The sequence below is a fragment of the Candidatus Binataceae bacterium genome, assembly GCA_035294265.1.
GTDB lineage: Bacteria > Desulfobacterota > Binatia > Binatales > Binataceae > DATGLK01.
Map to the genome: position 1 here is coordinate 1 of DATGLK010000063.1, position 57,671 is coordinate 57,671.

The following is a 57,671-nucleotide window of genomic DNA, read 5'->3' on the forward strand; positions in this document are numbered from 1 at the left end:
TGCGCCTCGGGCCGCACGCGCCATCCATGATCGAAGCGGCCGCTGTAGAAGGGCAAAAAACCGCCGCCGTGAGCCGCCAGCAGGCGTAACCGCGGATGGCGGTCGAGCAGGCCGCTGAAGATAAGATGGCTCAGGGCCAGCGCGGTCTCCAGCGGATTGCCCAGGACATTTGAGAGATAGTAGGGCGTCAGCCGCTGTTCGATCGCGCATCCCACCGGATGGATGAAGATCAGCGCGCCCAACTCTTCGGCCGCGGCCCAGACCGGCTCGAACCGCTCCTCGGCCAGATCCACTCCGGCCACGGTGGTGGAAACGATCACGCCTTTAAGATGAAAATGCTGAATGGCGCGCTTGAGTTGCGTCGCGGCCAGATCGGGAAACTGCATCGCAAGGTTGCCCAGCCCGACGAAACGGGCGGGACGGCGCGCGCAAAAAGCGGCGATGCCGGCGTTGGTCAGCTCGATAATCTGCTCCGCCAGCGCCCGCTCGGCCCAGTAGTTGAACCCGAAGCTGGGCGTGACGCTGACGGTCTGCACATCGATACGCATCCGATCCATGTCGGCCAGCCGCGCATCCTGGTTGAAGAATTTTTCTTTGTATATCGCCTCGAACTGCTTGCGGTTGTACTCCAACGAATCGGCGCCCACCGTGCGATTACGCTCCTGCGCCTCGCGCTTCCATCCCTCCTGGCTGCTCACCAGGGCCTGCACTTCGGGCAGGATAGTGTGAGCATGCACGTCAATCGCCGGATCTTTCCGCATCGCCATCGGTCTCCGTTGCTCCGAAACAAAAATTTTCGCGGTGCGATTCAAAGTCCCAGCAGGCGCGCCGCATTTTCACCTACAATCGCCCGCTGCTGCGCCTGAGACAAGCCGCTGACGGCAGCCAAGCGTTGGCGCGGGTCATCAACGCCCATGTCGAAGGGATAATCGGTTCCCAGCACAATCTGGCCGGCTCCGGCGCGCGCAATTAGAAAGCTCAGTAGGTCGGGTTCATACACCAGTGAGTCGAACCACAGGTTGCGAAGATATGCGCTGGGCGTCCGACGGCATCCGTGAGCCTCGGGCCGGACGCGCCATCCGTGATCAAAACGGGCGGTATAAAAGGGGAAATAGCCGCCGCCGTGGGCGGCGCAAATCTTGAGACCTGGATAGTGATCCAGGGTGCCGCTGAAAATGAGATGGCCCAGCGCCAGGGTGGTTTCCAGTGGATTGCCGATAACATTAGAAAAGTAATAGCGGGTCAAGCGGGTTCCCAGTTCGCATCCGGCCGGATGGATGAAGATCAGCGCGCCAGTGGCTTGTGCTGCTTGCCAGAACGGCGCCAGCGAGGGATCACCGAGATCCATACCGTTGGCGTGGGTGGCGATGATGGCACCTCGCAGCCCCAGCTCGGCGACCGCATGCTTGAGCTGCGCCGCCGCCAGCTCCGGATGTTGCAAGGCTACAACTCCCAGCCCGACCAGCCGATCGGGTCGGCGCTGGCACAACTGGGCGATCTCCTGATTGTTGATCGCCACCAGCTTGGCTGCCAACTCGGGATCGGCCCAGTACCAGAAATTGGAGGTCGGCGCAGCGCTCACCGTCTGGATGTCGATCCCCATCGTGTCCATCGTGGCCAGGCGCGCCTCCAAACTTTCGAATTTCTCCCGGTATACGGTTTCGGTCAATTTTCGGTTGTGCTCGGCCGAGGCTGCTCCGGCGGAGCGCTGGCGCTGATCCAAATCGGCCTGCCAGCCGGGATGGCGGCGCGCCAGCATTTCGACCTCGGGCACGATCGCGTGGGCATGAATATCGATGGCGGGTGTTGAGTTCATCGGCAGACTCCTGGAAAATCGGCGATACTTGCGGACTTCAATAGTACCTTAGCTGGCTTGCCCCTAGCCCCTGCAAACGTCTAAGCTCGGCGGCGAACCCGTGACGTCATCGGCTGAGAGCATAATGCGATGAAGCTATGCACCTTTGAAGTTAGCAGCGCGCTTGGTCCGATCGAACGGATGGGAATGGTGACCAAGGCGGGGCTGATTGTCGATCTCAACAATGGCTGTGCGGCGGCAATCGAAGCCAGCGAGGAGACTAGCCGCAGCCGTGTGCTGGCCGATGCCTTGCTGCCTGCCGACCTGCGCGCCTTTATCGAGACCGGGCCGCGCGGTAACGAGGCGCTGGCGCACACGTTGCAGTATTTAGGTCCTCGGATCGATCAGCCGGGGTTATGCGGCCCGCGCGGCGAGCGACTGGTATGGCGGAGTGAGGAAGTTCGCTTGCTCGCGCCTTTACCGCGCCCGCGCACCCTGCGCGATTGTCTGGTCTTCGAGGAACATCTGCGCAACGCCCGGCTGGGCGGCACGATCCCTCCCGTGTGGTACGAGATGCCGATTTACTACAAGGGCAATCTCAACACGGTGGCTGGACCGGAATGCGAGGTGCCTTGGCCGCCCTACACCGAGCTTTTGGATTATGAACTGGAATTTGCCGCCGTCATCGGCCGGCGTGGGGTGAACCTTACTCCCGAGCAGGGTTGGGAGTATATTTTCGGCTATACTATTTTCAACGATGTTTCGGCGCGCGACATTCAGCGCCGCGAAATGGCCGGCGGACTGGGGCCAGCCAAGGGCAAGGACCTGGACGGCGGCAACATTTTCGGTCCGTGGCTAGTGACGGCCGACGAGTGGAGCCCGTCGGCGGGACACTTGATGACCGCGCGGGTCAACGGCGAGCAGTGGAGCCGCGGCAGCACCGCGGCGATGTATCATGATTTCGGCAAGATTGTTAGCCATATCAGTTGTGGCATGACAGTTTATCCCGGCGACATAATCGGCTCGGGCACCGTGGGTACCGGCTGCGGGCTGGAATTGCAGCGCTATCCCAAGCCCGGCGATGTGATTGAACTTGAAATTGAAGGGTTGGGCGTGCTGCGTAATCGCTTTGGTTCGCGTGCCTGAAAGCAGATGGGTCTTGAGATGGATTGGCGAAGATGGGTATTAATCGGCGGATTAGTGGGGTTTGCAACATTGGTTGTGCAGCCGCCGGCGCGAGCGCAATCGGCAGGCTCCCATCCTTGGTATCTGGCCGAACTCAACGCTGATGATCCCACCGCCGTGCCCTCGTTGGCGGATTACAAAGGCGAACTGACCGCGATCGCGGCCGGGATCTTTTCCAGCCGTCAAGCCTGCGAAAAGGGCAAACAACAGTTCATCGCGGAACAAGCCAAGGCATGCTCGGATCCCGCAAGCTGCAAGCAGATGGACCACACCTTCAACGCGGCGCTCCAATGCGTGCGCGACAACGATCCCCATTGGAAAGGCAATCCGCCCGCGCGGCGTTGGTTCGCATTTTTTGGCTTTGATTCCGCCGACCTGACCTGTCGCAGCCAGGCCCAGGTGATCGCGCAACGGATGGTTTCGGTAGCCAGTGCCAGCACCGACAGCGAGTGTTGGGAGAAGGCGGCTGATTTTGCCACAGGAATTCTCGGCCCGCGCGCGCAGCGCAATCCTCCCATGTCCGATTGTACCTATTGTCTGCGCGGGGACGCTCCCGTGCTCCAAGTGAAGTGAGGCCGCCCGCCGCGCGAACTCAGCGGGCAGGCTCGCTTGGCGCTGCGCATTGCCTGTCCGATGATGAGGCTTCGTGCGACGGGCGGGATGCTCAGCCGGCGAAGCCCGAGTGCGCGATGTCCCACACTCCGCTGCCCACCAATAGAATCGACAGCAGGATCAGGACCAGAGTCAACTGGTCCAGCCGCCGCGCCATTCCCAAGGCCATCAAACAGAGCAGGAAGGGAAAGATCTGGATGTAGAAGCGCGGACCGAACTGAACCGCGCCGTTGGCATAGAACATCAGAACGCCGGCGCTGCCAAACAAGCAGCATAGCCACATCATCGCTACGAGCGGGCGGCGCAATCGGGCGCGCAGGGTAAGGATGAAAGCGGGACTGGTGAAGATCAGCGCCTGACCGCGGAAGGAGGGGTGGAAGTAGGGAAAGCGGGCATCTAAATCCGGACTCAAGAAGAGCAAGGTGTAGAGGTTGGATGGAATGTTGCGCAGGGCGAAGGGGCCTGGCAGACCGGGATGGTCGCGCAGCCCCGCCGGATCGACGCGATAAAATAGCCAGGGCGCGAGGTCGCACGCAGTACCAAAGCGGGCCAGGTTGTAAGCGATATAAGCTGCGGTGGCAAAAATGAAGGCGGGCAGCAGCGCAGCCAACTCGCGCGGCTTGCGGCCGCGCAGCGCCAGGGCCACGGCGTAAAGCGGCCACACCGCTACCAGATCGTAGCGGGCTAGCGCAGCGGCGCTCGCGAACAGGCCGACCAGCCAGGGGCGGGCGCTGCCGAACAGCTCGCTGAGCGCGCATAAGGTGGGTGCCAAGCTGATCACCAGGGGCAAGCTCCAGGTCGTGCCACGGGTAGCCTCAAACCACACGATTGTGCCGGCACCGAAGAAGAGCGTAAGCCACAGCCGGCTGGCACAATCCAGCCTGAAGCGGCCGAGCAGATGCCACGCCAGAGCCACGTCCAGGGCCCCAACGAAGACTGAACACGTAACCTGATCGGTCGCTAAACCGTAAATAGCTACGACCGGCAGAAGGAGCAGGGCGGCCAGTGGTGGATGAATCACGTAGCTGTGTCCGCCGTATCTTACCGCCTCCATCCAAGCAGGGGCGTTGATCCACAAATGGCCGTGCAGAATGGCGTCTGCCAACCGCACCTGCTCGTTAAAGGGAGTTGCCGTCAGTGGGCGAGTGGCGCCGTAAAATGCCCAGAAGGTGGTGAAGAGCGCCGCCGTGACCAACCACTCGCGTCCGGTAGGACTCCGGGTGCCGCTTCCCGCTACGATACCCACTATTGCCACCAACCCCGCCAGCGGTACCGTAAAGCCTGGTCCTACGCCCGAACTACGCGTCAAAAAGACGTATACCAGTGAAATCGGTACGGCACAGGCAAAGATGGTTGATGCCAACCAAGCGGGAGATGACGGCGGGTACGAGGGGTTGGTTGGCGATCGTGACTCCGGCTGAAACGAATTTTTCTTGATCATGGGCGGCACTTAAGTCGATGCTGGATACTGGCTTGGTTCTAACTGGCTGCAAGCCCAGCATGTTAATCAAAATTATCTCTGCATATACAGACCAGCCGGCATGCGCACCATACGGCGAGAATCTTGATCACTTCTATGGTCGCAACTGGCGGGGATGGTGGGGGCCGTGGTGGTGGGCTTGGGTCGTAATTGTCTTTCTAATCATGCTTGCGCTGGGTGCTGGTAACAGGCGTCAGCGTCATACCTATTACCGGGGCTCTGGCGAATCCGTAGAGATTACGAACACCGGTTTCGCCTGGGCCTGGTTGATAGTTGTGTTTAATCTGTTGCTGATATTCTTCCGCGGCGGGCGCTGATGGTATGGCTACTGAAGGTTGGTCGGTGCTGACTCAGCGGATCAACACGCTGCGTAAGCCGCTCACCTCGATTTCAACGCGTTTTCGCTCGCTCAGCCCGACAACTCAGACCGTCGTTGAGAATGTAGTCATCTGGACGATTGCGGCCCTGGCGGTGTGGTGGGTTGCCCGCGGGCTGACTTTAGGCAAGTTCGTGGCCAGCTTTAAACATGCCAATCTTCCGTTGTTTCTTACCGCCAACTTAACTTCTTTTTTCATCTGGTGGTTGGGCGAGACTTATTTGTTCGCGCGACTGTTCAGCCTCTTTCACAAACCGTGCTCCTTTCGTGAAGTGCTGGCGCCCTCGGCCGCCCAGTACTTTCTCCAGGTGGTTAACATTCTGGTCGCAGCTGCCGCCCTGGTGCTATTCCTGAATCGGCGCAAGGGGGTGTCGTGGACAGCAGCCAGTTGGACCCTACTTTTTCAGGGTTTTATCGATGCTATCTTGCTGGCCACCGGGTTTGTGGCCGCCGGAGTGTTGAGACCGCAATCACCGATCCATCGGTTTTTGCCCTATGCGTGCGCGGCCTTGCTGTTTTTCATCGCAGTCGCCTGGTGGTGGGGACATGGTCGCCCGCGCCGCCGCGCTTGGCAATGGCTCTACGATTGGCCGGGCTTGCATGCTTTTCGTGCCGCAGGATGGCATGAGTATCTGGAACTTGGATTGATCCGCTTGGCAATTTTTTTGCCGCAAGGCTTTTTGTTTTATTTGGAGATGCGGGCCTTTCGCGCCGACGTCCCGCTCGATGCGACCTTGGCGCTCACCCCCGGATTGCTGCTTGCCGCCGGCGAGCCGATTACCCCCTCGGGGCTTGGCCCGCTGCAGGCGGTCATGGTTGATGGCTTGATGCGCTTCGCGCCGCGAGCACGACTGCTAACCGCCGGCCTTGCGATCAGCATCATGCACATCCTGTGTCGCTTGCCGCTGGGGGTGGGCGCGGCTGGCACTTTCGTGCGCCGGGTCCTCACCTCTGAAGGCCAGCCTACTCAGGCGCAACCATCGACTGGCTCCCAAGCCTCGGCTCTGGCTCATCAATAAATTGACCGACGCGTGCGCGCGCTCGCATTCCGTTCCGTCGCGCACCATGGAAACGCTGCGAAATATTTTTCTGACGACTAGGTTCTGGATCGAGGTGGTCGGATTCCTGGACAAGATATCGGCGCCGCTGCGTGATGGGCTGACAGGGGATGTGATTATTGCCGCGCTCGGCCCGCCGCCTGGCATTTGCGCGCGGCAGACTCTGTGTGATGTGTACCTAATTGTGATGTTTACCAAATTGCGCCGCCGTCACAGGCTGGGAATTATCAAACCACTGGCTCCTGGGGCCGGCGCTTGTGCGCGATAGCCCCACTGGTCTAAAGATAGTTCTATGGCCCCAAGGGCCGCGGCTCGCCGCAGGGAGACTTCACGATGCTGACGCGGGAAGAAAACGAGCTTTTGTGTCGGGTCGGTCCGGGCACCCCGATGGGGGAATTCATGCGCGAGTATTGGATACCCGCGCTGCGGGCCCAGGCAGTGACGCCCGACGGTGCTCCGGTGCGGGTCCGCTTGCTAGGCGAGAACTTCGTCGCTTTTCGCGCAACTGACGGGCGCGTGGGGTTCTTCGATGAAGGCTGCCCCCATCGATGTACATCGCTGGCCCTGGCACGCAACGAGGACAACGCTCTTACCTGCATCTTTCATGGCTGGAAAATCGACGTCTCAGGCCAGGTCGTGGAAGTGCCGTCCGAACCGCCGGAGCGGCGGGCTGAATTCGCGGCCAAGGTGCGGGTACGCCACTATCCAGTGCGCGAGGCAGGCGACGCGATTTGGGTTTATCTGGGCCGGCGCGCGCAGCCCCCGGCCTTCCTCAATTTCGAACTGAACGTGTTGCCACCCAGCCATCGCATGGCTTTTCGGGCCATACTACACAGCAACTGGTTGCAGGCGCTGGAAACCTCCATCGATTCCTCTCACCTGGGCATTATGCATTCCTCCTGGCTCAACGGACGGGCCAACTCGGGCAGCCCGTTGGCCACGGTCAATACCGGCCCGACCTTCGAGATCGTGCCTCAGCCTTACGGCTTTCGCGAGGCAGCTCTGCGCGATCTGTTCGACGGCACGGTCTACACCCGCATTCGCGAGGTTGCGGCGCCATTTTATTCTTTCATCCCGATGGACAGTAACATGCTGCACACGATGCAGTGTCCGGTGCCGATCGACGATAACTGGTGTGTGTATTGGTCCTTTCGCTACGACCCCGACAAGCCCGTGGATCCCGAGCAGGCGGTGGGCATGATGCGCGGAACTTCCGGCAACCGCGACAATGCCCATTCTGACCTGGGCGAATTCGACCAGATGTGGGGCCAGGATCGCAAAAAAATGAAAGAAGGGCATTTCACCGGGATGCGCGCCCTCCAGCATGAAGACTGGGCCGTGGCTGAATCGGTGGGTGCCATTCTCGATCGAACCCGTGAATACCTGGGCTCTTCCGACAGCACCCTGATCCGTTTCCGCCGCATGATGCTGGCGGCGGTGCGGGCCCATCAGCAGGGCGCGCCGGCGCTCGGACTGGATCGGGAGGTGGATTACAGCCGGATCCGTGCCATCACACTGCGCAATCCCAAGACTCTGGATTGGCGCCAGATTGATACGCTCAATCCGCCTCCTTCGCTCCCGCTGACGTAGCGCGGTGGGCTGCTCGCGCGATTGAGGTTCGTCGAGACTGCGCGGGCGCGCTTACTGCGTTCGCGGCTCGCTTCGCTGGGGAGCCAGACCCTTTTGTCGCACAGCAGGGTGTTGAGGAAGGGGTTTGGTTGATCAGAAGAAGGCTCGACTGCGCGATTCTCTTTGATTAAATCTTCCCGGATTTATCAACGCCCTGCTGGCCACTGGCAGTCGATGCTTTTCTACTGTCGCTGGCGCAGGCGCTCCAGCGGACGGGTATTGAGCACGTCGCCCGGTTCCAGCCATCCGCGCCGGGCCTGATTGACGCCCAACTCCAGCATTGAGAAGTCGCGCGGATGGTGGGAGTCGCTGGATATCACCAGCTTTACCCCGGCTTGCTTGGCTGCGATGCAAGCGTTGTCGGTCAGGTCCAGCCGCTCGGCTTGAGAGTTCACTTCCAGCGCGCAACCCTCCTCGCGCGCGACGCGTAGCACCTCGGCTAGGTCGAAGTCGCTCGGATCGCGACCGCTCAGCAGCCGGCCGCTGGGATGGCCGATTACGTCAACATGCGGGTTGCGAATGGCCCCGATTAAGCGGGCCGTCATCTGGGCAGCAGGCTGGTTGAGTTTGTAATGAACCGAGGCCACGACCCAGTCCAGTTCCTCCAGGGCCTCGTCGGGCAGATCCAGGTTCCCGTCCTCCATGATGTCAACTTCGATTCCGCGCAGCAGTCGGAGGCCGTTCAGGTGGCGCTGCACCCGTTCGATTTCGCGCCCCTGTTCACGCAGGCGCGCCGGATCTAGCCCGTGCGCCATCGCCAAGCGGCGCGAATGGTCAGTGACGGCGAGGTATTCCAATCCCAGCTCGCGCGCGCGCCGCGCCATCTCCTCGATCGAAGCTCGCCCATCGGTGTAGGTGGAATGGCTGTGCAGGTCGCCGCGCAGATCGCCACGTGCAATCAGGTGGGGTAGTCGCCCGGCTTGCGCGGCCTCGATTTCGCCGCGGTCCTCGCGCAATTCCGGTGCGATCCAAGGCAATCCCAGGGCAAGATAGACTTCCTCTTCGCTGGCGGCGGCGACCGGGGTGTGGCCGCGGAACAGCCCGTATTCGTTCAGCAGCAGTCCCTTGCTCTGGGCCAGACGGCGCAGATGCACGCAATGAGCCTGTGAACCGGTGAAATAGATCAGCGCCGCGCCGTAGCTGGCCGCGGGTACCACGCGCAGATCCACTTGCAATCCGCTGCTTAGAACCAGGCTGGTCTTGGTTTCGCCCTGACCCAATATCTGCTTAATCCCGGGGAAATGTACGAAACGATCCATCACGGCCAACGGTTGATCGGACAGCGCCAGTAGATCGAGATCGCCCACCGTGTCGCGCCGGCGGCGAAAACTGCCCGCGACGGTGACTTCACTCAATGTCGGCAGCGCACGCAGGTATTCCACCAGGGCCTGTGCCGTTTGGGCGGCCAGAGCATACATCAGACGCGACGGTGTCGCCGCGGCGGGCTCCTCCAGCGCCGCCGCCAGTTGTTGTTCCATCTTGGCCCCGAAGCCACGCAAGCTCCGCAGGGCGCCTGACTCGATGGCGCGCTTGAGATCGGCGACATTGCGAATCTGCAACTGCTCGCTGAGCATGCGTACTCGTTTGGGACCTAAAGCGGGTAGTCGCAGCAGGGCCACCAGGCCGGGCGAGATACGACTGCTGAGTTCGCGATGCAGTTCCAGGTCGCCGCTGGTAAGCAGCTCATGAAGTTTGGCGGCGAGATCCGCACCGATCCCGGGCAGGTGGCGCAATTGCTCGGGTGTCATCGCGGCCAGCGGTTCGGGATGGTCGCGCACGGTGCGCGCGGCGTTACGATAGGCACGCACTCGGAAGAAGTTGTCTTCGCTGACCTCCAGCATGTCCGCGATTTCATCCAGCACCTTGGCGATTTCGTGATTCTGCATCGTGCCGCTCTCTTTGTGCCAAGCTTGCAAAACCCCATCCTAGCGCAGCCCCGAGGCTTCGTGGCAACGTTTCGGCGTGTCGCTGCCCTGGCCGATGGGCGGAGAGCGCCAGCTTTGGATCTCGTCGGAGGAAACAAAAATGGCCGCAGTGGAGCTCGTTCTGACCTTGGCCTTGATCGAGTACTGGTTGATGGGCTTTCTGGCGGGGCGCGCGCGCCTAAAGTACGGTGTAGCGGCTCCGGCTACCAGCGGCCATCCAACCTTCGAGCGCTACTATCGAGTTCATCAAAACACCTTGGAACAACTGATGGTCTTCGTGCCCGCCCTGTTGATTTTCGCGCTCGGTGGCGAAATCGAAGGCGCGATCGTTCTGGGCGCGCTGTTCATTTTGGCCCGCCTGATTTATGCCGTGGGCTACATCAGGAATCCCGATTTGCGCTATTACGGCGCCGGCGCGACCAGCTTGATTAATGGAGTTCTGCTGGTTGGCGCTCTGATCGTGCTCAGTCACCGGCTATAGCCGGTCGGCTGCTCCGCAAGCTGCGGCCTCCGACTTAACCGGTAGACGATCGCCCTCAACCTTGCGAATCGTGGCCTGCTTAATCTATTAGGAAGAAGCGGCAGCTCAGCGAATGACGTCAAGTTTCCCGGGGGTGGGCCGGCCCGCAGCTTGCCCCGCAGCCTGCCGAGGTCCGGAGCCAAGGAGGAGCCGATGCGAGATTTGGTCAAGTGCTATCTGGACCAGGGCATTTCCCGTCGTGAACTGATGAAGGGATTGGGTGCCGTCGGCCTCAGTGCGATGGCCGCGCGCACCGTGGCGCGGGCCTTGGCCCCTGTCAGCGCCGAGGCCGCCGATGTCAGCGGCTCCGCTGCGGCTCAGCAGGTGAGCGGCACGGGCGGCAAGCTGCTGGTGGAGCAGTTGCGGATGGCAGGAGTCGAGTATCTGTTTTTCAATCCCTCCACCGGCGATGCGCCGATCTACGACGCCCTGGCCGACAATCCCGTGATTCAGCTCATCAAGGGGGTGCAGGAAGGGGCGGTGGTGGCGATGGCCGACGGCTACGCGCGGCTGTCGGGCAAGACCGGGGTGGTGAGCGTGGCCAATATCGGGCTGCCCAACGCCATGACCCAAATGGTCAACAGCTTCAAGGACCGCATCCCGCTGCTGGTCTGCGTGGCCGCCTTCGGACAGAAGCAGCTGGGGCGCGATGGCCCCCAGGATTACGAGCATCAGGAAGTGATGCTCGAGCCGATCACCAAATGGTATTGGTTGGCGCAAAGCGCTGCCGGCATCCCCGAGAGCACGCGGCGGGCGCTGAAATTTGCCGCTACTCCGCCCGGCGGGCCGGTCTTTCTTTCCATTCCGGACAACGAGTTGGCCGCCCAGGCCAGCGCTACCGTAATTGATCAATCGCTGTTCAACGTGGCGATGAGAATTCGGCCGGCGCGCGCCGACGTGCAGCGGGTGGCGCGGATGTTGATCGAAGCTCACAATCCGCTGCTCTCGGTGGGTGACGAAGTAACCATGTGCCGGGCCGAGCCCGAGGTGCTCGAACTGGCCCAATTGCTGGCTTTACCAGTAGCCGGGCAAGCCGAATTTGGGGTCTGGTCCAAGCCTTTTCCGACCCGTAATCCGCTCTACATCGGGCCGATGCTCAGGCAGATGACCTTTCCTGGTCGGATCGATGTACATCTCAATCTGGGTAATCCCTACGGCGAGCGCTCGATGCCAGGGACGTTCCTGGTTTCCATCCGCCGCGATCCCACCAGCTTGGCTCGGGTATCGCCGGTGGATTTGCCGTTGGTGGCCGACCTGAAGCTGGCGACGGCCGACCTGGTGGCCGCGATCAAGAGTCAGGCCACCGCCCAGCGGCTGCGCGGGATTGCCGACGCGCGCAAAGCCAGAATCGACGCCTACAGCGCCGGAATGGCGCGGCTGCGCCAGACCATCGCCCACGATCTGTGGCAGGGTTCCCCCATCAGCTTGGAGCGATTGGGAGTGGAGTTGGAAGAAGGGCTGGACAAGAACACGATTTGGGTCACTGACGCCGACTCGGGAAAGAACATGGACCCGCTAATGTCGTTCGGCGGCAATGACAAGACCTATGTCGGCACAGGCCCCAACGTGTTGGGCTGGGCGATGGCGGCTGGGCTGGGGGCCAAGCTGGCCCGTCCCGATCAGCCGGTAGTGGCGGTGGTCGGCGACGGCAGCTTTTTATTCAGTGGGCCGCAACCCTTGTGGAGTCTGGCGCGCTATCAGGCCCCGGTTCTGGTCCTGGTGCTCAACAACCGCAGCTACAACAATGAGCGCAACCGGATTTGGACCTTCAGCGGCGGCGGTCAGTTTCAACGGGGGCTGGACATGACCTGCTACAACGGCAGCCCTGACGTGGACTTCGTCAAGGCCGCCGAGGCGTTCGGGGTGGAGGGGGAAAAGATCGACCGGCCCGAGCAAATCAGGGAGGCGCTTAAACGCGGCCAACAGGTCTGCGTCGCGGGTCGCCCATACCTGTTGGAAATCGAGGTCAAGCGCGAAGGGGTGGGCGCGGCCTCGCAATGGTACCCGGCGTTTTCGATCGCGCAAAAGCGCACGCAGAAGGTGTAACCATGCGTCGAAGTCTGCTGATGGCGACATTCGCCTCATTGATTGCCGCGGCCACGCCGCTTCACGCCCAAACCGCCGAAGGACGCGCGGTTAAATTACCCCCAGGTGCGGGTGCCAACCTAGTCGGCGTCGCCTGCTCGCAATGTCATTCACTGAGCGCTATCACCCATCTGCGCCAGGGTCGCCGCGCCTGGCGCGACGAGCTTTACGTGATGATTCTGCGCGGAGCCCAGGTGCAACCGCAGGATGTTGAGCCGATGGTGACCTATTTGAGCGCTCACTTCGGTCCGGGCGTGCCTTATCCGGGCGCGCCGGGGCCGACGGTTAACCTGCCCAATGGCGCAGGCAAGGAACTAGTCCAAGGTGTGTGCGGCATCTGTCATTCCCTGGATCGTGTGACCGCGGGCAAGCGTTCCAAAGCGCAATGGCAAGCGATCGTGGCGCAGATGATTTATCTGGGCGCGCCGCTGGCTCCATCCCAGGCCAGTGAGGTCACCGAGTACCTGAGTGCCAATTTCGCTCCCTGACCCGAGCGATCGCCGGAAGCCACCGTCCTAGTACCCTCCAGCCCCGGCTTTGCTATTTTGATGGCAACGGGGAAGGGAGTGAAAAAAATTGAGGTCAGGACCATGGTACGGATCGCCGAAATAGCGCCCAACGTGTTTCAACTCTCTCTCTACGTCGCTGAGTTGCAACTTCCCTTCAACGAGTTCCTCGTCGTGGATGACGAGCCGCTGCTCTTCCATACCGGCCATCGCCGCAGCTTCGAGATGGTGCGTCAGGCGCTGGCTGCGATCGTCGATCCAGCCAGCCTGCGCTGGATTGGCTTCAGCCATTTCGAGGCTGATGAATGCGGCGCACTCAATCAATGGTTGGCGCTGGCCCCGCGCGCTCAGCCGCTGTGCGGAATACTAGCGGCGCGCACTAGTGTGGCGGACTACGCCGACCGGCCGCCACGCGCGCTGGCTGCGGGCGAGGTGATTGCCACCGGCGCTCGTCGCTTCGTCTTTCAACGTACGCCTCATGTGCCGCACGGCTGGGAGGCGGGCTTGCTGTTCGAACAAACCGGCCGACTTCTGTTCTGCTCTGATCTGCTCGGCCAGCGCGGCGACCAGGGCGCGCTGACCCATGGCAGCGTGGCCGAACAGTCGGTCCAAGCGCTAATTCAAATGCAAGCAGGCCCTATGGCGAACTCAATTCCCTATACGCCGTATACCGATACGATATTGCGCCGCTTGGCAGCGCTGCGGCCGGCCCTGATCGCGCCGATGCATGGGCCCGCCTTTGAAGGTGATGGTGAGCGGGAATTGCAGGACTATGCCCAGGGGCTGGCAGGCGCTCTAGGCAGCGCTCAAGCCTGAGTCACGAGCCAGGCGCTGGTCCGAGTTGGGATTTTGCGTCTCAGGCGCGAATTTCCACTGTGACCGCGCTAGCTTTTTGCAGTATTTCGACCGCTGCGCCGGAGCCCGAGGCCGGTCGGCGGGCCATCAAGGAGACCGCGTTGCCAGCGACCTGGATGTTGTCGATCTGCAGCCAATCAAGCCACACCGGAATCGAGGGAGAATCAAGCACCAAGCGCTGATCGTGGGAATCGATCTGCAAGCCCAGAAGCGAGCCGAAAATCGAAAATATACTGGCGGCGGCCCAGGCTTGGGGGTGGCAGGCGACCGGGTAGGGCACTGGACCCAGGGTGGGCTCACGCTGAAAGCCGCAAAAGAGTTCGGGCAAACTGCCTTGAATTTGTCCGGCCGCCTCCAGCAGGCCACTAGCGAGTTGCAGGGCTCGAGCGCGCTGATGGGATCGTGCAAGTCCCAGCACGGCGATCGCGTTGTCGTGGGGCCAAACCGAGCCGTTGTGATAGCTCATCGGATTGTAACGCCGTTCGCGGGCGCTCAAAGTTCGCAAACCCCAACCCGAAAACATATCGTCGGCCAGCAGCCGCTGCCCCACCGCTTCGGCCTGGTCCTGGTCGAGCAGGCCCAAGGCCAGGCAGTGGGCGGCGTTTGACGCCATCACGCGGCAAGGTTTTTTGTAGCCATCCAGGGCTAGGGCGACGGTGCCTTCGGCATCCAGCCAGAAGTCGCGGTTGAAATTATGCCGCAAGCGGGCGGCATCCTCTTCCAGGCGCGCACTTAGGCTATCGTCACCCAGGCGCGCGGCTACTTCGGCGATTGCCAGGTAGGCGCCATAGACGTAAGCCTGGACCTCACAGAGCGCGATCGGCGCGCGCGCCAATGTTCCGTCGGCGTGGGAGATGGAGTCGTGCGAATCTTTCCAGCCCTGGTTGGCCAAGCCACGGGGAGTCTCGCGCTGATATTCTATGTAACCGTCCCCGTCGCGGTCGCCGTAGGTCGAGATCCATCGCAGTGCTCGCTGGACGTTGGGCCATAATTCTTGTGCCAAGCCGAGGTCGGCGGTAGCCGCGACGTAACGACCAAGCAGAATTAAGAACAACGGGGTGCCATCCACGCTGCCGTAATAACGACCGAAGGGAACCTCGCCCAGGCGCGCCATTTCGCCCGCGCGTACCTCGTGCACGATTTTGCCCGGCTCTTCATCGCTGGCGGGGTTTACACGTTGCCCCTGCAGCGTAGCCAGGGTGCGTAAGGTCCCGGCCGCTAGCGCCGGACTAAAGCTGTTCATCGACAGCGCGGTCAGCAGGCTGTCACGGCCGAAGAGGGTGGCGAACCAGGGAATTCCCGCGATGATTCTCACTCCGCGGGAGCTGGGCGTGGTTAACATCGCCAAGTCTGAAAGCGAGGCCTCCAAGGTGAGGTTCATCGCCTGACTGCTGGTTCGGATGCGCGCGCTGCGCTGGATCAAGCCGCGAGTCTCGGCCTGGCGTTGAGCCAGCGCGGCATCGAAGCCTTGCCAGGGCAGGCGCGGGCTGGGCCGTACTGGCGGGCCGAAATCCAGCATCGCGCTAATCTCGGCTTCCAGCACCGCGGTTTGTTCGGGCTCCAGGCGGATGTGAAATTCGGCTTGGCGCTCGCTGATAGCGTCGGGGGCGGGGGCGAAAGCCAACCGCGTCACGCGCATCACCTCATCCAAGCCCAAGTAGCGCAGGCGAACTTCCCGCGCCGCCATCCAGGGCTCCAACCGCTGGCCACGAGCGTTGCGCGAAACCCCGCGAACCTCGAACAGGTCGGCGAAATCGGCGCCGTACAGAAAGCTCAAGGTGAGGTCGACTGCGGTACGGGAAAAATTGCGCACCGTGGTGCGATGGAACATCCGCGGGCTGAGCAGGACCCAGCCGCGCTCGATGTGGAGCGAGTCGCGCTCCAGTCGAATCACGTCACCCGCCGTACGCAAATCGGGATTGGTCAGATTGACGCGCAACTGAGCGTTGTCAGAGCTGACGTAGGAGTTGAGCAGATGAGGAAACTCGCCGCTGATGCGCAATTCGAAGCGGTTTAGGAAGCGCGTGTCGTCGTGAAAAAAGCCCATCGGCTCCAGCGGCGAACTGCTGATGTCGCCGCTGGCGTCGAAGATGCCGAAGCTATTTTGTCCCGCCAGGACGCGGGTGATACGCCGGGAAGCCAAGGAAGAGGCCAGCAGGTAGAAATCCTCGCCGACCTTGATGAACGTCTCCACGCCTGCAGTCAAACTCCAGCCCGGGCTATTTGGGCGTGGCCAGCGCGCCGGGCGCTACCCCCGATCCAAGCGCAGGCGGCCGCGCCATCTGGCCCACCATGGCTATATGATACAGGCGCTCGTAGCTGTCAGCCATCGCTTCCACAGAAAAGCGCTGCTCGAACTCGCGCCGGCATTGGGCCCGGTCCAACCGGTCCAGAGCCGCAACCGCATCGGTCAATTCCTTAAGAGTGCTGGCGATCCAGCCGGTGGTACCGTGACGGATCAATTCGGGGACCGAACCGCAAGGACGAGCAATCACCGGGGTACCGCAAGCCAGGGCTTCCGCTATCACCAGCCCGAAGGGCTCGGGCCAATTGATCGGAAACAGCAAGGCGCAGGCGCCACCCAGGAAAGCGCTTTTTTCGCTTTCGCCGATCTCGCCGATAAGCTCGATATCGGGAGGGGACAGGCGCGGTTTGATGACGGCCTCAAAGTAATCCAGAGTGCTGTTATCCACCTTGGCGGCTAGCTTGAGCGGGAGGCCGCTGAGGCGGGCAATCTCGATCGCCAGATCGGGGCGCTTTTCGGGCGCGATGCGCCCCAGGAAGGCCAGATACTTACCGGCATGAGGACTGTATTTGAGAAGCTGGCGCGGGAGACCGTGGTAGGCGGTGCCCAGCCAATTAAGATCGGGCAGCGGCCGGCGTTGAGCGTTGCTGACGGAGACCAGGGGCGCATCGCGATAACGCCGGTAAATGATGTGTGCTTCCGGCTGGTCCAGGCTGGCATGGAGCGTGGAGAGAGTCGGAGTTTTGACCAGCCCGGCGTAAGGTAGAGCCCAGAAATCGACGTGGGAGTGAATCACATCGAATTGCTCAGCACGTTCAAAGACCCAACTGAGCATCGGCAATTGGTAAAGGTGCCCAAGATGCTCCAAACGGCGTAGCCGCAGCGCCTGCTCGAAACCTGGGACCAGGCGCGCGCTGGTCAAGGAGTCACCCGATGCGCACAAGGTGACTTCATGGCCGCGCCGGACAAGCTCTTCGGTTAGGTAGGAGATCACGCGTTCAGTACCGCCGTACAGTTTGGGCGGTACGCTCTCATACAAGGGGGCGACCTGGGCGATTCGCAGTTTCTTCAGAGGCTTACCGACTAACGAAGCTTCTTCCCGCATTCCATCTCCTAAGATCAGGCCCGGCTCAGGGGCAGAATGCCGCCTCTGTCAGGGGGGAGGGCAAAAGCTTATGCCTGGGCCGCAAGCCCTCGGAGCTGGGGCCAGGACCGGATAGGGCCTGGTCTTCTCATCTCCGCGGGGGTTTGACGTTATTAAATCTTATCGGGGACGGAGCGCGGGCGCAGTAAAAAAAAGCGCGCCAGGCCGCCGATGGGCTGACCTGGCGCGGGCGTGGAGCCAGGGGGAAAAGCCTTGTCAGGTTCCGGTCTGCCAGGAACTCAGATACAGCTTTTGCTCGGCGGAGAGCGCGTCGATTCGAATCCCCATCGAAGCCAGCTTGAGGGTGGCGATCTCGTCCTCGATCCGATTGGGGACGTCATGGACCTTGACTTCCAGCGACTTGGCCAGCGCCGCCCAGCGCGCGGTCAAAGCCTGAGTGGCGAAGCTCATATCCATTACCTGGGCGGGATGGCCTTCGGCGCAGGCCAGATTGACCAGCCGACCTTCTCCCAACAAGAAGATCTTTTTGCCGTTGCTCAGATGGTAGGCGTCCACGTTGCGGGTGACGTTTTTTTCTACCTTGCGCGAGATTTTGCGCAGACCGGCCATGTCGATTTCGATATCGAAATGGCCGGCGTTGGATAAGATCGCGCCGTCCTTCATTTGATTGATGTGCTCGGGGCGGATTACTTCGCGATCCCCGGTCACGGTCACGAAAACGTCACCCACCTTAGCCGCCTCGCTCATCCGCATCACCCGGAAGCCGTCCATCGCTGCTTCCAGGGCGCGCACCGGGTCAACCTCGGTGACTACTACCTGGGCCCCCAGGCCGTGCGCGCGCGAGGCCACGCCGCGTCCGCACCAGCCGTAGCCGCAGACCACGACCGTGGAACCGGCGACCAGGATGCCCGAGGCGCGCATGATTCCTTCCATGGTTGATTGTCCGGTGCCGTAGCGGTTGTCGAACAGATGCTTGGTCTTGGCGTCATTGACCGCAACTACCGGAATCTTCAGCGCTTGATCCTTTTCCATCGCGCGCAGCCGGATCACGCCAGTGGTGGTCTCCTCCATGCTAGCCAGCACCTGGCTGGCCTGGGCCACGTACTCGGTGTGCAGCAGCGTCACCAGGTCGGCGCCGTCGTCCATCGTGATGCGGGGTTGAGCCTCCAGCACCGAACGCAGATGGCTGTAGTACACATCGCGCGGCTCGCCATGAATCGCATATAGTGCCATGCCGTCGTTGGCGACCAGCGAGGCTGCGACGTCATCCTGGGTCGACAAGGGGTTGGAGGCGCAGATGAACAACTCGCCACCGCCGGCCTTGAGGGTGCGCACCAAGACCGCGGTCTCGGCCGTGATATGCAGGCAAATGCCCATGCGCAGGCCGCGCAGGGGCCGTTCCTTGGCGAAGCGCTCTCGCACTTGGCGTAAGACCGGCATCTGCTGCTCAGCCCACAGAATGCGGCGGCGTCCTTCGTCGGCCAGTTTGAGATCTGCCACGTCGAACTGTTTGGCGGGACGCTTGCTCTTGAGTGTCGCCATTGCTTTGCGACGACTGATCGTGGATGCCACTTTCAATAATTTCTCCAGCTTAGGGAATTGGGACGATGGGGGCGGGTTAACGAACGCCGAAGGCGCTCTTGAGCGCCGCGGTCATGTCAGTTTGCTCCCACGGGAACAAGCCGGCCTCCGGTTTGCGGCCGAAATGGCCATAGGCCGCGGTGGCGCGGTAGATGGGCCGGCGCAGATCCAGCTTCTTAATGATCCCGGCTGGCCGCAGATCGAACAGCTCGCGCAGCGTGCTGGACAATTTGGCGTCAGGGACCACCCCGGTGTCGAAGGTGTCGATCAGGACCGATACCGGCTCGGCCACGCCAATAGCGTAGGCGACCTGAATTTCGCACTTGCGAGCCAGCCCCGCCGCGACCACATTCTTGGCCACATAGCGGGCCATATAACAGGCTGAGCGGTCGACCTTGGTCGGATCCTTGCCTGAGAAAGCGCCACCGCCATGACGGCCATAGCCACCGTAGGTATCGACGATAATCTTGCGCCCGGTCAGTCCGCAGTCGCCCTGCGGACCGCCGACCACGAAGCGGCCGGTGGGATTGACGTAAAACTTGGTCGAGCGATCCAGATATTCAGCCGGCACGACCTTCTTGATTAGCTCCTCGACGATAGTCTGCTGGAGGGTTTCATGGCTGACGCTGGGGCTGTGCTGGGTGGAAATCACGACGGTCTCGATTCCCACCGGCCGACCGTCAACGTAGCGCACGGTCACCTGGCTCTTGGCGTCGGGGCGCAGAAAGTCGAATTTGTTGGCCTTGCGCAAGCGGGTCAGCTCTTCCATCAGGCGATGGGCCATCGAGATGGGCAGCGGCATCAGCTCCGGCGTCTCGTCGCAGGCAAAGCCAAACATCAGGCCCTGATCGCCGGCGCCCTGTTCCTTGAACAGCCCCTCGCCCTCGGTTACGCCCTGGGAGATATCGGGCGACTGGCGTTCGATGGCGGTCAGCACCGCACAGGTATTGGCGTCGAAGCCGATACTAGAGTCGGTGTAGCCGATATCACGCACGGTCTGGCGCACCACGTCGGCGTATTCCAGCCGCGCGCGGGTGGTGATCTCGCCCGCCAATACTATCATCCCAGTTTTAGCCAAGCTTTCCAGGGCAACCCGCGAATGGGGGTCCTGCTCGATCAAGGCATCCAACACGGCGTCGGAGATCTGATCGCACATCTTGTCGGGATGGCCTTCGGAAACGGATTCGGACGTGAATAGAAAATCTTTGAGTGCCATAGTTCTCCTGCGCGGGGTGTGCCTTACAGTTGCTCTGCAGGAACGCTTACCGCGTGGCGGCTGAGGGGACGGAAGTGACGCGTGTCTTGTGACAGACACGGCTGAAGGGAACGCTTTCGAATCAAATAAAAACCCGATCTGCTCAACGGTCTAGTCGTCTACGCTATAATTGAACGTGACCGCGCGGTCAATCAGTCTTCGCCAAAACCCTGCTCGAACAACTGCCGGACCGCGGCCAGCGCCGCCACTTCGTCGGGGCCCTCGGCGCGTGCCTTGAGGGTGGCGCCTTTGCCCGCCCCCAACATGATAAGCGAGGTTACGCTGCGCGCGTTAACCCGCTGTTTACCGCGTTCCAGGGTCAAGGTGGCGTCGAATTTGGCGACGGCCTGCGCCAAGGTACTGGCGGCTCGCAGGTGCAAACCCAGGCGGTTTTTGACATGAACGCTGGCCTCGACCACGACTTTCCCCGCCCACCAGGCCGACCCCATCGCGGCCCGCCTAATCCGGTGCTTACTTAATAAGTTATCAGTTGCCTCGTCCCAATGGCAGAGGCGTGGGCGGTTATTCGGCCATGGCCTCGGGGTCGCTCGCCAATTCCTGTCTAAACAGCTCGCGCAAGCGCTGTTCGATCCAGCGATCTTGCGCGCTGCCTTCGCGCTGGCGCCAGCTTGTGAGCGCTACCACCGCCTTGGCCATGTTGCGATGACCGCCGGCGCTCCCGATCGCCCCGAACAGCCGGCGTACGGTCTCGCCGGCGCTGCGGCCCAGACCGTGACTGCGCACTGCGACCACCAGGTTTTGCCCCAGCTTGCCCGCCACCGCGACCCATTGCACGCCCTCGAACTGGAGGCAGAAGTCCGCCATCTGTACGATAAGATCGTCACGCTCCACCCGCCCCAGATAGAGCACCAGCAATTGATCCTTGATCCACAACCGCTTCATCGCGGTCGCCAATACGTGGGCGAAGGCCAACGGCAACTCCGGCCGCTCGATTCGGCGCAAGAGGCCGTAGTTGGCCAGCGGATAGAGAAAGGTAAAGGCCTCCAGATCCTCTTCGGTCACGCGCCGCGACAGCATCAAGGTGTCGCTCTTGATCCCGTAAAGCAGCGCGGTAGCCAACCGTTCGCTGACCCGTTCGCGCGCGCTTATCAAGTATTCGGTCAAAATGGTGGCGGTAGCGCCGTAGCGCGTGCGGATATCCTGAAAACCAACGTTGGTATCGCCATAACCGGGATGATGGTCGATGACGATGTCGGCGCGCGGCAGGCGGCCGTTGAAATAGGCAGGTTGGACATCGACCATCGCAATCAAGTCGTACCCTTGCAGTACTTCACTACTGGCCGCGGCGACGTCGATTTCCAGCAAGCGCACCATCGCGCGATTTTCGGGGCGGGTAATCGCGCTGTAGCTGAACAGTGGAGTGGTCAGTCGATTGCGTCCCAACAGCGTGCGCAGCGCGATCGCGCTGGCCAAGGCGTCAGGGTCAGGATCGTCCTGCAGTACAATCGCGATGCGCTGCCCCTCGTGGGCCAGGGCGCGCAATTGCTGCAACCGTTCCCGAGTGTATGCTTGGTCCATTACCTTCCAATTGCCCCGGCTGCCAGCGGGGCGCGAAACATCGCTTCACTGGCCCCGCGGTTCGGTCTGCCCGCCCCGGCCCTCGAGGGTGGCACCTGCCTAATTGTGGGCACCGCCGTTTCCGACCGAAGAGCGGCCTCCGGCTCGCTTTCTAAGCGCGCCGCGCGCGCTCGTGACCGGAAAAAACCTTTGCAATTATATCACGCGCCAGCAAAATAATTTATGGTTAGGTTCTAACCGGGGCCTAGAGCACAAATCAATTGGTAAGCGAATCGCACTGTCAAATCTGTAAACGACCGCTCAAGGACTGGTTCCTGCGCCTTTGCGTGGAGGACAGCTCGGGCTTTGCCGAGCGTGCCCTGATCTGCGCCAATTGCGGTGTGAAGTTACGCTTGGCCTCGGAAAAAGCCCGCGATTTGCAGATCGACCCCTGGCTGCACGAGGCGGTGGCCCGGGTGCTCCGGGGACGGGAGAGTTAAGGTTTTGCCTGAGCACACCGCCGCCAGTGGCGAATTATGGCCTTTCGAGGAAGCACGCCGGTTACTTTCCCGCGTGGCCGACTATTCGCCTTCGCGTAAAGTGATTTTCGAAAGTGGCTTTGGTCCCTCCGGATTGCCGCACTTGGGAACCCTGGGCGAGGTGCTGCGTCCCAGCTACGTACGCCAAGCCCTCAGGGAGCTGGCGCCTCAGCACGCCAGCGAACTAGTTGTTTTCATCGACGACCTCGACGGCTTGCGCAAGGTTCCCGAGACTCTGCCCGCGCCCGACAGGATAACGCCATACTTGGGGCATCCCGTCTCGCGCATTCCCGATCCGTTTGGCGACTGCCACCCCAGCTTCTCCGAGCACATGATTGGACTGCTGGGACAGTTTCTGGCGCCGGTTGCGGTTGATTATCGGCTGATGCGTTCCAGCGAAGCGTACCGTGCCGGCCGCTTCGATCCCGCGCTGCGCCAGATCATGCGCCATCACGAACAGATAATCGCCATCGTCGCCCCTACGCTGCGCGAGGGTAATCGCCAGCAATGGTCACCCTTTCTGCCGCTCTGTCCGCGATGTGGCCAGATAAATTCCACCGTGGTGACGGCTTACCATCCGGACGCCGCCGCGGTCGAGTTTGTCTGCGAACGCGCTTTCGGCGGTGCGCACGGATGCGGTTATTCAGGCAAGCAGAGCGTGCTGGGAGGCGGTGCGAAAGTCCAGTGGAAGGTCGATTGGGCGTTGCGCTGGTACGCGTTAGGAGTCGATTACGAGCTGTACGGCAAAGACCTGATCGATTCCGCCCGCGTGTCGGGACAAATCGTCGGTTTGCTCGGCGGCCAACCGCCGCTGGGTTTTGCCTACGAGATGTTTCTCGACGAGCAAGGCCACAAGGTCTCCAAGTCGGTGGGGCGCGGGGTAGGAGTGGATCGATGGCAGCGCTACGCTCCGATCGAAGTGCTCAAGTACTTTCTGATGCTTAATCCGCGCCGTGCGCGCAAGCTGTTCGTCGAGGCGATTCCGCAGTTTGTCGACGACTATCTCGCCCTCCTGCGGGCCTGGAGCAATGCCGACCGCGCCCAGCGTATCCAATCGCCACTGTGGTTCATCCTGGATCCCGAGGGTCGAGATGGCTTCGATTCCGAGCTGAGCTTTGGCCTAATCATGAACCTGGTCTCGGCGCTGGGCAGTGACGACCGCCAACTGATCCGCAACTATCTAAACAATTACGACCCGGCCTGGAGCAAGCTTGAGTCGCCAATGGCCCGCGGGCAGCGTGATGCGAAGACCAGCGCCTTACTGGACCGGCTGGTCGATTGCGCGCTCAATTACTATCGCGACTTTGTCGAGCCCACCAAACAGCGCTACGTGGCGAGTCCAGCCGAGCGGGCGCAATTGCTGGTCCTGCTGGAATTTCTCCAACACCAGCCCGAGGCGAGTGCTGACGAGATTGAGAAACAGATCTACGATGTCGGCCGCCGATATTACGATAAGCCGGGCAAGATCTTTCCCCTGCTCTACAAGACCCTGCTAGGGCAGTCGCAAGGCCCGCGCCTGGGAGTTTTCATCAAACTAGTTACCCCGGCACGGATAGCGGCGATGCTGGAGGCTGCGCTGGCCTAGCCCATCTTTGAGTAACCATCTCTTTCCCACCATTGTTTGCCATGAAACATGGGGGTCAGGCCGGCCCGTCACTTTGGAGATTTGCGACGGGGCCGGGTGCCGTAGGCCTTACGAAGCCGGAGTTGGGCTTGGGGTTGGATAGGGGGTGGGGCAGGCGGCGCCCCCCTGCACCGTAATCGGAATCGGAGAGGCGATGATATTGCCCGCGACCGCATTAATGTCGGCAGTGCCGTTGGCCCCGTTAGAGAAAAACTGACCAGGCATGGCGTTGGGCCCGGTAGCCTGCTCCACGATTGACTGATCTGTGCTGGACCAGGTGCTACCGGTAGTGATGTCAAACACCAAACCATTGTTAAACTGGCCGATGGCATGGAATTGCAGGGCGCACTCGGTCGCCACCGCCATCGGACTGGGCAGTGGGCAGGGGCTTAGGGTGGGGGTTGGTATCGGGGTGACACCGAACGGAGCTGGGGTCGGGGTGGGCACCGGCGAGCCGGGGCAGATTCCCAGTGCGACCACAAAAGGACCGGGAGCGGCCGGGGTGGTGCAATTGCTTCCTACGATCTGGCCGTAGGAGTTGTAGGTCCCACCCACGCAACCCGCGCTGGAACCAAAGCCGTAACCGCCGCCGCCACCGCAAGACAGCAGCGCAGCTCCGGCAATCAGAGCCGCCAAGCCTGCTATCACCAGCCAACGTAACCACGCAAGCATCAGGGCATCAGCTATGACGATAGCGTTGAGCGCTGTCAAGCCAGGCTGTGCAGACTGTCGCAAACACGCGCGCCATCAGGCCTCGATCTTGAGTCGGGCCATGAGCCGATAAAGGGTCGAGCGCGAGACTCCCAACAGCTTGGCCGCGCGCAGCCGATTGCCATCGGTCTGGGTCAGCGATTGGACCACCGCGCCACGAATGGCATGGTCGAGCAGCCCACTGCTAGCGTGCACGGCTTCGCTTTCGGTAGGCAGCGGCTGCCGCTGGCGCAGCTCGTCGGGAAAGTCACCGACTTCCAAAACCGCCCCGGAAGCCATCACCGTGGCACGTTCGACCGCATTGGACAACTCGCGCACGTTGCCGGGCCAGGAGTAGTCGCATAGCAAAGACAGGGCGGAGCGTGCGATGGCGGTGACTTGGCGGCCGCCCGTACGCTGATGACCGCGCAGGAAATGGGCCAACAAGACCGGGACGTCGTCAGGCCGCTCGCGCAGGGGTTGGAGATGGACCGAGGTGGCAGCCAGCCGGTAATAGAGATCGGCGCGGAATTCGCCCCGCCCCACCATCGCGCGCAAATCTCGATTGGTACAGGCCACGATCCGGACATCGACCTTGTAGCTGCGCGAGCCCCCCACCGGCAAAATCTCGCAGCTCTCCACCGCCCGCAGCAGTTTGGCCTGCAGACGCATCGGCAATTCCCCGATCTCGTCGAGCACCAGGGTGCCTCCCGAGGCAGTGCGAAAGTAGCCTTGCGATTCGTCGCGGGCATCGGTAAAGGCGCCGCGCACATGGCCGAACAACTGAGATTCGGCCAGCGAGTCGACCAGGTTGGAGCAGTTAAATGTAATCAACGGTCCTTTGACGCGCGAGCCCAGGGTATGCAGGGCGCTGGCGGCCAACTCCTTGCCGGTGCCCGATTCACCATGGATGAGCACCGAGGTCCGATGCAGCGACAACTTGCGCAACTCCTCGAAGGTGCGCAACATCGCCGCCGACTTGGCGACCATCTGGCCGACCTCGTGTGCCCCGGCCAGCAAGCGGCTAACTTCAATAATTTCGGGTTGATGAAATCCCACTGCGTCGTAATAGCGCAAGGCCGGTACCTCTAACTCCGGCGCACTGTCACTGAAGTCGAATACTGCTGAGGCGATTCTTGCCATTTCGTCCACCTCTCCACTGCCAAGGGCCAACAGACCACAATCTGGGAATTTGCCGCGTCAACCAATCGGGCGTCCAGGTAGCAGGAGTTATGTCGAAACGGACCGGCTCGAAACTAAGCGGCGGCTTATGGAAGCTGCGGGCATCCTAAGAAAATGGTGGCGCCAGATCAAGGCGCCGCGGCCTTTTTTTCCCATCCAAGCGCCCGTCATGCGCAGCGCGCTCACGCAACACGCCCCACCTGCGCATGATAGACATCAAGCGTTTGCTTAAGCTGGAATTTGGTAGTCCGTAAATTTACGTTTCCTATTAAATTGCATAATCAGCAAGTACGATTGCTAAGAATAAAGGCGCCACTAAAGATGCCCGGCCGCTATGCTCGTGACAGCGAGCTTAAACTTCATGACGAGCTGGTCGTGATCGGCGGCTCGGCCGGCGCCCATCGCCGCGCTGCGCCGCGCGAGAAGCGCTTTCGCCCCGCCATCGATCCGCTCTTCCGTTCCGCTGCCAAAGCTTATGGCGAGCGGCTGGCAGCCGTCCTACTGTCGGGTTGCAAAATCGCAGCAATGAATTGGGACAGGTCGCCGCGGCATGAAGGCTCTCAACCGTCAGGGGGCAGGACCGCAGCGGCTGCTGGTACAAACTGTTCATTCGACCCTTTCGTGCATCGGAAGAACCGGATCGAATTGCGAATGGCTCCGGCAGCAGAGCGATGACGAGTCGATTATCGTCTTGCGTAGCGGGCGAGCAGGACACTTCCATCTGGACGTGCAGCGCAGCGCGTGGACCCGGGGCCCGAGCAAAAAGCGCTGTCGGGTTTTGGGAGTACTCTGGCGCTTGAAAAGTACTGCCCCGCGGGCGCAGGATGACCCTAGCAGCGAAGCGCAGTGTGCTCCTTTGACAATCCGCGCAAGCGAGGTCGTGCCGATGGATAAGGACAGTTTCGAGCGGGAAATTGCCAAACTAGTCGAGGAATTTCGTCTCGACCGTCATCCTTATATCCTGTCGGTTTATCAGGGCAAGGCCAGCCGTGAGCAACTGCGTGGCTATCCCATCCAGCATTATGAGATGACCGTGCGCGACGCCGCTTACTTTGCCGCCGAGGGCTACCTGCAGATGCGCCAGCTCGACGCCGAGACCGCCGAGGACCGCGCCCGCAATTTCGCCGAAGAGGCGCTGGGCGTCTATAGCCACTCAGCCTCCCATCTGGAACTGCTCTTCGAATTGTGGGAGGGCGGTTTGGGGTTGCCCCGCAAGGAGCTGATCGAGGCTCGCACTTCCGATGCCGCCCGTATCCTCAACGCCCTCATTTTGCGTCTCAAACGGCTCAAGCCCACCTTCATGGGCGCCTCCGGTCTGCTCGAAGAGATGGAGGTCGAGGCCTATCGGATGATGGGCGAGGGGTTGGCCCAACACTACCATATCGACCCACGCTATCTGCGCTTCTTCTCCGTCCATCACGAAGCCGACAAGGACCACGGCAAGGCCGGCCATGCGATGATCCAGCGCTTCGTCCTAGGTAGCGGCCGAGAGGCCGAGTTTCTTTCCGAAGCCCGCCTGATCATGGGAGCCTTTTGGCGAGGATTCGAATCGATGTCCGAGGTGGGGTGATAAAACGGCCGCTTTTAACGGAGGCGACGGCCATGAAGCTCAATCATACGATCGTTCCGGCGCACGATAAGCGCGCTTCGGCCCGCTTTCTGGCACGTCTGTTCAACTTGCCGGTGCGCAGCGCTGGCCATTTCGAGGTAGTGGAGATTAATCCTGAATTGACCCTGGACTACGACGAGCGCGAGGATTTCTCCTGGCACCATTACGCCTTTGCGGTCAGCGATGAAGAGTTCGACGCCATCTTCGCCCGTGTCCAGCAAGAGGGTTTGGAGTACGCCGCCGATCCCATGTTCGAGCGGCGCGGCGAGATCAACCGTCGGCGCGGGGGACGCGGCTTCTACTTTCACGATCCCAACGGACACAACTTCGAAGTGCTGACCCGGGCCTGAACCTTCGGCCGGCACCTTGAGCTTGACGAGCGCAGGTTGATGGCGGATCGGCGGCGATGGATAGTTCTGTGCAGCCTTTTGTGCGCCCAGATTTTCACCTACGGTCCGATTATCTCCACGATGGGCGTCTTCATGACCCCGCTCACCCATCAGTTTGGCTGGAGCCGGGCCGAAGTCTCGCGAATCGCCACCGCCTTTTCCCTGGGCAACGGCCTGTTCGCCTTCGTCGCCGGCTGGCTGATTGACCGCTACGATATCGGCCGCGTGATGGCCTGCGGGGCGCTTATTGCCGCCGCCGGCTGCGCCCTGGCCAGCACCATTCATACCCTATCCGCGCTGGTGGCCTGCTACCTTCTGATCGGCGCCGGCTTGGCCTTGGGCGGGCTGGTACCCACCGTCGCCGTGGCGCTCAATTGGTTCCCGCTCCATCGCAGCGCCGCCGTCGCTCTGGCGCTGGTCGGTTTGGGGCTGGGAATGTTTATCGCTCCGCGCCTGGTTACCGGCGTGATCGCCTACGGAAACTGGCGCATGGGAATGCTCGCGGTCGGCCTACCGATGATACTGGTCTCCGCGCCAATCAGCGCCGGCCTTATCCGCACACGCCCCGGCTCAACCCCCTCTTCCCATCACGAAGCTGCCTTGGCGTATGCCGAGCTGCCCGGGTTGGAGGTCGGGCCAGCCCTGGCAACCTCCGCTTTCTGGCTGCTGTGTCTCCTTACTTTGCTGATCAATCTGAGTACTTTCGCGGTTGGCTTCCACGTCATCCCCTATTTGATCGGGAGCGGTTATGCGCCCAAGAGCGCGGCCTGGATTGACGGAGTCCACGGCCTGCTGCTGGCTCCCGGTGGTATCGTTCTGGGCCTGCTCGCCGATCGGCTGGGACGTAAGCCGATCTTGCAGCTCGCGCTTGGGATGTTGCTCATCAGCGTGGTTATGTTGTTGAGGTCAGGGCCACATGCGTGGGGGTTGCCCGCAGCGCTGGCCTGGACGATCCTGTGGGGCGTGGCCACCGGCAACCACGTCGTTATCCCGGTGCTGCTGGAGGACGCCATCGGGCCGCGCCGGTTTGGCACTTTGTGGGGAATCATGCACGTCTCGGTTTCGCTAGGGCAGGGGTTGGGACCGATCGTGGCCGGCGCCCTGTTTGATCTGCATCGCAGCTACGTCCTGGCCTTCGAACTTGCCGCCGCTGCGTATGTGGCAAGCGCCGTGATGGCCGCGCTGGTTTTTCCCGCCCGCGGCCATGATCGCCTTCCTGCACCGGCCGCCTCGCCAGCCGCTGACGCTATCGCCAGTTAGCTGGGCCCGTTTGCGCTCGGTCTATTGCCGAACTATTAGATGGCATGGCCAGCGCCCGCGCTGGGCGCCTAGTCTGGTGACAAAGGAGCAACCATGGAGTTCGGACATTTCTCCCATTGCTGGCACAAGTACGGGATGAGCGCGGGCGAGCGCTATGCGATGCTGTGGCGCGAGCTGGCGCTGGCCGATCAGGTGGGTTTCGACTACGGCTTCTCGGTCGAGCATCATTTCAATCCGATCGAAAGTCAGATGTCGCAGCCCGCGGTCTATTGCATGGGGGCTGGGCTCAGCACGCGCCGGCTACGGGTGGGTCCGATGGGTTACGTGGTCCCGCTGCACCACCCCATTCGGCTGCTGGAGCAGATTGCGGTGCTCGATCAGGCCACCGGTGGGCGGATGATCGTGGGGCTGGTCTCGGGCATCGCGCCAGTTATGCTGCAGACCTGGGGGGTGAATTTCGCCAGCCGGCGCGAGGTTACGATGGAAGCGGTCGATTTGATCCAGACTGCCTTCAATCGGGACGATAATGGCCCGATCAATTTCGACGGCGAATTCTTCAAGCTCAAGGACGTTCGCCTCTCCGTGATGCCGGTGCAGCGGCCTCATCCGCCCTTGTGGCTGCAAAGCCGCGACGCGCATACCTTGCAAACGCTCGCCCAACGGGGCCTGGACACCGGCTATTTTTTCTATTTCCCCCGTTCCGAGGCTGGCCAGCGCTATCCCGATTATCTTCGTCGATGGAGCGAGGCGGGCTGGAAGCGCAAGCCCAAAATCTCTTATCTCACCTTGGTGTACGTCGACGAAACCGACGAGTTGGCCCGCAAACGGGCGATGCCTAACGCGCTGGAGGCCTTCAAGAAGTTCGTCGCCGGAGTCGGCGGCGATATCGAAGCGGTCCAGGCCAACACCGAGCGGAGCGCCACCCTGTTCGAGCAACGTGGCGAAGCGGGCGGCGCGGAAATCATCCGCAACCTTCAAAACCCCGATTTCCTGCTCGAAAAAGAGCTGTATTTCATTGGCTCGGCCCAGACGGTAGCGGCGCAGATCAAGCGCGCCGCCAGCCAGGGTTTGTTCAACACGCTGCTGTGCGAGTTCAATTTCGGATCGCTTAGCGAAGATGACGTGATGCGCTCCATCCGCCTGTTCGCACGCGACGTGATGCCCCAGCTGCGCGACTTCGAGCCGTTTTAAGCGCTCGCAGTCAAGCAAAGAGAAAACCTATGCTCCTTCTGGTCTTCAGTAGCAGGGGCGATCCTGCCGGGCAGCCAACTGACAGCGTGTGCGGCGACATTGGCAGAGAACAGGTCTGCCGACGCTTTCACGATTTCGCGCTGGCGCAAGTGGCCCAAAAGCACAAAGAATCATAGTTTATGCTGGTGCCCATAGCCCGTCGAAGGGCAGCCTGCTAACGGCATGCCCCTGGCTAGCGCAGGCCCGTCATTAGCTCCCGAGGACGACTTTTAGTCACCGTCACCCTTGGCTGGCGCCTCCAGCCTGTTTCGTCACTTCGGCCAGCGTGCTGGGCGCGCCTCACCCAGCGGTCGCGTGGCGCATGATGAACTCAAAGCGGCCCCACGAAAGGAAGGCGGGGAGGAGCAACAGCGCGGCGATGGCGTTGACACCGAGCAAAGCCAGGAACAGCGCCGCCATGTGGAGGTTGAATGCGGTGGGAGAAAACAGCCAGGGAATAAGACCGGCAAACAGCAGAGCGGCGATGCATAGAACATCGCTACTGACTTCAGCCAGCGCTACCCGGATAGCATCATCCAGCGCCCATCCGGCCGCGACTTGGGTCCGGATGGCGGTCATCACCACGATGGCAAAGCTGGCCCCCACACCGACCGCCAGCGAGATGATTAAAACGGTTTCGATGCTTAGCGCGAGGCCCGTCGCACTCATCATGATGAAAGCCAAGAGGTTAGCCAGGACGCTGTATCCCAACACCATGCATCCGCCGGTCACGGAAGTGAACGCGATAGCGGCTACGCAAGCGACCCCAGCTAGCACCAGGGTCAAGCTAAGTACGGCGTTGGGCAAAATCATCTCGTCGGCGGCCGCATACAAGCCGCCAGGGCCGCCGAGGTAGTGCAAGTGCACTCGGCTGAGCGTCGGGTCGTGCGCTAGATAGCGCTGCTGAAACCTCGTCAATTCGCGCTTCAACCGCGTCAGAGTCCGGGGACTGCGATCACGCGTCAGGATACTGATGCTGGCGTTAGCTCCACGGGCACCGCCAAAGAAGCGATCGAAATCCTCGGATACGTCTGCCATACGCAAGTTCATCCACAGACCGCCTAGAAGCCCCGCCGATTCGGGTATCCCATAGAACTTTGGGAATGCATAATTGAATTTTTGGTTTAACTCCTTGGTCCTGGTCACAAAGGAAAAGGCCTGGGACACTCCGGGGTCCATCATAAGGTAATCCTGCAAGCGGTCGGTTAGGCGCAGGAACTTGGTGGTCAATACAGATTGCGAGTCAGGAGGGGGTGGCGTGTTGATCACGATCCAGCTCAGGTCGAGCGGAAACCGGCGGGCGATTGCGGCCGTGTCCGTGTTGACCCGAGCATTAGAGGGGTAAAGCGGTGTGCCCTGGGCTGGGTAGCCAATCGGAATTTTGAGGGCAGCCGTGGCCTCCCCCACCACCAGCAGCCCCAGCAAGGAGGCGAGCAGCATGGCGCGCCCCCATCCTGGCGTCAGCGCCAACTCGATCAGCTCCTCGGTCCAATCTTCCACTCGCCGCTTGACCCGCCCCCTCCATTCCCAAGCTCGCGAGCGGCCCACCGGCAAATAGCTGATCACAATCGGCTGGAGGATATAGACCAGCCATAGGCTGGACCCCAGCCACAGCATGCCAATAAGCCCCACGTGCTGGAGTAACGGAATATCCCACAGCGAGATAAAGCCAATAGCGCAGAGATCGGCGGCAACTGCCACTAGGCCGGGTAAGAACAACCGATCGGCAGTCGCCACGCAGGCGGCATGGCGGTCCTCCAGACGGTCTAGAGTAGCGTGGTAGCAGCGTTGCCAGTTGAGTGCATGGCTGAGGGTCCGGGCGCTCAGGATGATCGGAACTACCAGCATCATCGGGTCAAGCGGGTAGTTCATGAACCCAGCCAAGCCCAGACCCCAAAGGGCGGGGGATAGGCAGCCGGTCACAAGCACCACCCACCAAAACCTGTAACTGCCCACGACCATGAAGCAGACCAAAGCGGCCAAGGCGCAGGCTGCGAGTAAAAGCGCGAAGTCCACCGGTCGGTCGTGCTCCAAGTAACCCCGAACTGCCGGTTCGCCAGCAAAATAGATCCGGTCATTGGCGTCCTGGTTCCGCGTGGCGATTTGCAGCAGGTGGTCAAGCAGCCGGCCGTAGTCGGCGTCGCTCTTCGCGAGCGACATCAGGACCGCGCTATGGCGGTTCGCGCTCAGCATTACCGGCGGAAAGTCGTCTCGTTGGCTGCTAGCGGCGCTCTGGAGCTGATGCGTCATGGCCCTCGTACTCGACCTGGGGAGTATGAAAGGCCGAAATACCAGCCCGCTGGGCAGCGCTTTCAGGTTGGTGGGGTTCCACAGCGTCACTGAGTACAACCAGCTATCGTAGAGCTCGGGCGTCCTAAAGAGCGCCACCAGAAGATTTTTCAGCTTGCTTATGGCCTTCGGCTGAAAAATGGTGCCCCCCCTCACCTGGAACATCACATAAACCACACGACGACTCGCGAACTCGAGGTAGCGATGGGTAAGTGCGACATCGGGATCGTGGGCGGGAAACAGGCCGCTGAGTCGCGTTTGAACTCGTAATCGATAGACGCCACTACCCATCATTAGGGTAGCTGCTATTAGGATTGGACCGATAAGCTTTCCGCTGCGTAAAATCGCTTCGCCGATCCTCATTCTGCTCGCTATCCTCCGGCCAGCGCACTTACCACCAGCCAGGAACCAGGCAGAAGCCAGTTCTTAAGCGGAACGCGCGACGGTAAAGAAACTCTGCATTTAAGATAACGTACCTGGACCGCAAAAGGTTGACGCGTGAGGTGGATCGCAAAATTTAGGCAGATTAAGTAGAGCCTGCCCGCCTTAGATTTGGGTGTGGTAGGCCAAGCCCGCAAAACTATTCGCGATGGGCGAAGTTTTAAGGCAACTCGCGACATCGCGATGGCCGCGCTGGCAAGCCTGGGTCGAGTGCCATGGCATATGCCTTTCTTTTTCGATTCGGCGGTCTGCTAAGGCCTGCTCATCTTCAACCACACTTCACAGTTTCCTCGTCCGCAATTCAGGGGCGAATCCAGGTACGGATGGCGAATGAAAGCCAAAACAAGACACTTGAAGATTCTTAAATCTCGGGTTAGGATTGCATCCGTTGCATTCCTGCAAATCTGAGGCAAGATCGCATCAATTGCGAGCCCTCTGGCAGGCTCCGTTCTACCCGTGTGGTAAGAGATGGCGGACGCTTACCAAAATAGACGGCCAAACGGTGGGAACTTGACGCGCTCTGGGCGCCGATACTGGAGGCTCGTCCCACCTTGATGTGGCGCGCTTCGTGCCCGGTGCATCCTTTGCATTTGCCTTGCCTGCAGGCGTCGACCGCCCACGATTTGAGTTCTAACTGATAATGCTTGCGATCTTTGGTTTTAAGGCGGTGTCCGCAATTAAACTGGCGCGAACGCTGCCTGTTTTTATGCTGCTCCTGGCGGCCGCGTCGGCGTGTTCCACCCAAGCCAACCCGGGCGCTGCTGTGCCTTTGGGAGCCGGGGGTGGCGACCAAGATAGCCATCAGCGATTAATGGACCTGGCCGCCAAACGGCAGGACGATTCCTTTTCGACCGATTTCGGAATTGGCCCGGGAGACATCCTGCAGATTTCCGTGCCTGAGGTACCTGAGCTAAAGAATGTTCGCGAGGAGCGGGTATCGCCCCAAGGCACTATCGAGCTACCCATCGCGGGCACGGTATCGGTCGGGGGCCTGACGGAACCTCAGGTGCACGATGCGCTGGTTAAGGCACTTTCGAGGCTGGTCAAGGATCCGCAGGTCGATGTTTTTGTAAAGAGTTATGCCAGTCGCCAAGTTGCCGTGGTCGGGATGGTCAACAAGCCTGGCCTGTACACCCTCAATCGGCGCAATGAATCCATTCTGGATCTGATCGGCCAAGCGGGCGGTATGTCCGACGGCGCGGGCAGTTCGATAATCTTTATCCCCGCCTCGCCTAAGCGAAACACGGAGCAATTGCAGGCAAGTCTGGCCAGCCTGCAGGCGGCCAGTCAGCCCCGTCCCGCTCAGCCTTCGGGACCGGCGAAGGTTGGGACAGCCGAACCTCGCCTTCAAATGACGGCGGAGGTGGGCGACAAAAACGCTACCTCGGCCTGGAGCGGTCCCAATTTGTCGGCGTTTGCCGCAGGTACCGATCCGATATTCATCAATGCGACCGGGGATCAATCCGATTTGAGCATCCCGGTGCGACCAGGCGATTTGATCATGGTGCCCGCGCGCGGCCAGGTGCTGGTGCAAGGCTGGGTCGCCACCCCCGGGGCCTATCAGATCACCCCGGGGATGACCGCCTTGGGCGCGGTTACCGCGGCGGGCGGTGAATTATACAGCTCCGACGCCGTAGTGCTGAGGGCGACTCCAAACGGTGAGAAAGTCAAGCTACCGGTCGACCTATCAAAAGTCGAAAAAGGGGAAGCGCAGGACGTTCAGGTTCAGTCGGGCGACGTGGTAATTGTCCAGCGCTCGGTGATCGGCGCGGTTCCCTACAGCTTGTACTTCCTTGTCAGCCATTTTGCCACCGGCATGATGCTGCCGGCGTTCTGATTTTTATCGTTCAGATCGCGGGCTGCCCGATCGCGCCGATTGCGATGGGAATTCCAAAGTTCAGCAGTTCAGCCAAATCGAGGCGCGCGGCCCCATTAATTAATGAATAACGAAATCTCACCCTACCAGATCTCGCGTACCGGGCCGCCGCCGCATCAGTTTTTGCACGAGCCCAACCTGTTTTCCAGCGAGGTCAACTTCAAGGAGTACTGGCGCGTCATCCGCAAGCATCGGGTGATGATCCTGGCGCTGGTCGGAGCGGCCGTAGTGATCGTGCTGGCTTGGCGCTTCGCGCGCACGCCCCAGTACGAGGGCGTCTCCACCATCATGATTCAGCCGCAAACTCCGCAGGTGCTCTCTCAAACCAAGAATTTCAACGAGGAGCAGTTCGCCTCCAGCGGTGATTACGATTACTACCGTACCCAGTTCGATCTGCTCAAAAGCCCCAGTCTGGCGGCGCGGGTGATTCACGAGTATGGCCTGGAGTCCAGTCCACTCTTCAATCGCGCCGATTCGCAGCCGGGCTTCTTTGGCTCGCTGCTGAATTCCGTGCAACAGGAATTGGCGGCCTTGGCCGGCGGGCGTGGTGACAGCTCCGCGCCAATTCCGATGGGTCCCGATTACGTCCCGCCGCAGATTATCAGCGCTTATTTGGCGCGGCTGGAAGTGAAGCCGCTGCGCGGCACGCGGCTGGTCAAGGTCGGCTTTACCACTCCCGATCGCGAACTGTCGGCGCGGATCGCCAACGCCCACGTTCAGACCTACATCCGCGAGGGGTTGGATCTGCAGGCGCAGACCGGGCACAACGTCGAAGGTTTCCTCCAGACCAAGCTCTCCCAGCTTAAGGACGAGGTGGAGAAATCCGAAGCCGCGCTCAACGCGTACCGGCGTGCGCGCGGAATTGTCACCCTGGAGAGCAATACCAAGGAGAGCGGGGTCAGCCCGCTGATGCAGCGGCTGCAGCAGCTCAACGCGCAACTCACCGCGGCCTCCAGCAAACGGATCGCGCTGGAGACCCAGCATCAGATGATTGAGCGCGGCGATTACGATTCGCTGCCCGAAGTGATTTCAAATCCGGTCATTCAAAGCCTCAAGGAGCAGGTCGCGCAGCTCTCCCTGCAGTACGCGGCGCTCAATAACCGCTTCAACCCCGGCTACCATCCACTCGACGACCTTGGGGCGCGCCTGTCAGCCTCGCGCCGGGTTCTAGCCCTGGAGTCGCGCAACGTCGCCAACAGCGTGGAGTCCGATTATCGGGCGGCGGTGGCAAATGAGGCCAAGATTGGCCAGGAGATCAATCGGGTCAAAGGACAGGCCCTGGCGCTCAACGACGCTTCCTTGCAGGAGGCGGTGCTGGAGCGGCAGGTCGATGCTAATCGCGAGCTGTACCGCAGTGTGCTGGAACGGATGAACGAGATCAGCGTGGCTTCCGAAGTGCCCGCCTCCAACGTCTCGGTGGTCGATATCGCCCATCCGCCCCTTTCCCCCACCGGCCCTCGCCTGCTGCTGCTGCTTGCCTTCAGCGTGTCAGCCGCCGGCTTTGTCGGCATCGCGCTGGCCTTCTTCATCGAATCGCTCGATGACACGCTCAAGACCGGCGATGAGGTGCCGCGCTACCTGGGGCTGCCCAACCTCGGCGTGATTCCCGATTTCGTCAAGCTCAACGGCCGGGGCGCCGGCCGCGCCTACGGCTATCTGCCCTCGCGCAAACAGCGCGAGGATAGCGCCGCGGTGGTGCCCACCGGCAGCGCCCATCGCGAGATGCTCGTTTCGCACGGCTCGTTTTCCACCGCCGCCGAGGTTTACCGCGCGATCCGCTCGGCGGTGATGTTCTCGCGCGCGGGTGGCGCGCCCAAGAGTATCCTAATTACCAGCTCCACCGCCGGCGAGGGCAAGACCATCACCGCGGTTAATATCGCCACCGCCTTCGCCCAGACCGGCGCACCCACGCTCCTCATCGACACCGATTTTCGCCGCTCGCGCTGCCATGAAATCATGGAGATCGATGCCGATCGCGGTTTGAGCGACGTCCTGGTCCGCCAGGGCACGCTGGAGCAAACCATCCTGCCCACCAAGGTGCCAGGCCTCTCCTTCCTGGGGGCGGGGATGCTGCCGCCAAATCCCAGCGAGCTGCTCGCCTCGCCCGAGATGCGGATGCTGCTGGAGCAGCTCAGCCAGACCTACGATTACGTTATCTTGGATTCGGCCCCGGTGATGCCGGTCAGTGATTCGGTGGGGCTATCCACCATGGTCGAGGCGGTGCTGATCGTCGCTGGTGGTCAGACCTCCCGCCGGTTGGTGCGCGAGACTTGCCTGCGCCTGGGGCACGTTGGAGCGCGGATTCTGGGCGTGGTTCTCAACCGCGTCGATGTCGTCAGCAATTCCTACTACCGCTACGACCATTACAGCTACTTCTACAACTACAAGCCTCGCGCCAAACCCAGGGACGACGACGGTCCCGCGGCCGACCCCAGCTAGCGTCGGCGCGTTCAAGTCCTAATCAGATCCAGGGTCCGCGTTATCGATGTACTGGCCGATACTTTTTCTGCTGCCCTTCACGGCGCTGATGCTGGGGGCGGTTCATCCCTGGGCCTTCGGCCTGGCCGAGCTGGTTGTCTTTGTCTTGATCGCGGTTTGGATGCTCCAGGTTGCGATCGGTAAGCGGGCGCTCGTCGCTGCCCCCCCAAGGATGAGAACTCTGGCAGCGCTCGCCATTGGCTTGGCCGCGCTGGTCGCCTTCCAGCTCGTGCCGATGCCGCCGAGGGTGCTTAAGCTGCTCTCGCCGGCCACCTATCAGGTCTATCGCGAGGGCTTGCCGGGATGGCCCGCCAGGGCGGCCTACCAATGGGATCGCGCTTCGCTCCCGCCCGGCTCCGCGGTGCTGCCCACCCTGGATGAGGTGAACGCCGGCGCCCAGGTGCCCTTCGCTCCCGTCCGTGCCGTCGCCGCCCAATTCGTCAAGGCGGGGGCCTGGATGCCGCTGTCGGTGGCGGCGCCGATAACCGGCGTGGCGCTGCTCAAATTGCTGATGTACTGCGGCGCCGGTCTGATGTTGATGTTCTATCCCTTTGGCGTGGAACAGGAGACGCGGCTTTACAAAAACACGGTCCGCACCGTGCTCGCCACCGGCCTGGTCATCGGCTTGGTGGGACTGGCGGAACAGCGCTTTTCCAACGGCAAACCGCTGTGGATTTTTTCGCCTTACGATTGGCATGGCGGCGGAATGTGGGGCGCGCGCAGTTACGGTCCCTTCGCCAATCCCGACCACTTCGCCGATTACCTGGCGATGGTCTGGCCGTTTGCGCTCTCCGGGATGCTCTTTCCCAATCTGCTGGGCAAGGTGCGCGACAAGCTGGCCGTGCCGATCCTGTGCGCTACCGTGGGCTTGGTCGTGCTCGCGGCGCTGCTCGCCACCGCCTCGCGCGGCGGATGGCTGGCGGCGCTGGTCGCAAGCGCCGTCGTACTGGCTATGGCCTCGCGCCTGCCTGCCGCGGCGCAGCCGGCGCTGCTGCGCCGCGGCAAGCATCATTCGCGACTGATTTTAGCCGGCGTCGTGCTGGTGGCCGTGCTTTGCCTGGCCTCGCTCTTCACCAGCACCGCCAGCCGCGGCGAGGCCGACAGCCGGCTGGGCAGCGCGGTCTACCACGAATCGCTGGGGGAGCGCACGGCGGTGGCGCGCCAATCTTTTCCGATGATTCGTGACTTCCCGCTATTCGGCGTCGGGCTGGGCGCCTGGCCTGAGATTTATCCCAAGTACGAGCCGCCGCCGTGGGACGGCGTCTTCATGAACGAGGTACATAACGAATACGTTCAGTTCGTGGCCGAGTCGGGATTGCTCGGGTTGCTGTTAGGCGGCGGCTTTCTGCTGCTCTGCGCGCGGCTGATCGGAGCGGGGGTAATGGGGGTGGGGGCGGAACGCTTCCCCATCGCGGCGGCCTGCGCGGGCGCGCTGGCCGCCATCGCGGTCCATTCGCTGTTCGATTTTCCCTTACGCATCCCGGCTAACGCGCTGCTGGCCACGGTCAGCCTGGCGCTGCTGGTGGGGCTGTGCGCGCGCTCCGCGCGCGCACAGCCCCACCAGCAGCCTGCCCCGGCGCGCCGCCCTTGGGCGCGCGCCGGCGCGGCGGTGGCGACGCTCGCGGCGATCGCCGCGAGCGTCGCCACCGTCAGCCAGCCCCGCCGCCCCTTTCCCTACGACCTCAGTACGCCGCGCTCGATCGACGAGGCGATAAACGAGATCATCCGCTATCCCGCCAATCCGCGCCTGCACGTAGTGCTCGCGCAATTGCTCACCTCGCGCGCGCAACGCCCGATGCGCGCGGCGGAGATCGAGGCGGCCCTAGCCCTGGAGCCCACCAACCCAGGCGCTCGCGACCTGCGCGCGGCCGAGTTGATGACCGCAGGCGATACCAACCAGGCCCTGGACCAGCTCAAGTTGTCGCTCTTCAACTCGCCCAGCATCGCCACCCATTCCTACCTGAGCGGGCGGATGATTCCGTGGCTCAGCCGCGCCGAGCAGGATGCCATCATCACCGGCTTCAAGCGGGCGGCGGCGGCGGGCTACTGGCCCGCGGTCGATAGTCTGGCGCTCTTTTATGAAAATCTGCCCGGCCGCTCCAATGACGAGGCCGAGTTCCTGGCCCAGGCCGCGACCAGCGCTAAGGGCAAGCGCGAGCGGTCGCGTTTGCTGACGCGCGCCGGCGCCGCCTTCATCGATGGCGGCAAGCGCGCGCGCGCGGCCGAAGTGCTGCGCGCGGCGATCGCTGCCGACCCGCGCAACCCCGACGCCTACCGCTATTTGGCGGCCGGAGTTTACGGACAAGATAAAAAGATCGCCGAGGCGCGCGAGGTCATCCGCCAGGGGATCGCGGCGGGCGCGCCGGCCGCGGCGCTCTACCAGGCTCTGGCCGAGGCGGAAATTGCCAATCGCGATATGGGCGCGGCGGAGGCGGCGCTGGAGCAGGCGGCGCGGATCGAGCCCTACAATTTCGCTTTGGCCTTGCGCCTGGGCGATCTGTACGCCAGCGACAACAAGTTCGATCGCGCGGTTCTGTGGCTGCGCAAAGCATCCCGGCTCAATCCCGAATCGGGACAGGCGGTCTTCGATCTGGCGCAGGCCGAGGAGGCCAACTATCAGTTCGCCGCCGCCGATCGCGACTACTCCCGCGCGATCGCTCGCGACGGCGGCAACCTGGGCTACCGCGCCCGCTACGCGGATTTCAAAAAGCGCGTCGCTCAGAATACGAGCCAGTAAGGCGCGGGAGCGCGAGGGGGTGACAGCCTGAGATCCCGCACCCCCTCCTTAATCCTCCTCCCATGGCGAACAATGGTGGAGGAAATAGAGCGTGAAGAGTTCCTGAACGCCTAACAATCCAATGCGTTGTCTGATCCTGGGCCTTAATTATCTGCCCGAGAGCACATCGATCGGCCCCTATACCGCCGATCTCGCCGAGCATCTGCTCGCCCGCGGCCACCAGGTGCAAGTGGTGACCGGTTTTCCGGTCGCCCCCTATTTCAAGATCTGGGACGGTTATCGCGGCCGGCTGTTCATGCGCGAGAAGATAAACGGCGTCGACGTCCTGCGCACCTATCTCTACGTTCCCCAGCGCCCGGGCCGCGCCCGCAACCGCATCATGTTCGATATGTCTTTCGCGCTCTCCGCGATGATTGGCGGCCTGGTCGCGGGAGCGCTGGACCTGGTAATCGCGATCTCGCCTCCGCTGCAGCTTGGCCTTACCGCCTGGGCGCTGGCCAAGCTCAAGCGCGCGCGCGTCTTCCTCCAGATCAAGGACCTGGTGCCCGACGCCGCGGTCGCGGCCGGGATGCTGGCGCCGGGCGGGCGCGGCGCCCGGATGGGCCACGCGCTGGAGCGCATGGTCTACCGTCGGATGGACCGGATCGGCGTGATTTGCGAGGGGTTCCGCTCCAACCTGCTCGCCAAGGGCGTCCCCGCGGCCAAGGTCGATCTGCTGCCCGACTATATCGACTTGGACTTCATGCGGCCGGCCGAGCGAGTCAACGGCTTTCGCGCGGCCCATCGCCTGGGCGTCGACGACTTCGTCGTCACCTATTCCGGCAGTATCGCGCTCAAGCAGGGGCTGCGGGTCCTGGTCGAGGCCGCGGCGGCGATGGCGCAGGAGCGGGGGGTGCGTTTCCTGCTCATCGGCGACGGGCCCTATCTGGCCGATTTGCAGAACGCGGCGCAAACCCTGGCGGCCCACAATCTGACTTTTTTGCCGCTGCAGCCGCGCGAGATGCTGCCCGCGCAACTGGGCGCCGCCGATGCGTTGGTGGTCACCCAGCGCAAGGGGGTCGCCGACTGCGTCTTTCCCGGCAAGCTGCTCTATTACATGGCGGCGGGGCGTCCGATCCTGGCCGCGGTCAGCGAGGATAGCGAAACCGGCACGTTCATCAATCGCCATCGGGTCGGGATGGTCGTGGAACCCGAGAATCCGCGCGCCCTGGCCGCCGGTGTCATGGCCCTGCGCGCGCAGCCCGAGTTGGCGCGTGCGATGGGCGCGGCCGGCCGCGCCACCGCCGAGCGGATGTTCGATCGACGGGTGGTACTGGCCGATTTCGAGCGGGTGCTGGAGGGGATGGCCGCCTGAAAGCGCCGCGAACGACTTCGCCTCTCCCGATGGGAGAGGCCGCGCCGGCGAATGCGGCGCGGGTGAGGGGCCGCAGAAGATAGAATTTCCGCTGTTGCTGCCATGAACGCCGAGCGCGACCTGACCTATCGGCTGCTGCTGATCGCCGACGTGATCACGCTGACGGCCGCCTTCATCCTCAATTACTGGGGCGCGCCGATGGTAGCGCGCAACTTCTTCGGCATCGCGCCCTTCCAGCTCGGGCCCTTGGGCACCTACATGTGGCTGCTGGTGGTCATCGTGCCGGCCTGGGTCGTGGTGCTGAATCTGAACGCCGGCAACTCAAGCCTGTTGGAGGCCTCGCCCTTCGGTGTCGCTTGGCAGGTGCTCAAGACCGGGGTGGTCAGCACCGCCCTGGTCGCTTTCTACCTCTACGCGACCAAGAACCCGCTCTCGCGTATCTTCATCCTGAGCGAGGGGCTGTTCAGCACCGCCGCCCTGGTCGTTGAGAAGACCACCATCGTCGAGCTGATGCGCATCCGCCGCGGGATGGGATTGACCCGGCGCAGCGTGCTGATCGTGGGTGGCGGCGCGGCCGCGGCCCGCGCCATCCGGGCGATCCGCGACGATCCGCAACAAAGAATGGAGGTCTGGGGATGCCTGGCCGACCCGCCCGCCGCCGCCGAGATCGAGGGCGTCACGGTCGCCGGCGGTCTGGCCGATTATCGCCAGCTCATCTGGAAAAGCCCGATCGAGGAGGTGTTGTTAAGCCCCGAGGTTGCAAACGGCACCCATGGCGCCGGGCTGATGCGTTACTGCGATCTGGTGGGGCTGACCGTGCGCATCCTGCCGGATTACGCGGTTTCCGACCCGCAGCTTCTGTCCCGCATGCGTTTGGATAGTTTCCTGGACCGCCCCGCGATAACCATTCCGGCAGTGACGCCGATGCCGTGGCAGCGGGCGGTCAAGCGCGCGATCGATCTGATCGTCTCCACGATTCTCCTGCTCTTGCTCTCGCCCCTGCTGCTGCTCCTCGCGGTGGCGGTCAAGCTCAGCTCGCCGGGGCCGATATTCTATCGATGGCGGGTGATGGGCAAAGGGATTCGGCCGTTTACCGGGTACAAGTTCCGCACCATGGTGGCCGATGCCGACGCGCGTAAGGCGGAGTTGGCGGCGCGCAACGAGATGAGCGGCCCGGTCTTCAAAATTACCGACGACCCGCGCATCACGCCGCTGGGCCGCTTCCTGCGCAAGTACAGCCTGGACGAGCTGCCGCAGCTCTGGAGCGTGTTCAAGGGCGAGATGAGCCTGGTGGGGCCGCGTCCGCCGGCGCCGCACGAATTCGAGCGCTTCGAGCTGTGGCATCGACGCAAGCTGAGCATCAAGCCGGGAATCACCTGCTTGTGGCAGGTCGGGGGACGCAACCGGGTTTCCCATTTCGACGACTGGGTCACGCTGGACTTGGAATATATCGACAACTGGTCGCTGTGGTTGGATTTCAAGATCCTCGCCCGCACGGCGCTGACCGTGGTCCGCGGCACGGGCGTTTGAGTGGCCGGCCGAGCTTATCGGCACCTCTTAAATTGCCTCTCCCTCCGGGCGAGGGACGGAAATAAATTCGCCTCTCCCGATGGGAGAGGCCGCGCCAGCGAATGCGGCGCGGGTGAGGGTCGTCAAAGAAAAATTCCGCTGCCTGCCGCAAGCTCTCTTCGCGGGCACACGAAAGCGCAGGACATGGATATCTACGAGGTCAGCGCAAAGTACCCTCACACGGCCCTGACGGACCGCCCCGTTCGCCGCCCCGGGGCTCCCCGGGGCAGGCTCTCTCGCCTCCAGGCGAGGGACGGATGGTGCCGCGTTGAGGATTAACCTCGGCTGTGGCACGGATATTCGGTCTGGGTATGTCAACGCCGATATCGCTCGTCTGCCCGGCGTCGACGTGGTCCTAGACCTATCCGCGGGCTTTCTGCCGTTCGCCAGCGAATGCGCGGATGAGGTCCTTTGCCTTAGCGTAATCGAACACGTGGTCCCGCTCGTCCCGCTGCTGAGGGACATACACAGGGTGTTGAAGGCGGGCGGAAGGGCGATTTTCGAGGTCCCTCACTTTACGTCCGCTTCGATGTTTGAAGACCCTACGCATCGAAATTTCTTCGCGTCGGCCACGTTCTCGTTCTTTACGAACGACAGCCCGCGGCCCTATTACTTTGATTTTTCGTTTTCGCGCGTGGAGCGGCTCGCGCTGGGGTTTCCGCGAAGGCGCGCCTTCATGCTCAACCGCCCAATTGCCAAAGCAGTAAACGCAAGCCCCTGGTTTCGGGGTCTGTACGAGTCTTCGGGCTTGCGTTCGTTGTTTCCCGCCGACACCATAGAAGCGGTGTTGGTGAAATGACCGGGGAAGCCAGGGATCGCCCGGCGGTGAAACCGCTAGGGGCTGGGCAGCGCTGGAAGCCCCGGGACGCAGCGCTTGTTACCACCGCCTGCAACATCGCCATCGCGGTTATCGGCGTCGGCACCGGCGTAATCGCGGCGCGTTTACTCGGCCCGAAGGGACGCGGTGAGCTGGCCGCGATCCAGGCTTGGCCGACCGCCTTAGCTTCGCTTGGCCTCCTGGGCAGCGCGGAGGCGCTAGTATATTTTGTGTCCCGCGTGCAGCAAGAGCGAGGCGCATACCTAGCCGCCTCCCTCGCCATAGGCGCCTGCGGGGCCTTCGTCTGCACGCTGTTTGGGTTCCTCGCGATGCCCTGGCTGCTTAAGGCGCAAAGCGCACAAGTGGTACTTGGCTCGCGAATTTTCCTGTTGTCGATTTGGGCGTACCTGCTAATCGGGATGCCGAGCGAAGTACTCCGAGGGGCGGGCCGCTTTGCGGCCTGGAACGCCATCAGGGTATTTCCAGCGCTGCTGTGGCTCTCGATTCTTTGCGTCGCATGGGCCGCTGGCGTTCGGCGCCCCATGGTCCTGTCCACCGCGCTTGCGATCTTGGGCTGGCTGGCCCTTGTACCGCTTATACCACTGGTGCGCCGCGAAATCGAAAGGCTTGTTAGGCCGACGCTCCGGCAAGTCGGCGAGACGCTCAAGTTCGGGCTTCCCGCCGCGGGGGCCTTCGTCCCCAAGATGATGAATCTCAAGCTCGACCAGATTCTGATGGCGGGTCTGATGCCGCCGGTAGTGCTCGGCCAATACGTGGTGGCAGTAGCGTGGAGCAACGCCGGGGCGCCCTTCGCTCACGGCCTGTCGTCGGTTGTGGTTCCTGACATTGCCGGGAGGACGGAGGCCCGTAGCCAAGGAGAGGCGCTGGCGCGCGCTTCGCGTACCACGGCTCTGATCGGTGCGCTTATCGCGTGCTTACTCCTCGCGAGCGCACGGCTCGGGATACCGTTCTTCTTTGGCGCCCGGTTCCGGGCCGCGGTGCGGGCGGCGCAGATTCTGGCATTGGCGGGCGGGTTAGCTGGCTTCAACCTGGTCCTTTCGGAGGGATTGCGCGGCCTAGGCCGACCCGTGGCGGTTCTGCGAGCCGAACTGATGGCGTTGGCCGCGACCGCCGCCGGCTTATGGCTGTTCCTGCGCCCCTATGGAATCGTCGGCGCGGCGGGAGTGTCCCTGGCCGCCTACTTGCTTACCGCGCTCTGGCTACTGGTCGAAATCAGGGCTGCAACCGGGGCCTCGCCAGCGGACCTCATGCTCCCGAGGGCGACTGATGCGCGACTGCTCGCTGTCAAAACTGGCGAAACGCTGGCCAGCCTGTTCGGATGGGTCGTATCAATACCCTACTTCCGCAGTCGGGCTTCGAGCAGCCGCCTACTCAAGAAGGCGCTGAAGCGGCCAGTCCTGAGGGCGCTTGCGCTTTTGGGACCGGGGAAAAAGGGACCTGTCAGCCCCGACGAAATTCGAAGGCTGGCAATTTTCAGATTCGGCGGCATTGGCGACGTTATCGTCATGACCGGGATGCTACGCAGCGTCAGACGCATCTTCAAAAAAGCCGAGATCACCGTGGTTACGAACTCTGCCAGCGCCCCCGTTCTGGAGAACAATCCTACGCTCGATCACCTAATAGTCCAGGACCACTTCAGGCTTGGCGCGAACCCGCGGAGTTTGAGGACGATCGCGTGGCTGAGGCGACTTTCGAGCCCCGGCTTTGACTTGGCGTTCTTCATGCACAACGATCTGGAGGCCATACTGCCGTCCCTGTTCATTCGAGCGCGCTTCAAGGTGGGCTATGATGACAACGGGGCTGGATTTGACTTTCCTTTCACGCACAGCGCCTGCATCTACCATGGCGATCATCCGCGCCGCGCTGAATTCAACCGCCGGCACGTAAACGCATGTTTCCACGACCTCATTCGTGCGACTCGCGTCGCCGCTGTCACAGACTCTTCGCCGCAGCTCTTCGTTCGCCGAAGCGAAGTGGACGAGGCCAGTGTCCTGTTGGGCGGGCAGTCCCTTAGGAAGCCGCTGGTGGCGCTCGCGTTAGGCGGCAGCAACGTTCAAAAGCTCTGGCCGCTCGAAAACTTTGCGGAGCTAGCCCAGCTTTGCGTGTGGCGATACGGGTACTCCGTGATTGTGCTGGGCGACAGCCAAGACGCGCGACGCGCAGGCGAAGCCGACTGGCCGGCTGAACGCTGTTACCTTGCGGCTGGCCGTCTCACCCTGCGCCAGTCCTTAAGCTGCCTGAGCCTGGCGGATGTGGCATTTGGTGCGGATACAGGTCTGATTCACGCGGCCAGAGCTCTCGGGGTGCCGACTGTGTCGGCTTTCGGTCCTACCCCGGTTGAAATCTTCGGGTACGTGGACGATCGGAGCGCCGTGCTTCAGGCAACCATGCCTTGCGTTCCGTGTCACGCGCCATGCCGCCTGCTTCCGCCCGGCAGCGGGGATTACGCGCCTTGCATGCGGGCGATTGATGCACAGCGGGCCATCGCGGCGATCTCAAAAGTGATCGCGTCACCGCCAGCCAGGACCGCGCTGAAAGCCGACTGCAAGGGTCTATGGGCGAAATCTGGCTAGCGGCAGGACTGCTCCTCACGGCTGTCGCTTGGTTCGCTGTCATTCCCCGTTGGCGGCTAGGGCTGGAGCTGTTTATTTTGTTCACGCCCTTCGCGGGCCTGATCGAGGCGCGTCTTTACCCGGCTCCATGGGCGGTGCTCATCAAGGACATACTTTTCGCGATACCCGCCTACATCGGTTTCGCGACGTCCGGCGAGCTAGGGTCCGCGCTGGCCGGCATACCGAGATCGGTTGGCGCGGTTATTCTGCTCTTCGTCGGCCTGGTTCTTGTGCAGACGCTCAACCCCTCGGGTCCTGGCCCGCTTGCGACTCTGATAGGGCTCAAGGTCTGGCTCTTCTATGTGCCTATGATACTACTGGGGCGTGCCTATGTTCGGGATCGCGCAAGCTTGCTGCGCCTATCGCGGCTGATGACTGGCTTGATTTGGATTCCGTGCTCGGTCGGCATCCTGCAGTGGCTTCTGTCGCTGACGATCGGCTATGAGCGGGCGATCAGCCTTTTCTACGGCGCGGCAGCGAGCGCGGCGACCCAGAATTTTTCTCGATTTGACAACGGATTGATGAGAATCCCCGCCACCTTCGCTTTTCCCGCCCAGTACCTAGGTTACATACTTTGCATGTTTGTCCCTGTTCTGGGCTGTGCCGACGCCGAAACCGACATGCCTTGGCGGAAGCTGCGGAGCCTAAGTCTTCTGGCGCTATGCGTCGCTGGATTTCTGACCGGCACTCGCGCAACCTTTGTTATGATTCCGCTGATGCTGGTCGCTTTCTACGCCCTAAGGAGAGGCGCGCTCGGGGTGTTCTGGGCTGGTGCCATGATCGCCGCGCTGTTAACCGTCGCACTGTCAATAGGCGGAATCGATCCCGCCGGCCTAGCGAGCATGGAGGCCGTTCTGAGCGAGAACTACGCTCAGTCGCAGGCATATGAGATTGGAGATGCGCTGCGAGAGACCTGGATCGGGAAAGGGGTCGGATCGAGCACGGGTGCGGCAAGGCTAGCGACAGACGATCCGTCGCAATTTGTTGGTTTCGAAGGCTTCTATGCAAAGGCGGTGGCGGAGCTCGGAATCGAGGGGGCCTTCATCGCAACCGCAGCTCAGGTGGCCCTTTTGCTCCTCGCGCTACGTGCGCGCAAGGATCTGGCAGGAACGGACCTGAAGCCGTACTGCGATACCCTAGCGGCGCTTGCGGCGGTAGTCCTCATCTACAATTACAAGGGGCCCGTCATGAGCCTCGATCCTATGAACTCGCTATATTGGCTGTTTTTTGGATTGCTGTGCTCGCTTCACCGAGCCGTCCCAACGCGGGCCGCCGATAACGCCGCTGCCACCCAACTTGAAGCTGATCACCATGGGGCCGCCTTGGTAGCTGTCGGGCATAATCGATTGATACCGTGGCGGCACCGTGAGCGCCATGCGCCCGCAACCTTAGAACGATCGCCGAGCGCCACCCGCCCCGCGCCAGGTATTTGTCTTGGGTAAGACGGCCTACCTTTTAAGGAGCATACAGGGTCTTTTTGCTCCCGAGCGCCTCACATGCCCTAATTGTGGCCATCCCCACGCTTTGACGGTGGCGCGTAAGTACCTCGTCACGCGGCTTCGGCGGTGCGGAAGGTGCGAGCTGCTCTTCCGTGTGCCGACTGACGATCCTGCGAAGAATCGCGACTACTACGAACACGAGTATTCCCAAGGTATTACCACCGAGATGCCCTCCGACGAGTTCCTGACGGCGCTTCTCAGGGAAAATTTCGCCGGATCCGAAAAGGACTGGACGTACTACAACCGCGTTCTCAGGTCACTTGGTCTGATCGTCGGAGCGCGTGTTTTTGACTTTGGATGCTCGTGGGGGTACGGAAGCTATCAGATGTCAGCAGCCGGATATTCCGTGGTGGCCTTCGATGTGGCCCCTACGCGCAGGCGCTTCGCCCGGGATAAACTTGGAGTTGCGGTGGTTGAAGATCCCCTAGCCGCCGTGTCCGACCTCGGTCTGGCCGGCACCTTCGACTGTTTCTTCACCGCGCACGTACTAGAGCATCTTCCAAAACCGTGCGCGGTGTTTGACCTCGCAGCCAAGCTTCTACGCCCCGGCGGTCTTTTTGTGTCGTTCACCCCGAATGGCTGTGAGCCGGCCAAGGCACTCCATCCCGAGTGGAACAAGTGGTGGGGCGAGGTTCATCCGAACATGATCGACGATCGCTTCCTGGATCGAGCGTTTGAGCAGTCACCAAGGGTGGTTGGCTCATCTCCTGTTGGTGAGGTACAGCTGCCGCCGACAGCCACGATGTGGTACCTTAACGATCTGAGCGGCAGCGAGCTATTCTTTGCGGCGCGGGCCTGAAGGTGGTGCCAAGTTCAGGCGTCGTAGTCGCTCACCCCGGAACCCAGCATTCCTATGAGACCGCGGTTGGCCTTCAGCAGGCGGGGCTGCTCCGGGAGTACATAACGGGACTGTACTTCAAGGAAGGTCACGGCATCGGGCGCGTTTTGCCGATGCTGCCTGAGCGAATCAGAAACCGGACGCTTCGGGTACTCAAAGGGCGTCGACGCCCGGGCCTCGACGATGCTCGGGTTCGTACCTGCACTCTGTTGGAAGCGATATACCTGGCTTCCACTCGGACCCCGGTGCCGTCATGGATCCCGGTCCGGCTTCTGCGCCTCCGAAACAGGCTCTTCGGACGCTGGGTGGCGAAACGGGTCCTGTCAACGGCGCCCGCAGCGGTGCTCTGCTACGACTCCGCAGCGATCGAGGTCTTCGAGGCCGCCTCCCACGTGGGCGCCATAAAAATCCTCGACCAGGCAATCTGTCACGACATCGAACTTTTGCGGCAAGAGAACGAGCGCCACGCCGCTGAGTTTCGCGAGGAGCTGCCGTCCAGCGAGTTGATAGATTTGTGCCGGGAGGAGATCGGGCAGGCGGATATGATCCTCGTGGGCTCGGACTTTGTAAAAGACTCGCTCCTGAGGACCGGGGTGGCGGCGCACAAGGTCGCGGTGCTTCCCTACGGTGCCAACTTGGACCTGTTTCATCCGCCAGCGCGGCGCGAGCCGTGTGAACCGTTGACAGCGGTCTACGCCGGCCAGCTCACCTTGCGCAAGGGCGTCACGTACCTGCTTGAGGCCTTCCAGGGGATTCAACAATCCGTGTGCAGATTGTTGTTGATAGGCGGGAGGGCCGAGGACGCGCGATTGCTTGATAGATACGGTGTTGTCTTTGAGCATGTGCCCTTCGTTCCGCGGACTGAACTCGCGCGGCTGCTCCGCGAGGCTGATTTTTTCGTTTACCCCTCGCTTCTGGACGGCTCCGCGCTTGTAACCTACGAGGCCCTTGCCTCGGGACTGCCGGTAATTACCACGCCCAACAGCGGCTCCGTTGTGCGCGACAGGATCGAGGGTTTCATTGTTCCGCCCCGTGACGTTGATGCCCTCCGCGACCGCATCGAGCGGTTGATCCGCGATCGCGATCTCCGGCGGGAGATGAGCCTGAACGCGAGGAAGCGGGCCGAGGAGTACTCGTGGAGCAAATATCATGAGCGACTTGCAGCGCTGGTGCGCGCAAGTCTCAAGCTAGGCGGAAGTCCCGAGGCCGCGTTCGGACGGGCTGACGCAAACGTGGCGGCGCGGTGATCGGCGAGCCACAATGATCAAAGGCAGTGCGATCGCGTCCCGTCTTATCCATCTCGTCCTGGACCCGCTGCCCCTAACGGTCAGGGCGGGCCCTAACAGGGGCGTGAAGTGGTTTGTGGGCGCAGGCGTGCATAGTTGCTGGCTCGGAACCTACGAAAGCGGCAAACAGATAGCCTCAGCAAAGGTCATCAGGCGCGGAATGACGCTTTATGATGTCGGCGCGCATTCCGGATTTAGCGATGCGGCTGACCCTCACGGTGATCGTCCGGGTGGGGCGCGCCTGATGCTATCCCTCCGCCGTGTGGCCATTTTTAAGTAACGGAGTAGTCGTGCCCGATAGCTTCAGCATAGACACAGCGATCGCGTGCGTAGACCGAACCCGGAAGAGCGCTACCGGGCGCCGCTGGAAGCTCGCCGTTCTCAACTCGCACCCGATACAGTACTTCGCGCCTCTGTACCGGCGCCTCGCGCGGGAGCCGGAGGTTGATCTCACGGTCTTGTACTGCGACCGTGGCGGAGCGTTCGATCCCAGTTTCGGCAAAAAGGTCGTTTGGGATGTTCCACTACTGGAGGGCTATAGGTATCGTTTTCTCGCAAACTTCCGGCGGGGTGGGCCCGGCGGCGTCTTGTCGTTGATAAACCCCGGTATAGTAACCACGATATTTCGTGGTCGTTACGACGCACTGTGGATTCACAGCTATGCGCACATTACCCACGCGATGGCGATCGGCGCTGCTGCTGCGACGGGAACGCCGTTATTCTGCCGGACCGAAGCCTCGCTGCGATACGACCGCCACGTCAGGCGATCGGCGTTTATTCGAGTAGTAAAGCCCGTTCTGCTAAGAATGCTGATGCGTCGTCTTACCGCTGCGCTGGCAATAGGCACGGACAACCGAGAGTTCTTCCTGCACTACGGCGTACCGCCGAGTCGCATATTCCCAGTACCGTACACGGTCGATAATGAATACTTTCTGACCCATACAGCGAGATGGCGCGGTCAACGACATCAGGTCAGGGAGTCACTCGGCATCCCGCGACAGGATGTGGTTTTCCTCTTTGCCGCGAAGATGATACCGCTCAAGCGGCCCCGTCAGTTGGTAGAGGCGTTTGCTAAGTCAGGACCTCCGCACGCTGCCACCCTTTTGATGGTTGGAGACGGACCAGAACTACGCGGCGTACAGCAGGCGGCGTCGGCACTTAACGTAGAATCAAAGGTTCGGTTTGTCGGGTTTGCGAATCAGAGCGAGATGCCGAAATATTACGCCATCAGCGACGTTATGGTACGGCCTGACGGAATCTATAAAGGGGACTGGGGGCTTACCGTTAACGAGGCAATGGCCGCGGGCCTCGCGGTAGTTGCAAGCGACCAAATTGGAGCGACGACCGATTTGGTTAAGCACGGGGTGAACGGTGTGGTGGTGCCTTTCGGCCACGACGACGCATTAGCCGGGGCTCTGAGAGATCTCGCGAGGGACCCGGTTACCGTTCGGGAAATGGGACTGGCGTCAGAAAAAATAATCTCGACCTGGAGCTATGAGGAGTGCGTCGCGGGTGTGTTGGCCGCGTTGCGCGCGCTGCCGGCCGCCCACGGCAGCCGAAGTCCAGCCACCGCGCCCTGACCCAAGGCGCTAACGCGAGCGTAAGAACCGACGGGGTGGGCCAGCGTACGAGCTATAGGTGATAAGAAAAGTGCTCAAAATTGCGGTGGTCGGGTGCGGATACTGGGGTCCCAACCATATTCGTACATTTTCGCGTCTGCCCGGGGTTCAGGTCGCCGCCGCGGTCGATCGTGACCCGGTAAGGCTGCGGAGTATGCTCGAGCTTGTACCCTCCCTGTGGTTGTCGCAGGAACCCATTGAGGTTCTGAACTCGCGCGACATCGACGCGGTCGTTCTGGCGACGCCCACAGCCACGCACTACGAATTGGCTCGCAGGTCTTTGCTGGCCGGTAAACACGTGCTGTGCGAGAAGCCGCTCTGCCTCCGGGCCGACGAGGCGCGCGAGCTCAATGCGATAGCGCGTGAGCGCGAGCTTGTGTTGATGGTAGGGTACACATTTTTGTTTAACGCAGGGATCGCGAAGCTACGTACGCTAATCGCGAACGGAGAGCTGGGCGACCTCTTTCACCTCTCCGCAGTACGCACGAACCTGGGCCCAATCCGGAACGATGTTAACGCCGTGTATGATCTAGCAACCCACGATGTCTCGATCTTCAATTGGCTGCTGGACGCCGTGCCCACGCGGGTTCTCGCCGCGGGCGGAGCGTTCATTCGCAAGGACATCGAGGACGTCGCTACGGTATGCCTGGAATATCCCAAGGGGATCTTCGGCACGATCCACGTTAGCTGGCTCAACCCTCGAAAGGTAAGGCAGATCTCAGTCGTAGGAGCCCGGAGGATGGCCACCTGGGACGACCTTGAACTAAGCACGCCTATTGCGATCTACGATCGCGGCGCGGCCGTCACTCCGGATGTCCGTGAGTATGGAGAATTTCTTCGGGTTGACACGTGGGACGGTGACGTCAGGCTTCCCAAGCTCAACCTTGAAGAGCCGCTGAAACTGCAAGCGCGGTTTTTTGTCGAGGGCGCTCTGAAGGGTCGAGTCGAACGCGCCAATGGAGATTTCAGCGTCGGGGTGATGGCGACCGTTGAGGCCGCCGTTGCGTCCTTACGCGCCGGAAGGCGGATTGACATTGATGCCGGACTGACACGATAGCGCCCCGTTAAAAAAAATAGAGATTTCGCCCAATCGGTATTCCGGGCAGCTTGATCGCTCAGGCGAAACGTGCGCCAGAACTCCGGAGACACTTCGAAAGATAGGGATTGGGATAATGCGTAAACCTAGATCTCAGAAATCCTCTTTGAGACTAATGCGCGTCAGCTCCGACGTGAAGCTCGGTGATCGCGTACGGCTATCGCCGTTCGTCAACCTTTACGGATGCGAGATCGGGGACGACACCAGGATAGGACCATTCGTAGAAATTCAGCAAGGGGCGAAAATAGGCCGATTGTGCAAAATACAAAGCCACTCCTTCATCTGCTCCGGTGTCGATATCGAGGACGAGGTGTTCGTCGGACATGGAGTCATGTTTATCAACGACCGCTATCCGCGCTCTACCAATCCCGACGGATCCCTTCAGACGGAAGCAGACTGGAAGCTGGAGCGTGTCGTCGTCAGGAGGGGGGCAACAATCGGCAGCGCCGCGGTCATCATGTGCGGAGTCGAAATAGGAGAGGGAGCGATGGTTGGAGCGGGGGCGGTGGTCACTCGAGACGTAGCGTCTCGCGCGGTCGTTCGAGGAGATCCGGCTCGAGTTCGTAACGCGCCCCGACGACGAGATGCGGTACTGTAGAAAAAAAGTGACTGAACCCGTCTGGCGGGTCGTTAGCCGATCCGTGGATCAGACACTGAGTGAACTCGTGAACAGGTGTTGCCCTTTCCATGAATAGGATTAAGTTTGTAGACCTGACGCTGCAGTACGCGGCTATTCAGCATGAAGTGGACTCTGCAATCGCTGGAGTGTTGCGAAATGGAAGCTTTATTTTAGGACCGGCCGTGCGTGGGTTCGAGGAGGCATTTGCGGCCTTTCTGGGAGTGAAGCACGCGATCGGCGTAGCGAGCGGCCTCGACGCTTTACGACTCGGGCTCGCGTCATGCGGCATAGGCGTTGGGGACGAGGTAATCGTTCCAGCGAACACGTACATAGCCACGGCACTTGCGGTGAGCGGAGTGGGCGCGACTCCCGTCCTTGTAGATTGCCTGCCAGACACGTTCGAGATCGATTCCGACAAGGTCGAAAAGGCCCTTACGCCGCGAACTCGCGCGATCATTCCAGTCCACCTAACTGGCCTCGCGGCAGATATGGATCAGATCGTCGGCATCGCCAGGCGTCACGGACTTGTTGTGGTAGAGGACGCCGCTCAGGCGCACGGTACTTTGTACCATGGCAGAGCTTGCGGCACGATCGGGCGGATAGGCTGCTTCAGTTTCTATCCAGGGAAAAACCTAGGAGCATACGGTGATGGCGGTGCCATCGTTACCGACGATCCGACGCTTGCTGAACACGCATTGGCCCTGCGTAATTACGGCCAGCGCGCTAAATACCAGCATGAGGTTAAGGGTTTCAACTCACGTCTGGACTCGCTCCAGGCCGCAGTCCTCAATGTTAAGCTCGCGTATTTACGAGGCTGGAACCAGCGACGCGTGAAGCATGCCGCAGCCTATCGCGATCTTCTTCAAGGCGTTGGCGATCTAGGCTTTCAACGGTGCCCGGAGGATTCCACCCACGTATACCACCTGTTTATAGTTACGACCGATCACCGCGATGAGCTGAAGAAGCATCTCGAAGCGGCGGGAATCGAAACGGGCGTTCATTACCCAATTCCTATACATATGCAACCCGCATATCGAGATTTGGGCTATCGAGAAGGTGATTTTCCGGTAACTGAGAGCCTCGCAGCCAGAATGCTTTCGCTGCCGATGTTTCCAGAGTTGGAAGAGGTGGAGATTGCGCGGGTAGCTGAGGAAATTCGGCGCTACTTTGCGTCCGCTGCGCGCACACAAGCGGTTGCGTGAGCGCCACGCGATTGCGTGGGCACAGGGCTTTAACGGGGGCTCCCGGCTTCTTGGCCCCCGCCCTCTATCCGTGCCGGCATAGTATGAAGCCTGATTATCGGCTCACATCTGCTCCGGAGCATTATCGTGACGCGATCTATCAATCGTATCTCACGGGCCAGGGCGAGGAGAGCGCGGAAACCGTCGGAGTGCACATCGGGGTGCGCAAAGCCTACTGCCGGCGAATAATCGCGGAATTCTTTCCGCCGAATCGTGATGCCTCCATTCTGGAACTGGCCTGCGGCTACGGCGCTCTGATTCATCATGCCAGGGTCGCGGGGTACGAAAACATCCGCGGCGTGGATATCTCGCCCGAGCAAGTGGCTGCCGCCCATCGCGCAGGAGTCGCTAACGTAACCCAGGCCGACTGCTTCGAGGCTCTCGCGAAGGAGCCAAACGAAAACCTGGACGCGGTTGTCTCCCTGGATCTGATCGAGCATTTCAGCAAGCCCGAGCTGTGCCGTTTGGCGGGCGAGATCGCCCGAGTCCTGAAGCCGACGGGCCGCTGGATCATCCACTGCCCCAACGGCGAGTCGCCGTTTTGCGGCAGCGTACGTTACGGGGATTTCACCCATGAGCTTTGTTTCACGCAGCATTCGCTGCGGCAACTGCTGACGGCATACCGATTTTCGAGGATTGAATGTTTCGAGGACGGCCCGATTCCCCACGGCTTTACCAGCGTGGTTCGCTTGGCGCTCTGGCGTACGATCCATCTGACGCTTCGCGCCTGCATGGTGATCGAAACCGGGCAGATCGGCGCGCGGCCGATATTTACGCAGAACCTCTTCTGCGTAGCCTATAAATAATGGATTTGTCGCGACCGGGCCCCGAAGCAGGCATATCGATTCTCATTCCCGCGAGGAACGAGGAGAAGAACATCGAGAAGTGCCTGCGGACGCTCGCGTGGTCTGACGACGTCTGGGTAGTTGACTCCAACAGCAGCGATCGGACGGTGGAGATCGCCCAGGGACTAGGAGCCAAGGTTGCGCAATTCCGTTGGGACGGACAAGGGCCGCGCAAAAAGAACTGGGCGCTCAAAAACATCCCGTGGAAACACGAATGGGTACTGATCGTCGATGCCGACGAGGAAGTCACGCCACCGTTGGCCGAGGAGATCAAGCGGGTCTGCGCCAATACCGACAAGGCGGGCTTTCAGATCAGATATGATTACTATTTCCTGGGTAAGGCTCTCCGCCATGGCGACCCGCTCTGGAAGTTCATCCTCATGCGCCATGCCGTCGCCCGCTACGAAACGGTCAATGTTCCCGACGTAACCGGTTACGACGTCGAGCTGCACGAGCAGCCGATTGTCAACGGCCAGGTCGGCAGGTTGCGCAACAAGATGATCCACCGGGACAACGACGATCTGCACCATTTTTTCGCTCGCCACAATATCTATTCGGATTGGGAAGCGCTGCTTCTGACCAAGTATGGGGATCTGAACGGCGGCGAGGTGGTGCCGCGGCTTTTCGGCGACAAGATTCAAAGACGGCGCTGGTTGAAGCGTACCTTCTTGAAGACGCCCGGCAAACCGTTCGTCTATTTTCTCTATTCCTACATCGGGCGACTTGGTTTCCTCGATGGACGGCCGGGGTTTATCTACCAGGTCCTCAAATCCTGCTATTGGTACCAGGTCTCGGCCAAGAGGTACGAGATTCGGCTGCTGCAAAGGAGCTGAGTGAAGCATAGCTCCATAGACGCGACCAACGGCGGCAGGCTCGGCAGCGAGGGCCCGCTGCGGGTCCTGCACGTGATTCAGTCCGTCGCCCCGGGCTACGGCGGTCCCAGCGCCGCGGTGCTGGGGATGTGCCGGGCGGTGCGGGGCTTCGGGGTCCAGGCCGAGATCTTTACTACGAATGTCGACGTCGATGGATTTCTAGACGTTCCTTTCCGCGAACGAAGGGAGTTCGAGGGTGTGCCGACAACTTTCTTCCCGCCTCAACTATCGCCGCGGCGGTTTCGCTTCTCCCTACCGTTTGCGCGAGCTCTCTTTCACAGCGTGCGTTACTTCGATCTGCTGCACATCCATTCCCTCTATAATTTCCCCGCTGCCGTGGCAGCCTGGTGCTGCCGGCGGTGCCGGGTACCCTATATTCTCCGTCCCCACGGCACGCTCGACCCGTATCACTTCCGGCAGCGCCGGCTGGTTAAAGCCGGCTACGAGGCTCTGTTCGAGCGGCGCAACCTGGCCTTCGCCGCCGCCGTCCATTTCACTAGCGACGAAGAGATGCGCCTGGCCCGAATGACGAAATGGAGCTTTCAGGGGGTGGTGGTACCGCTGGGCGTCGATGTCCCGCCCGCTGCGCCGCCCGACCGGAGTATCGCCGAGAGCATGTGGCCCAGGTGCAAGGGAAAGCGTGTCGTGCTCTTTCTTGGGCGGCTCGACGAAAAGAAGGGGTTAGATCTGCTGATCCCGGCTTTCGCCAAGTTGGTGCGCCAGCGGCCAGATCTGCATCTGCTGATCGCCGGGCCCGAAAACGGCGGTTATGGACGCACGATCCGTGCGCTAGCCAGAGAATTGCGGGTCGAAGATGCGGTTACGTTTGCGGGAATGGTGCGGTGGGAGGCGAAGGCAGGCGCGTTCGCCTCGGCGGAGCTCTTCGTGCTGCCCTCGCGCAGCGAGAATTTTGGCGTGGCGGTGGTGGAGGCGATGGCGGCGGGACTGCCGGTAGTGGTCTCCGAACACGTCAACATAGCGCCGCGTATCGTCGCGGCTGGCGCGGGCGTGGAAGTGGCGCTCGATATCGGGGATATAGAGAAGGCGATGGCCAGCCTGCTCGACAATCCCGCGCGGGCGCAAGCCATGGGCCACTTGGCGCGGGCGCTGGTGCAGGCGGAGTTTTCCTGGGAGCGGGCGGGCGCACGCCTGGCCGAGCTGTATCGTGGTGCTCTGCGGACGTTCCGTCGCCGTTCGCCCGTTGCGGAGGATTCAGAGGCGGACGCATGCGCGTGACGGCGAAGCTTTACGACTATCTTCTTTGGCGAGCGGTGTTCTTAAAACCACGGCTTCACCGCGCGCTCAGCCG

General features: G+C 61.6%; 43 protein-coding genes. 30 read left to right on the top strand and 13 right to left on the bottom strand.

Annotated elements, in window-relative coordinates:
* Together VKV28_10570 and VKV28_10575 are read right to left on the bottom strand one after the other, a co-directional pair.
* A partial coding sequence (locus VKV28_10570) for an amidohydrolase family protein (protein HLH77238.1) occupies nt 1-767 on the bottom strand: 767 nt, incomplete at its 3' end.
* A 41-nt stretch (nt 768-808) separates the two neighbouring features.
* Nucleotides 809-1,816, bottom strand: coding sequence for an amidohydrolase family protein (locus tag VKV28_10575; GenBank protein ID HLH77239.1), 1,008 nt, complete (start codon nt 1,814-1,816; stop codon nt 809-811).
* A gap of 129 nt (nt 1,817-1,945) precedes the next feature.
* Here VKV28_10575 and VKV28_10580 point away from each other — a divergent pair, with 129 nt between their 5' ends.
* Nucleotides 1,946-2,941 (top strand): fumarylacetoacetate hydrolase family protein, encoded by a 996-nt coding sequence (locus VKV28_10580; protein HLH77240.1) that lies wholly within the window; start codon nt 1,946-1,948, stop codon nt 2,939-2,941.
* A gap of 54 nt (nt 2,942-2,995) precedes the next feature.
* The gene (locus VKV28_10585; GenBank protein HLH77241.1) at nt 2,996-3,553 is read left to right on the top strand and encodes a hypothetical protein; all 558 of its coding nucleotides are present in this window, start codon (nt 2,996-2,998) and stop codon (nt 3,551-3,553) included.
* A gap of 91 nt (nt 3,554-3,644) precedes the next feature.
* Here the strand turns inward: VKV28_10585 and VKV28_10590 are convergent, their stop codons facing one another.
* Nucleotides 3,645-4,901, bottom strand: coding sequence for a hypothetical protein (locus VKV28_10590; GenBank protein ID HLH77242.1), 1,257 nt, complete (start codon nt 4,899-4,901; stop codon nt 3,645-3,647).
* A 492-nt stretch (nt 4,902-5,393) separates the two neighbouring features.
* Between VKV28_10590 and VKV28_10595 the strand changes: the two genes are divergently transcribed.
* Together VKV28_10595 and VKV28_10600 are read left to right on the top strand one after the other, a co-directional pair.
* Nucleotides 5,394-6,467, top strand: coding sequence for a lysylphosphatidylglycerol synthase domain-containing protein (locus VKV28_10595; GenBank protein ID HLH77243.1), 1,074 nt, complete (start codon nt 5,394-5,396; stop codon nt 6,465-6,467).
* Nucleotides 6,468-6,839: 372 nt separating this feature from the next.
* A complete protein-coding gene (locus VKV28_10600) occupies nt 6,840-8,096 on the top strand; it encodes a Rieske 2Fe-2S domain-containing protein (GenBank protein ID HLH77244.1) in 1,257 nt (418 codons plus the stop codon).
* Between the two features lie 221 nt (nt 8,097-8,317).
* On the opposite strand, the gene polX is transcribed toward VKV28_10600, so the two are convergent.
* Nucleotides 8,318-10,021, bottom strand: coding sequence for a DNA polymerase/3'-5' exonuclease PolX (gene polX, locus VKV28_10605; protein HLH77245.1), 1,704 nt, complete (start codon nt 10,019-10,021; stop codon nt 8,318-8,320).
* Between the two features lie 139 nt (nt 10,022-10,160).
* Between polX and VKV28_10610 the strand changes: the two genes are divergently transcribed.
* From VKV28_10610 to VKV28_10625, 4 genes are all read left to right on the top strand, one after another.
* On the top strand, nt 10,161-10,541 hold the full coding sequence (locus VKV28_10610) for an MAPEG family protein (GenBank protein ID HLH77246.1): 381 nt from the start codon (nt 10,161-10,163) through the stop codon (nt 10,539-10,541).
* A gap of 192 nt (nt 10,542-10,733) precedes the next feature.
* Nucleotides 10,734-12,626, top strand: a complete 1,893-nt coding sequence (locus VKV28_10615; protein HLH77247.1) for a thiamine pyrophosphate-binding protein — start codon at nt 10,734-10,736, stop codon at nt 12,624-12,626.
* Nucleotides 12,627-12,628: 2 nt separating this feature from the next.
* Nucleotides 12,629-13,153 (top strand): hypothetical protein, encoded by a 525-nt coding sequence (locus tag VKV28_10620; protein ID HLH77248.1) that lies wholly within the window; start codon nt 12,629-12,631, stop codon nt 13,151-13,153.
* Nucleotides 13,154-13,231: 78 nt separating this feature from the next.
* A complete protein-coding gene (locus VKV28_10625) occupies nt 13,232-13,987 on the top strand; it encodes a hypothetical protein (protein ID HLH77249.1) in 756 nt (251 codons plus the stop codon).
* Between the two features lie 40 nt (nt 13,988-14,027).
* Here VKV28_10625 and VKV28_10630 read toward each other — a convergent pair whose 3' ends face one another.
* From VKV28_10630 to VKV28_10655, 6 genes are all read right to left on the bottom strand, one after another.
* Nucleotides 14,028-16,220 (bottom strand): amylo-alpha-1,6-glucosidase, encoded by a 2,193-nt coding sequence (locus VKV28_10630; GenBank protein HLH77250.1) that lies wholly within the window; start codon nt 16,218-16,220, stop codon nt 14,028-14,030.
* A 25-nt stretch (nt 16,221-16,245) separates the two neighbouring features.
* Nucleotides 16,246-17,376 (bottom strand): glycosyltransferase family 4 protein, encoded by a 1,131-nt coding sequence (locus tag VKV28_10635; GenBank protein HLH77251.1) that lies wholly within the window; start codon nt 17,374-17,376, stop codon nt 16,246-16,248.
* 255 nt (nt 17,377-17,631) lie between these two features.
* Complete coding sequence (ahcY, locus tag VKV28_10640; protein ID HLH77252.1) at nt 17,632-18,918, bottom strand: adenosylhomocysteinase; 1,287 nt, start codon at nt 18,916-18,918, stop codon at nt 17,632-17,634.
* Between the two features lie 76 nt (nt 18,919-18,994).
* Nucleotides 18,995-20,173, bottom strand: a complete 1,179-nt coding sequence (gene metK, locus VKV28_10645) for a methionine adenosyltransferase (GenBank protein ID HLH77253.1) — start codon at nt 20,171-20,173, stop codon at nt 18,995-18,997.
* Between the two features lie 191 nt (nt 20,174-20,364).
* Entirely contained in the window at nt 20,365-20,661 is a 297-nt protein-coding gene (locus tag VKV28_10650; GenBank protein ID HLH77254.1) for an HPr family phosphocarrier protein, read from the bottom strand.
* 73 nt (nt 20,662-20,734) lie between these two features.
* The gene (locus VKV28_10655; protein HLH77255.1) at nt 20,735-21,751 is read right to left on the bottom strand and encodes a DHH family phosphoesterase; all 1,017 of its coding nucleotides are present in this window, start codon (nt 21,749-21,751) and stop codon (nt 20,735-20,737) included.
* Nucleotides 21,752-22,077: 326 nt separating this feature from the next.
* Here VKV28_10655 and VKV28_10660 point away from each other — a divergent pair, with 326 nt between their 5' ends.
* Together VKV28_10660 and lysS are read left to right on the top strand one after the other, a co-directional pair.
* On the top strand, nt 22,078-22,230 hold the full coding sequence (locus VKV28_10660; GenBank protein HLH77256.1) for a hypothetical protein: 153 nt from the start codon (nt 22,078-22,080) through the stop codon (nt 22,228-22,230).
* A gap of 4 nt (nt 22,231-22,234) precedes the next feature.
* Complete coding sequence (gene lysS / locus VKV28_10665) at nt 22,235-23,854, top strand: lysine--tRNA ligase (protein ID HLH77257.1); 1,620 nt, start codon at nt 22,235-22,237, stop codon at nt 23,852-23,854.
* A 108-nt stretch (nt 23,855-23,962) separates the two neighbouring features.
* Here the strand turns inward: lysS and VKV28_10670 are convergent, their stop codons facing one another.
* Both VKV28_10670 and VKV28_10675 read right to left on the bottom strand, forming a co-directional pair.
* Entirely contained in the window at nt 23,963-24,565 is a 603-nt protein-coding gene (locus tag VKV28_10670; GenBank protein ID HLH77258.1) for a hypothetical protein, read from the bottom strand.
* A gap of 75 nt (nt 24,566-24,640) precedes the next feature.
* Nucleotides 24,641-25,726 carry a sigma-54 dependent transcriptional regulator gene (locus VKV28_10675; GenBank protein ID HLH77259.1) on the bottom strand — a complete coding sequence of 362 codons (1,086 nt, stop codon included), beginning with the start codon at nt 25,724-25,726 and terminating at the stop codon, nt 24,641-24,643.
* A gap of 925 nt (nt 25,727-26,651) precedes the next feature.
* Here VKV28_10675 and VKV28_10680 point away from each other — a divergent pair.
* The 4 genes from VKV28_10680 (at nt 26,652) to VKV28_10695 (ending at nt 30,214) form a co-directional block, all read left to right on the top strand.
* Nucleotides 26,652-27,335, top strand: a complete 684-nt coding sequence (locus VKV28_10680; protein HLH77260.1) for an iron-containing redox enzyme family protein — start codon at nt 26,652-26,654, stop codon at nt 27,333-27,335.
* A 32-nt stretch (nt 27,336-27,367) separates the two neighbouring features.
* Entirely contained in the window at nt 27,368-27,724 is a 357-nt protein-coding gene (locus VKV28_10685; GenBank protein ID HLH77261.1) for a VOC family protein, read from the top strand.
* Between the two features lie 39 nt (nt 27,725-27,763).
* Nucleotides 27,764-29,023 carry an MFS transporter gene (locus VKV28_10690; protein ID HLH77262.1) on the top strand — a complete coding sequence of 420 codons (1,260 nt, stop codon included), beginning with the start codon at nt 27,764-27,766 and terminating at the stop codon, nt 29,021-29,023.
* Between the two features lie 93 nt (nt 29,024-29,116).
* Nucleotides 29,117-30,214 (top strand): LLM class flavin-dependent oxidoreductase, encoded by a 1,098-nt coding sequence (locus tag VKV28_10695; GenBank protein ID HLH77263.1) that lies wholly within the window; start codon nt 29,117-29,119, stop codon nt 30,212-30,214.
* A 339-nt stretch (nt 30,215-30,553) separates the two neighbouring features.
* Here the strand turns inward: VKV28_10695 and VKV28_10700 are convergent, their stop codons facing one another.
* Entirely contained in the window at nt 30,554-32,905 is a 2,352-nt protein-coding gene (locus tag VKV28_10700; GenBank protein ID HLH77264.1) for a hypothetical protein, read from the bottom strand.
* Nucleotides 32,906-33,794: 889 nt separating this feature from the next.
* Here VKV28_10700 and VKV28_10705 point away from each other — a divergent pair.
* The 16 genes from VKV28_10705 to VKV28_10780 all read left to right on the top strand — a co-directional run bounded on the left by VKV28_10705 (nt 33,795) and on the right by VKV28_10780 (nt 57,598).
* On the top strand, nt 33,795-34,820 hold the full coding sequence (locus VKV28_10705; GenBank protein HLH77265.1) for a polysaccharide biosynthesis/export family protein: 1,026 nt from the start codon (nt 33,795-33,797) through the stop codon (nt 34,818-34,820).
* A 102-nt stretch (nt 34,821-34,922) separates the two neighbouring features.
* The gene (locus VKV28_10710) at nt 34,923-37,298 is read left to right on the top strand and encodes a polysaccharide biosynthesis tyrosine autokinase (protein ID HLH77266.1); all 2,376 of its coding nucleotides are present in this window, start codon (nt 34,923-34,925) and stop codon (nt 37,296-37,298) included.
* 46 nt (nt 37,299-37,344) lie between these two features.
* The gene (locus VKV28_10715) at nt 37,345-40,074 is read left to right on the top strand and encodes an O-antigen ligase family protein (GenBank protein ID HLH77267.1); all 2,730 of its coding nucleotides are present in this window, start codon (nt 37,345-37,347) and stop codon (nt 40,072-40,074) included.
* Between the two features lie 121 nt (nt 40,075-40,195).
* Nucleotides 40,196-41,428 (top strand): WcaI family glycosyltransferase, encoded by a 1,233-nt coding sequence (locus tag VKV28_10720; protein ID HLH77268.1) that lies wholly within the window; start codon nt 40,196-40,198, stop codon nt 41,426-41,428.
* 102 nt (nt 41,429-41,530) lie between these two features.
* Nucleotides 41,531-42,958, top strand: coding sequence for a sugar transferase (locus VKV28_10725; protein ID HLH77269.1), 1,428 nt, complete (start codon nt 41,531-41,533; stop codon nt 42,956-42,958).
* 307 nt (nt 42,959-43,265) lie between these two features.
* Nucleotides 43,266-43,796 (top strand): methyltransferase domain-containing protein, encoded by a 531-nt coding sequence (locus VKV28_10730; protein ID HLH77270.1) that lies wholly within the window; start codon nt 43,266-43,268, stop codon nt 43,794-43,796.
* The gene (locus tag VKV28_10735) at nt 43,793-46,408 is read left to right on the top strand and encodes a glycosyltransferase family 9 protein (GenBank protein HLH77271.1); all 2,616 of its coding nucleotides are present in this window, start codon (nt 43,793-43,795) and stop codon (nt 46,406-46,408) included. Before VKV28_10730 ends, VKV28_10735 begins: the two co-directional genes overlap by 4 nt.
* Nucleotides 46,390-47,889, top strand: a complete 1,500-nt coding sequence (locus tag VKV28_10740) for a hypothetical protein (protein ID HLH77272.1) — start codon at nt 46,390-46,392, stop codon at nt 47,887-47,889. The genes VKV28_10735 and VKV28_10740 overlap by 19 nt, the downstream gene beginning before the upstream one ends.
* A 151-nt stretch (nt 47,890-48,040) precedes the next feature.
* A complete protein-coding gene (locus VKV28_10745; protein ID HLH77273.1) occupies nt 48,041-48,745 on the top strand; it encodes a methyltransferase domain-containing protein in 705 nt (234 codons plus the stop codon).
* A 380-nt stretch (nt 48,746-49,125) separates the two neighbouring features.
* Nucleotides 49,126-50,031 carry a glycosyltransferase family 4 protein gene (locus VKV28_10750; GenBank protein HLH77274.1) on the top strand — a complete coding sequence of 302 codons (906 nt, stop codon included), beginning with the start codon at nt 49,126-49,128 and terminating at the stop codon, nt 50,029-50,031.
* A gap of 329 nt (nt 50,032-50,360) precedes the next feature.
* Nucleotides 50,361-51,650 carry a glycosyltransferase family 4 protein gene (locus VKV28_10755; GenBank protein ID HLH77275.1) on the top strand — a complete coding sequence of 430 codons (1,290 nt, stop codon included), beginning with the start codon at nt 50,361-50,363 and terminating at the stop codon, nt 51,648-51,650.
* Nucleotides 51,651-51,735: 85 nt separating this feature from the next.
* Nucleotides 51,736-52,746, top strand: coding sequence for a Gfo/Idh/MocA family oxidoreductase (locus VKV28_10760; GenBank protein HLH77276.1), 1,011 nt, complete (start codon nt 51,736-51,738; stop codon nt 52,744-52,746).
* 726 nt (nt 52,747-53,472) lie between these two features.
* Nucleotides 53,473-54,606, top strand: a complete 1,134-nt coding sequence (locus VKV28_10765) for a DegT/DnrJ/EryC1/StrS family aminotransferase (protein ID HLH77277.1) — start codon at nt 53,473-53,475, stop codon at nt 54,604-54,606.
* A gap of 83 nt (nt 54,607-54,689) precedes the next feature.
* Nucleotides 54,690-55,451 carry a class I SAM-dependent methyltransferase gene (locus VKV28_10770; GenBank protein ID HLH77278.1) on the top strand — a complete coding sequence of 254 codons (762 nt, stop codon included), beginning with the start codon at nt 54,690-54,692 and terminating at the stop codon, nt 55,449-55,451.
* The gene (locus VKV28_10775; GenBank protein HLH77279.1) at nt 55,451-56,323 is read left to right on the top strand and encodes a glycosyltransferase family 2 protein; all 873 of its coding nucleotides are present in this window, start codon (nt 55,451-55,453) and stop codon (nt 56,321-56,323) included. Before VKV28_10770 ends, VKV28_10775 begins: the two co-directional genes overlap by 1 nt.
* Nucleotides 56,324-57,598 (top strand): glycosyltransferase, encoded by a 1,275-nt coding sequence (locus VKV28_10780; protein ID HLH77280.1) that lies wholly within the window; start codon nt 56,324-56,326, stop codon nt 57,596-57,598.
* The last annotated feature ends 73 nt before the right edge of the window (nt 57,599-57,671 follow it).

Coding starts and splice junctions, on each gene's coding strand:
- VKV28_10615 (HLH77247.1), top strand. CDS start 10,734: ATGCGAGATTTGGTCAAGTGCTATCTGGACCAGGGCATTTCCCGTCGT.
- VKV28_10595 (HLH77243.1), top strand. CDS start 5,394: ATGGCTACTGAAGGTTGGTCGGTGCTGACTCAGCGGATCAACACGCTG.
- VKV28_10765 (HLH77277.1), top strand. CDS start 53,473: ATGAATAGGATTAAGTTTGTAGACCTGACGCTGCAGTACGCGGCTATT.
- ahcY (HLH77252.1), bottom strand. CDS start 18,918: ATGGCGACACTCAAGAGCAAGCGTCCCGCCAAACAGTTCGACGTGGCA.
- VKV28_10770 (HLH77278.1), top strand. CDS start 54,690: ATGAAGCCTGATTATCGGCTCACATCTGCTCCGGAGCATTATCGTGAC.
- VKV28_10705 (HLH77265.1), top strand. CDS start 33,795: ATGGACCTGGCCGCCAAACGGCAGGACGATTCCTTTTCGACCGATTTC.
- VKV28_10695 (HLH77263.1), top strand. CDS start 29,117: ATGGAGTTCGGACATTTCTCCCATTGCTGGCACAAGTACGGGATGAGC.
- VKV28_10715 (HLH77267.1), top strand. CDS start 37,345: ATGTACTGGCCGATACTTTTTCTGCTGCCCTTCACGGCGCTGATGCTG.
- VKV28_10720 (HLH77268.1), top strand. CDS start 40,196: ATGCGTTGTCTGATCCTGGGCCTTAATTATCTGCCCGAGAGCACATCG.
- VKV28_10685 (HLH77261.1), top strand. CDS start 27,368: ATGAAGCTCAATCATACGATCGTTCCGGCGCACGATAAGCGCGCTTCG.
- polX (HLH77245.1), bottom strand. CDS start 10,021: ATGCAGAATCACGAAATCGCCAAGGTGCTGGATGAAATCGCGGACATG.
- VKV28_10735 (HLH77271.1), top strand. CDS start 43,793: ATGACCGGGGAAGCCAGGGATCGCCCGGCGGTGAAACCGCTAGGGGCT.
- VKV28_10650 (HLH77254.1), bottom strand. CDS start 20,661: ATGGGGTCGGCCTGGTGGGCGGGGAAAGTCGTGGTCGAGGCCAGCGTT.
- VKV28_10700 (HLH77264.1), bottom strand. CDS start 32,905: ATGAGGATCGGCGAAGCGATTTTACGCAGCGGAAAGCTTATCGGTCCA.
- VKV28_10620 (HLH77248.1), top strand. CDS start 12,629: ATGCGTCGAAGTCTGCTGATGGCGACATTCGCCTCATTGATTGCCGCG.
- VKV28_10575 (HLH77239.1), bottom strand. CDS start 1,816: ATGAACTCAACACCCGCCATCGATATTCATGCCCACGCGATCGTGCCC.
- VKV28_10680 (HLH77260.1), top strand. CDS start 26,652: ATGGATAAGGACAGTTTCGAGCGGGAAATTGCCAAACTAGTCGAGGAA.
- VKV28_10610 (HLH77246.1), top strand. CDS start 10,161: ATGGCCGCAGTGGAGCTCGTTCTGACCTTGGCCTTGATCGAGTACTGG.
- VKV28_10740 (HLH77272.1), top strand. CDS start 46,390: ATGGGCGAAATCTGGCTAGCGGCAGGACTGCTCCTCACGGCTGTCGCT.
- VKV28_10710 (HLH77266.1), top strand. CDS start 34,923: ATGAATAACGAAATCTCACCCTACCAGATCTCGCGTACCGGGCCGCCG.
- VKV28_10600 (HLH77244.1), top strand. CDS start 6,840: ATGCTGACGCGGGAAGAAAACGAGCTTTTGTGTCGGGTCGGTCCGGGC.
- VKV28_10655 (HLH77255.1), bottom strand. CDS start 21,751: ATGGACCAAGCATACACTCGGGAACGGTTGCAGCAATTGCGCGCCCTG.
- VKV28_10635 (HLH77251.1), bottom strand. CDS start 17,376: ATGCGGGAAGAAGCTTCGTTAGTCGGTAAGCCTCTGAAGAAACTGCGA.
- VKV28_10675 (HLH77259.1), bottom strand. CDS start 25,726: ATGGCAAGAATCGCCTCAGCAGTATTCGACTTCAGTGACAGTGCGCCG.
- VKV28_10725 (HLH77269.1), top strand. CDS start 41,531: ATGAACGCCGAGCGCGACCTGACCTATCGGCTGCTGCTGATCGCCGAC.
- metK (HLH77253.1), bottom strand. CDS start 20,173: ATGGCACTCAAAGATTTTCTATTCACGTCCGAATCCGTTTCCGAAGGC.
- VKV28_10580 (HLH77240.1), top strand. CDS start 1,946: ATGAAGCTATGCACCTTTGAAGTTAGCAGCGCGCTTGGTCCGATCGAA.
- VKV28_10775 (HLH77279.1), top strand. CDS start 55,451: ATGGATTTGTCGCGACCGGGCCCCGAAGCAGGCATATCGATTCTCATT.
- VKV28_10670 (HLH77258.1), bottom strand. CDS start 24,565: ATGCTTGCGTGGTTACGTTGGCTGGTGATAGCAGGCTTGGCGGCTCTG.
- VKV28_10690 (HLH77262.1), top strand. CDS start 27,764: ATGGCGGATCGGCGGCGATGGATAGTTCTGTGCAGCCTTTTGTGCGCC.